Source organism: Leisingera sp. ANG59 (assembly GCF_013317235.1).
Taxonomy (GTDB): domain Bacteria; phylum Pseudomonadota; class Alphaproteobacteria; order Rhodobacterales; family Rhodobacteraceae; genus Leisingera.
In genome coordinates, this window is sequence record NZ_WLCM01000015.1 from 1 (window position 1) to 56191 (window position 56191).

Annotated in this window: 53 protein-coding genes (1 of these 53 cut by a window edge); 32 read left to right on the forward strand and 21 right to left on the reverse strand. The window is 66.2% G+C overall.

What is annotated here, in order from left to right:
• On the reverse strand, positions 1-4513 hold a 4513-nt coding region (locus GKC28_RS14280; protein ID WP_174147580.1), incomplete at its 3' end, for a type I polyketide synthase.
• A gap of 261 nt (positions 4514-4774) precedes the next feature.
• A complete protein-coding gene (locus tag GKC28_RS14285) occupies positions 4775-6238 on the reverse strand; it encodes a hypothetical protein (protein ID WP_174147581.1) in 1464 nt (487 codons plus the stop codon).
• Between the two features lie 192 nt (positions 6239-6430).
• Here GKC28_RS14285 and GKC28_RS14290 point away from each other — a divergent pair, with 192 nt between their 5' ends.
• Positions 6431-7183, forward strand: coding sequence for a WecB/TagA/CpsF family glycosyltransferase (locus GKC28_RS14290; protein WP_174147582.1), 753 nt, complete (start codon positions 6431-6433; stop codon positions 7181-7183).
• 7 nt (positions 7184-7190) lie between these two features.
• On the opposite strand, the gene GKC28_RS14295 is transcribed toward GKC28_RS14290, so the two are convergent.
• The 4 genes from GKC28_RS14295 to GKC28_RS14310 form a co-directional block, all read right to left on the reverse strand.
• A complete protein-coding gene (locus GKC28_RS14295; RefSeq protein ID WP_174147583.1) occupies positions 7191-8141 on the reverse strand; it encodes a glycosyltransferase family 2 protein in 951 nt (316 codons plus the stop codon).
• Positions 8138-9175 carry a glycosyltransferase family 2 protein gene (locus GKC28_RS14300; protein WP_368041125.1) on the reverse strand — a complete coding sequence of 346 codons (1038 nt, stop codon included), beginning with the start codon at positions 9173-9175 and terminating at the stop codon, positions 8138-8140. Before GKC28_RS14300 ends, GKC28_RS14295 begins: the two co-directional genes overlap by 4 nt.
• A gap of 87 nt (positions 9176-9262) precedes the next feature.
• On the reverse strand, positions 9263-12895 hold the full coding sequence (locus tag GKC28_RS14305) for a translocation/assembly module TamB domain-containing protein (protein ID WP_254604244.1): 3633 nt from the start codon (positions 12893-12895) through the stop codon (positions 9263-9265).
• Positions 12892-14694 (reverse strand): autotransporter assembly complex family protein, encoded by a 1803-nt coding sequence (locus GKC28_RS14310; protein ID WP_174147584.1) that lies wholly within the window; start codon positions 14692-14694, stop codon positions 12892-12894. The genes GKC28_RS14305 and GKC28_RS14310 overlap by 4 nt, the downstream gene beginning before the upstream one ends.
• A 436-nt stretch (positions 14695-15130) precedes the next feature.
• Between GKC28_RS14310 and GKC28_RS14315 the strand changes: the two genes are divergently transcribed.
• Both GKC28_RS14315 and GKC28_RS14320 read left to right on the forward strand, forming a co-directional pair.
• Positions 15131-15433 (forward strand): hypothetical protein, encoded by a 303-nt coding sequence (locus tag GKC28_RS14315; RefSeq protein WP_174147585.1) that lies wholly within the window; start codon positions 15131-15133, stop codon positions 15431-15433.
• A gap of 61 nt (positions 15434-15494) precedes the next feature.
• Positions 15495-16103 (forward strand): hypothetical protein, encoded by a 609-nt coding sequence (locus GKC28_RS14320; RefSeq protein ID WP_174147586.1) that lies wholly within the window; start codon positions 15495-15497, stop codon positions 16101-16103.
• 46 nt (positions 16104-16149) lie between these two features.
• On the opposite strand, the gene GKC28_RS14325 is transcribed toward GKC28_RS14320, so the two are convergent.
• From GKC28_RS14325 to GKC28_RS14335, 3 genes are all read right to left on the reverse strand, one after another.
• Entirely contained in the window at positions 16150-17133 is a 984-nt protein-coding gene (locus tag GKC28_RS14325) for a type I glyceraldehyde-3-phosphate dehydrogenase (protein WP_174147587.1), read from the reverse strand.
• Between the two features lie 121 nt (positions 17134-17254).
• Entirely contained in the window at positions 17255-17569 is a 315-nt protein-coding gene (locus GKC28_RS14330; RefSeq protein ID WP_065267648.1) for a hypothetical protein, read from the reverse strand.
• A 66-nt stretch (positions 17570-17635) separates the two neighbouring features.
• Entirely contained in the window at positions 17636-18412 is a 777-nt protein-coding gene (locus GKC28_RS14335; protein ID WP_174147588.1) for an IclR family transcriptional regulator C-terminal domain-containing protein, read from the reverse strand.
• Positions 18413-18625: 213 nt separating this feature from the next.
• Here GKC28_RS14335 and GKC28_RS14340 point away from each other — a divergent pair, with 213 nt between their 5' ends.
• Together GKC28_RS14340 and gcvH are read left to right on the forward strand one after the other, a co-directional pair.
• Complete coding sequence (locus GKC28_RS14340; protein ID WP_174147589.1) at positions 18626-20074, forward strand: glutamine synthetase family protein; 1449 nt, start codon at positions 18626-18628, stop codon at positions 20072-20074.
• A 177-nt stretch (positions 20075-20251) separates the two neighbouring features.
• Positions 20252-20611, forward strand: coding sequence for a glycine cleavage system protein GcvH (gene gcvH / locus GKC28_RS14345; RefSeq protein ID WP_039183528.1), 360 nt, complete (start codon positions 20252-20254; stop codon positions 20609-20611).
• 121 nt (positions 20612-20732) lie between these two features.
• Here gcvH and GKC28_RS14350 read toward each other — a convergent pair whose 3' ends face one another.
• The 3 genes from GKC28_RS14350 to truA all read right to left on the reverse strand — a co-directional run bounded on the left by GKC28_RS14350 (position 20733) and on the right by truA (position 23450).
• A complete protein-coding gene (locus GKC28_RS14350; protein ID WP_174147590.1) occupies positions 20733-21668 on the reverse strand; it encodes a glyoxylate/hydroxypyruvate reductase A in 936 nt (311 codons plus the stop codon).
• An 80-nt stretch (positions 21669-21748) separates the two neighbouring features.
• The gene (locus GKC28_RS14355; RefSeq protein WP_174147591.1) at positions 21749-22483 is read right to left on the reverse strand and encodes an NYN domain-containing protein; all 735 of its coding nucleotides are present in this window, start codon (positions 22481-22483) and stop codon (positions 21749-21751) included.
• Positions 22484-22682: 199 nt separating this feature from the next.
• Positions 22683-23450 carry a tRNA pseudouridine(38-40) synthase TruA gene (truA, locus tag GKC28_RS14360; protein WP_174147592.1) on the reverse strand — a complete coding sequence of 256 codons (768 nt, stop codon included), beginning with the start codon at positions 23448-23450 and terminating at the stop codon, positions 22683-22685.
• A gap of 112 nt (positions 23451-23562) precedes the next feature.
• On the opposite strand from truA, the gene GKC28_RS14365 reads away from it, so the two are divergent.
• The 3 genes from GKC28_RS14365 to GKC28_RS14375 are packed head-to-tail and all read left to right on the forward strand — an operon-like array spanning position 23563 to position 26416.
• Positions 23563-24978 carry a YcjX family protein gene (locus tag GKC28_RS14365; RefSeq protein WP_174147593.1) on the forward strand — a complete coding sequence of 472 codons (1416 nt, stop codon included), beginning with the start codon at positions 23563-23565 and terminating at the stop codon, positions 24976-24978.
• The gene (locus GKC28_RS14370) at positions 24975-25430 is read left to right on the forward strand and encodes a GNAT family N-acetyltransferase (protein WP_174147594.1); all 456 of its coding nucleotides are present in this window, start codon (positions 24975-24977) and stop codon (positions 25428-25430) included. Before GKC28_RS14365 ends, GKC28_RS14370 begins: the two co-directional genes overlap by 4 nt.
• A complete protein-coding gene (locus GKC28_RS14375) occupies positions 25427-26416 on the forward strand; it encodes a YcjF family protein (RefSeq protein ID WP_174147595.1) in 990 nt (329 codons plus the stop codon). The genes GKC28_RS14370 and GKC28_RS14375 overlap by 4 nt, the downstream gene beginning before the upstream one ends.
• Before the next feature lie 77 nt (positions 26417-26493).
• On the opposite strand, the gene GKC28_RS14380 is transcribed toward GKC28_RS14375, so the two are convergent.
• Entirely contained in the window at positions 26494-26916 is a 423-nt protein-coding gene (locus GKC28_RS14380; RefSeq protein ID WP_174147596.1) for a group III truncated hemoglobin, read from the reverse strand.
• Between the two features lie 156 nt (positions 26917-27072).
• Here GKC28_RS14380 and GKC28_RS14385 point away from each other — a divergent pair, with 156 nt between their 5' ends.
• The 6 genes from GKC28_RS14385 (at position 27073) to GKC28_RS14410 (ending at position 35398) form a co-directional block, all read left to right on the forward strand.
• The gene (locus tag GKC28_RS14385; RefSeq protein WP_174147597.1) at positions 27073-28380 is read left to right on the forward strand and encodes an SDR family oxidoreductase; all 1308 of its coding nucleotides are present in this window, start codon (positions 27073-27075) and stop codon (positions 28378-28380) included.
• A gap of 1 nt (position 28381) precedes the next feature.
• Positions 28382-28870, forward strand: a complete 489-nt coding sequence (locus GKC28_RS14390; RefSeq protein WP_174147598.1) for a DUF2269 domain-containing protein — start codon at positions 28382-28384, stop codon at positions 28868-28870.
• A gap of 293 nt (positions 28871-29163) precedes the next feature.
• A complete protein-coding gene (gene ileS, locus GKC28_RS14395; RefSeq protein WP_174147599.1) occupies positions 29164-32166 on the forward strand; it encodes an isoleucine--tRNA ligase in 3003 nt (1000 codons plus the stop codon).
• Positions 32167-32399: 233 nt separating this feature from the next.
• Positions 32400-33146, forward strand: coding sequence for a hypothetical protein (locus GKC28_RS14400; RefSeq protein ID WP_174147600.1), 747 nt, complete (start codon positions 32400-32402; stop codon positions 33144-33146).
• Between the two features lie 135 nt (positions 33147-33281).
• On the forward strand, positions 33282-34361 hold the full coding sequence (locus GKC28_RS14405; protein WP_174147601.1) for a transporter substrate-binding domain-containing protein: 1080 nt from the start codon (positions 33282-33284) through the stop codon (positions 34359-34361).
• A gap of 14 nt (positions 34362-34375) precedes the next feature.
• Complete coding sequence (locus GKC28_RS14410; RefSeq protein ID WP_174147602.1) at positions 34376-35398, forward strand: transporter substrate-binding domain-containing protein; 1023 nt, start codon at positions 34376-34378, stop codon at positions 35396-35398.
• Positions 35399-35410: 12 nt separating this feature from the next.
• Here GKC28_RS14410 and GKC28_RS14415 read toward each other — a convergent pair whose 3' ends face one another.
• Together GKC28_RS14415 and GKC28_RS14420 are read right to left on the reverse strand one after the other, a co-directional pair.
• On the reverse strand, positions 35411-35761 hold the full coding sequence (locus tag GKC28_RS14415; protein WP_174147603.1) for a hypothetical protein: 351 nt from the start codon (positions 35759-35761) through the stop codon (positions 35411-35413).
• A gap of 130 nt (positions 35762-35891) precedes the next feature.
• Positions 35892-36245, reverse strand: a complete 354-nt coding sequence (locus GKC28_RS14420; protein WP_174147604.1) for a hypothetical protein — start codon at positions 36243-36245, stop codon at positions 35892-35894.
• 179 nt (positions 36246-36424) lie between these two features.
• On the opposite strand from GKC28_RS14420, the gene GKC28_RS14425 reads away from it, so the two are divergent.
• The gene (locus tag GKC28_RS14425; RefSeq protein ID WP_174147605.1) at positions 36425-36877 is read left to right on the forward strand and encodes a methylated-DNA--[protein]-cysteine S-methyltransferase; all 453 of its coding nucleotides are present in this window, start codon (positions 36425-36427) and stop codon (positions 36875-36877) included.
• Positions 36878-36959: 82 nt separating this feature from the next.
• Here GKC28_RS14425 and GKC28_RS14430 read toward each other — a convergent pair whose 3' ends face one another.
• From GKC28_RS14430 to fsa, 5 genes are all read right to left on the reverse strand, one after another.
• On the reverse strand, positions 36960-37670 hold the full coding sequence (locus GKC28_RS14430; RefSeq protein WP_174147606.1) for a phosphatidylcholine/phosphatidylserine synthase: 711 nt from the start codon (positions 37668-37670) through the stop codon (positions 36960-36962).
• A gap of 358 nt (positions 37671-38028) precedes the next feature.
• Positions 38029-38256, reverse strand: a complete 228-nt coding sequence (locus GKC28_RS14435) for a GDCCVxC domain-containing (seleno)protein (RefSeq protein ID WP_174147607.1) — start codon at positions 38254-38256, stop codon at positions 38029-38031.
• A gap of 49 nt (positions 38257-38305) precedes the next feature.
• Positions 38306-39226 carry a tyrosine recombinase XerC gene (locus GKC28_RS14440; RefSeq protein ID WP_174147608.1) on the reverse strand — a complete coding sequence of 307 codons (921 nt, stop codon included), beginning with the start codon at positions 39224-39226 and terminating at the stop codon, positions 38306-38308.
• On the reverse strand, positions 39223-39930 hold the full coding sequence (locus GKC28_RS14445; RefSeq protein WP_174147611.1) for a DUF484 family protein: 708 nt from the start codon (positions 39928-39930) through the stop codon (positions 39223-39225). Before GKC28_RS14445 ends, GKC28_RS14440 begins: the two co-directional genes overlap by 4 nt.
• A 333-nt stretch (positions 39931-40263) precedes the next feature.
• Complete coding sequence (gene fsa, locus GKC28_RS14450; protein WP_174147613.1) at positions 40264-40917, reverse strand: fructose-6-phosphate aldolase; 654 nt, start codon at positions 40915-40917, stop codon at positions 40264-40266.
• An 81-nt stretch (positions 40918-40998) separates the two neighbouring features.
• On the opposite strand from fsa, the gene GKC28_RS14455 reads away from it, so the two are divergent.
• The 4 genes from GKC28_RS14455 to GKC28_RS14470 all read left to right on the forward strand — a co-directional run bounded on the left by GKC28_RS14455 (position 40999) and on the right by GKC28_RS14470 (position 46011).
• The gene (locus GKC28_RS14455) at positions 40999-43194 is read left to right on the forward strand and encodes a primosomal protein N' (RefSeq protein ID WP_174147615.1); all 2196 of its coding nucleotides are present in this window, start codon (positions 40999-41001) and stop codon (positions 43192-43194) included.
• A 124-nt stretch (positions 43195-43318) separates the two neighbouring features.
• Complete coding sequence (locus tag GKC28_RS14460) at positions 43319-44554, forward strand: MFS transporter (protein WP_174147617.1); 1236 nt, start codon at positions 43319-43321, stop codon at positions 44552-44554.
• Between the two features lie 136 nt (positions 44555-44690).
• On the forward strand, positions 44691-45563 hold the full coding sequence (locus GKC28_RS14465; protein ID WP_174147619.1) for a 50S ribosomal protein L11 methyltransferase: 873 nt from the start codon (positions 44691-44693) through the stop codon (positions 45561-45563).
• A 103-nt stretch (positions 45564-45666) separates the two neighbouring features.
• Positions 45667-46011, forward strand: coding sequence for a hypothetical protein (locus tag GKC28_RS14470; protein WP_174147621.1), 345 nt, complete (start codon positions 45667-45669; stop codon positions 46009-46011).
• A gap of 171 nt (positions 46012-46182) precedes the next feature.
• Here GKC28_RS14470 and GKC28_RS14475 read toward each other — a convergent pair whose 3' ends face one another.
• Positions 46183-46401: a DUF1127 domain-containing protein gene (locus GKC28_RS14475; protein ID WP_174147623.1), complete on the reverse strand. Its 219-nt coding sequence runs from the start codon at positions 46399-46401 to the stop codon at positions 46183-46185.
• A gap of 338 nt (positions 46402-46739) precedes the next feature.
• Between GKC28_RS14475 and ruvC the strand changes: the two genes are divergently transcribed.
• The 13 genes from ruvC to tilS form a co-directional block, all read left to right on the forward strand.
• The gene (gene ruvC / locus GKC28_RS14480) at positions 46740-47237 is read left to right on the forward strand and encodes a crossover junction endodeoxyribonuclease RuvC (RefSeq protein ID WP_174147625.1); all 498 of its coding nucleotides are present in this window, start codon (positions 46740-46742) and stop codon (positions 47235-47237) included.
• Complete coding sequence (ruvA, locus tag GKC28_RS14485) at positions 47234-47923, forward strand: Holliday junction branch migration protein RuvA (RefSeq protein WP_174147627.1); 690 nt, start codon at positions 47234-47236, stop codon at positions 47921-47923. The genes ruvC and ruvA overlap by 4 nt, the downstream gene beginning before the upstream one ends.
• Before the next feature lie 142 nt (positions 47924-48065).
• Complete coding sequence (gene ruvB / locus GKC28_RS14490; protein ID WP_174147629.1) at positions 48066-49085, forward strand: Holliday junction branch migration DNA helicase RuvB; 1020 nt, start codon at positions 48066-48068, stop codon at positions 49083-49085.
• A gap of 208 nt (positions 49086-49293) precedes the next feature.
• Positions 49294-49959, forward strand: coding sequence for a hypothetical protein (locus tag GKC28_RS14495; RefSeq protein ID WP_174147631.1), 666 nt, complete (start codon positions 49294-49296; stop codon positions 49957-49959).
• Positions 49959-50501 carry an RNA 2',3'-cyclic phosphodiesterase gene (thpR, locus tag GKC28_RS14500; protein ID WP_174147633.1) on the forward strand — a complete coding sequence of 181 codons (543 nt, stop codon included), beginning with the start codon at positions 49959-49961 and terminating at the stop codon, positions 50499-50501. The genes GKC28_RS14495 and thpR overlap by 1 nt, the downstream gene beginning before the upstream one ends.
• Before the next feature lie 61 nt (positions 50502-50562).
• On the forward strand, positions 50563-50946 hold the full coding sequence (ybgC, locus tag GKC28_RS14505; protein WP_174147636.1) for a tol-pal system-associated acyl-CoA thioesterase: 384 nt from the start codon (positions 50563-50565) through the stop codon (positions 50944-50946).
• A 107-nt stretch (positions 50947-51053) separates the two neighbouring features.
• Positions 51054-51749, forward strand: a complete 696-nt coding sequence (tolQ, locus tag GKC28_RS14510; protein ID WP_174147638.1) for a protein TolQ — start codon at positions 51054-51056, stop codon at positions 51747-51749.
• Between the two features lie 4 nt (positions 51750-51753).
• Complete coding sequence (gene tolR, locus GKC28_RS14515) at positions 51754-52245, forward strand: protein TolR (protein ID WP_174147640.1); 492 nt, start codon at positions 51754-51756, stop codon at positions 52243-52245.
• A 15-nt stretch (positions 52246-52260) separates the two neighbouring features.
• Positions 52261-53397: an energy transducer TonB gene (locus GKC28_RS14520; protein ID WP_174147642.1), complete on the forward strand. Its 1137-nt coding sequence runs from the start codon at positions 52261-52263 to the stop codon at positions 53395-53397.
• Positions 53394-54719, forward strand: a complete 1326-nt coding sequence (tolB, locus tag GKC28_RS14525; RefSeq protein WP_174147644.1) for a Tol-Pal system beta propeller repeat protein TolB — start codon at positions 53394-53396, stop codon at positions 54717-54719. The genes GKC28_RS14520 and tolB overlap by 4 nt, the downstream gene beginning before the upstream one ends.
• A 92-nt stretch (positions 54720-54811) precedes the next feature.
• Positions 54812-55321, forward strand: coding sequence for a peptidoglycan-associated lipoprotein Pal (gene pal / locus GKC28_RS14530; RefSeq protein WP_174147646.1), 510 nt, complete (start codon positions 54812-54814; stop codon positions 55319-55321).
• A 4-nt stretch (positions 55322-55325) separates the two neighbouring features.
• Positions 55326-56168: a tol-pal system protein YbgF gene (gene ybgF, locus GKC28_RS14535; RefSeq protein ID WP_174147648.1), complete on the forward strand. Its 843-nt coding sequence runs from the start codon at positions 55326-55328 to the stop codon at positions 56166-56168.
• On the forward strand, positions 56165-56191 hold the 5' end (the start) of the coding sequence (gene tilS, locus GKC28_RS14540; protein ID WP_254604245.1) for a tRNA lysidine(34) synthetase TilS. The gene runs 1227 nt beyond the window's last position; only the first 27 of its 1254 coding nucleotides appear in the window; the start codon lies at positions 56165-56167; the stop codon falls past the right edge of the window. Before ybgF ends, tilS begins: the two co-directional genes overlap by 4 nt.

Sequence of the window (56191 nt, forward strand, 5' to 3'; positions counted from 1 at the left end):
GCATAGCCTGACAATTCAGACGGTAACCATTTGTAAACTTCGAGTAAACAAACAGTTCATAACCATTTTCATTAGCTTCTAACTTTACCAGCGCCTCGCGCGGGCTGCCTGCTGCCGCAATCAAAGGACGCAGGAAGTAGAGGTCGCGGATCTCGAACGGGTCTTCGGCTCCAATGGAAGCCAGTGCCTCGGCAGCCATTTCGATATAGCCGGTCCCGGGCACCAGGGCGGTGCCATCCTTGGTGCGGTGCTCGTCCAGCAGCCAGTCGGCGGTGCTGAAACGGGGGGTGAAGATGCGGTTGCCTGCGGCATCAAAGGCCTGCTGCTGCAGCAGCGGCTGCGGGCAGGGTTCCGGTTCGCTGGCGCCTGCGTTTCCATTGCGGCCCGCCATCGCGTCGGCGGCCATGCCGGTGTCGGCCCAGACGCCCCAGTCCACGGCAATGACCCGGGTCTGCCCGCCCGCGCGGTGCTTGGCCCAGGCGTTGAGGTATTCGTTGGCGGCGATGTAATCCACCTGGCCGGCGGGACGGGTCACGGTGGAGGAGGAGGAAAGCAGCACCAACAGTTCCAGGCTGCCGTCCGGGAACACGCTGTCCAGCGCCCGCAGCCCGCTGACCTTTGGCGCCAGCACCCGGGCGATCTGGTCCTCGTCCTTGGCCAGCAGCGGGCCGTCGTCGATGACGCCGGCCCCGTGGATCACCCCGGTGATGGGGCCAAAGGCTGCCTCGGCCTGGTCCCGCGCCTTGCGCAAGTCGCCGCTGTTGCAGACATCGGCGGCCAGCGGCAGCACCGCGCCCTTGCCATCCGCCTCCAGCGTCATCACCGCGCGGATGCGCTGGGCGGTGCGGTTGGCCGGGCTGTGGCTGGCGAGATACCGCTCCCAGGCGCCGCGCGGCGGCAGGCCCTCGCGGGAGATCAGCGAGATCCTGGCCCCGTAGTCCCGCATCAGATGGCCGGCAATGGCCAGGCCGATGCCGCCATAGCCGCCGGTGATCAGGTAGTGGCCGCCCTGTTTGAAGGGCGGTGTTTCCGGTGCGGGCAGGGGCTGCGGGCGCCAGCTGAGTTCGAACCGCTTGTCCCTGCGCCAGGCGGCGGAGGTATTGGCGGGATCCGCCATCAGCTCTTCCAGCAGGCGGTGGGTGATGTCAGTGTCCGCCGGTTTGCGGGCAAACAGGCCCTGCGGCGCCTGAGGCAGTTCGATATCCACGGCGGTGCAGGTCAGCCCCGGCAGCTCGCGCGGGATCACGCCCAAGGGGCCTGCGATCATCGCCTTCTCCGGATAGGGCAGGGCCTCATCCCGCACCTGTGCGGCGCCGGTGGTGAAGACGGTCAGATGCACCGGGCCGGGAAAGTCGGCGTTGCCCAGCTCCTGCGCCAGGGCGGTCAGGGCGTGGAAGCCCATCTCCAGATTGCGGTCAAGGAAGGAGGATCCGGGGCGGAAGCGTTCGCCCTCCGTCACCAGCCAGAAATGCGCGATCCGGTCCGGCAGCAGCCCAGCTTCGGTCAGGTCCGCCAGCAGCGCGCCATAGGCGGCACGCCCCTGTTCCGGCGGCAGAACGTAGGAGTTCGGCGTGAGCTGCGCATAGGTGTCTCCGGCACGCACCCTTGCGACGGAATGGCCCGCGGCCTCCAGCCGGTCTGCGGCGCGGGCGGCATGGCCGCATTCGTCCTCGAAAAACAGCCAGCTGTGCGGCTCCTGACCCAGTTCCTGGGCCACATCCAGAGTGCAATCGGCCAGACGCGGGCGCCAGGCGGGACGGTAGCCCCAATCGGTCATGTCGTCGTAGCGGGCAGGAGCGGGTTCTTCCTTGGCCGCGGCCGTTCCCGGTTCGATGAAATAGCGGCTGCGCTGGAAGGCGTAGCCGGGCAGGGGCAGGCGGTTGCGGCGCGCCTCGCCCCAGATCTGCTCCCAGTCTGCCTCCACCCCGCAGGCCCAAAGGCGGCCGATGACACCGAAGAAATAGCTGTCGTCCATCACCTCCTGATTCGGATGGCGCAGCGAGCTGAGCACCTGGCCCGGCTGCACCTCGGGCGACATCTGGGCCAAAGCGCTCAGCGCCTTGCCGGGGCCGACCTCCAGGAACACCCGGCCCGGCGTCTTGGCCAGGGTTTCGATGCAATCGGCATAGCGCACGGTGTTGCGCAGCTGGCCGGTCCAATACTCGGCGCTGGTGGCCTGCTCCGCCGTCAGCGGCGCGCCGGTGCGGTTGGAGATCACCGGCAGCTTGGGCGCTTTCAGCTTCAGGGAGCGGAGGAAATCGCCATACTCCTGCAAGATGCCGTCCAGCATCCGGGAGTGGGCGGCAATGTCGATCTGGATGCGCTGGTGCTCAACCTCGCGGGCAGTCAGCTCTGCGGCCAGACGGTCCAGCGCGTCCTGCGGACCGGAGACGGCGGTGAGGGCGGGGGCGTTGACGCTGGCGATATCCAGGTCATCGCCGATCAGGGCCTCGACCTCCTTGAGCGGCAGGGCGATGGAAAGCATCCCGCCCGCAGGGACGGTATCAAACAGCCGCCCGCGCAGCAGCACCAGGTCGATGCAGTCCTCGAAGGGCATCACGCCAGCCAGGCAAGCGGCGGTGTTTTCACCCATCGAATGGCCAACCAGCGCGGCGGGTTTCACGCCCCAGCTGATCCACAGCTGCGCCAGCGCGTATTCCACGATCATGATCAGCGGCAGCTGCACCGAGGGCTGCTGCAGGCGCGCATTGGCGGCGTCCTTTTCGCCGTCCCCGGGCAGCCAGATGGCGCGGATGTCGTAGTCGAGGCTTTGCTGCAGGTGGTCCAGCCCGCGGTCCATCCACTCGGCAAAGACCGGCTCGGTCTCATAAAGGTCGCGGGCCATGCCGGCATATTGCGCGCCGCCGCCGGGGAACATGAAAACCACCTCGGGATTGTTGCCGAGGCGGTCGTGGGTGAAGACCTTGCGCGGATCGTTTTCTTCTATCAGGTCAGCAGCTTCGGCAACGGTCTCCGCCACCAGCACCCGCCGCTTGGCAAAACCGCGGCGGCCTTCTTTGAGGGTGAAGGCCACGTCGGCCAGGTCCGCCCCGGGGTTGGCTTTCAGGTACTCTGCAAGGGCCAGGGTGTTGGCGTCCAGCGCCGCCTTGGACTGGCCGGAGATGCAGAGGATCTGGAACGGGAAGTCGCTTTCCTCAGACGGTGCCCGCTCCGGTGCTTCCTCCAGGATCACATGCGCATTGGTGCCGCCGACGCCGAGCGAGTTGATACCGGCACGGCGCCGCCCCTTGTGCGATGCCCATGGGGTGAGGGCGGCATTCACCTTGAACGGCGAGGTCTCGAAATCAATCGCCGGGTTCGGCGCCTCAAACCCCAGCGAGGGCGGGATTTCCTTGTGGTGCAGCGCCAGCGCGGTCTTGGTCAGGCTGGCAACCCCCGCGGCGGTGTCCAGATGGCCGATGTTGGTCTTGACCGAGCCGATGCGGCAATAACCGGTGTCCTGCGTGGTGGCCCGGTAGGCGTCGGTCAGCGCCGACACTTCGATCGGGTCGCCCAGGTAGGTGCCGGTGCCGTGGCATTCGACATAGCCGATGGTGTCCGCCGGGGTGCCTGCGGCCTCCAGCGCGGCTTGCACCGCCGCCGACTGGCCGCCCACCGAAGGAGCGAGATAGCCCGCCTTGTCCGCGCCGTCGTTGTTGATGGCCGAGCCCTTGATCACCGCCCAGACGTGGTCGCCATCGGCAACCGCATCGTCCAGCCGCCTAAGCGCCACCGCACCAGCGCCGGAGCCGAAGACTGTGCCCTGCGCCCTATGGTCGAAGGCGTGGCAGTGGCCGTCGGGCGACAGGATCTCGTTTTCCTTGTAGAGGTAGCCGCGCCCCTGCGGCAGCTCGATGGTGACGCCGCCCGCCAGCGCCATGTCGCACTCGCCCTCGCGCAGGGCTTTACAGGCGTAATGCACCGCCACCAGCGAGGTGGAGCAGGCGGTCTGCACGTTGACCGACGGCCCATGCAGGTCGAACACATGGCTGACGCGGGTCGACAGGAAGTCCTTGTCGTTGCCGGTGTGGCGCAGCAGGAACATGCCCACGTCATCGACCAGAGCGGGGTTCGAGCAGATGTTGAAATAGAAATAGCTGCCCATGCCGCAGCCCGCGTAAACGCCGATGGGGCCGTTGATGCTTTCCGGCGGGTGGCCCGCGTTCTCCATCGCGCCCCAGGCCACTTCCAGGAACTTGCGGTGCTGCGGGTCGAGGATGGCGGCTTCCTTGGGGCTGAAGCCGAAGAATTCCGCGTCGAATTCGTCAAACCCCTGCAGCCGGGCCGATGCGGGCACATAGTTCGGGTCCGCCAGCACGGATGCCCGCTCGCCGTTGGCCAGCAGGGTGTCCCGGTCCAGCACCTCAATCGATTCAATGCCGTCGCGCAGGTTCCGCCAGAACGCCTCGGCAGAGCCCGCGCCCGGCACTGTCACCGACAGCCCGACAATGGCAATGTCACCGGGCTTTGTCTTGTTTGCAGCGCCCCCGGCTGCGGGTTTCCCATCCTGCATCGTCACTACCTGACCCCACTGGCCCTTCGCAAACAGCCCGGCACGCCGCAGCCAATCCGCATTGCGGAAATGGCAGGGCCCGCCGGACGGGTTAATTTTCGGGTGCCGGGGTTCTCCCCGGCTGCTGGCCCGGCTTGGCGGCTTGGATCCCCATCTGTTCCGCGGGGCCGGGTGAACTCAAATTTACTTTCGTCAATCCATGCGGCTGTCCTGTGGACGCATTGTGTCAATTTCGGCCGGAAAAGCGGAAACATTGCGGCATCACAGGATGCTGCGCCGTTCAGGCCCGGCGGTGTCAGGCATCAGCGCCTGCGCCCCGCCGAATAGCGCGGGTTTCCGCTGGAACAAGCCCGGGTAGAGCAGCCTCTCGGCATAGCCCAGAACCGATCCAGCGCACATCCAGGTGATTGGAATGAGTGTGGCATTCAGCAGCATGTCCACCATGGTGGCGGCCAGCATCAGGGCAATCGGGGCAGCATAGGGCGACACGCTGCCCCGCGGGGCCCGGCGGGCCGCCAGGGCCAGCAGTACCAGCGGCGCCGCCAGCAGCCCCATCTCGGCGATATAGCCGAGCCAGCCGAAAGTGCCGAATACGATGATCCAGCGGCCATCCGGGATCGACAGGATCTGACCGGTTTCCTCGTGCCGGACCAGGTTGCGGCCCCAGCCGCCCCAGCCGAACCAGGGTTTCTCGGCGGCGCGCGCCAGGAGCTGCGCCTCGTTCTCGAAGCGGTAGTTCAGCGAATGCGCCCGCTCGGCGCTGATGGTGCCGGCCTGGGCCACCAGTTCCTCGGTTGGGACCAGCCCGGTGTTGCGCAGCATCGGATAGACCACGGCAACCGAAGCCAGCAGCAGGGCCGCACGCAGCTGCCAGCGCAGCGGCGCCAACGCAACAACCGGCACAAAGGCCAGCGCATAGGCGAGCGAGGCGAGGCTTTTGCACAAAACCAGCACCGCAAACAGGTAACCGGCGGCCAGCGCCAGGCGGATGCGGTCCCCGCCAGCTGCGGTGCGGGCCAGCGCGGCGGCCGCCAGCAGCGCTGACAGCATAAAGAACGCCAGCCACAAGGCATGCGGCAGGAACACGATGGGGCGGAAGCCGCCCTGGCGGATCATCTGGCTGAAATCATGCTGGAAAAAGCCGTAGATCCAGACATTGATCTGCGGGCTGAAGCGGATCTCGATCAGCGACGGGACGGTATAGGCCAGCGCGCCGATCATCAGCGCCAGCAGCAGTTCGCGCTGGGCCTCGGGGGTGGACAGGTAACGGCGCGCCAGCAGGAAGGGGATCAGCACGATCATCTGGTTGATGATCACCGAGCCCAGGTCGCGCCAGCGCAGCCCCGGCAGCTGATCGGTCAGAAAGATGATCGGGTCGGAATTGGCGATCTGGCGGAACAGGATCGGCTCGCCATTGGTCAGAACGGTGGGGATGACCCCGAATACGAACAGCAGGACCAGCATCCGCAGCGCCGGGTGCCGCGGCAGCAGCGGCACCGGTTTGCGCAGCAGGAAAACACACAGCACAAAGGCCATCACCGAGGGAATCGCGAACTTGTCCATGTCCGGCACCAGCGGCAGGTCGAACTCGGCCAGAGGCGGCAGCAGCAGGTAGCCCGCAATGAAGCACCACAGGATTGCCCGCTCCAGCGGCAGGCGCCGGAACAGGATCAGGCTGGCCAGCGGCCAGGCCAGCAGCATCAGATAGGCCAACGCGTTGGGCAAAGCCCCGTGCTCCCTCAGTTCCCCGGTATTTGCGTCAAAGTTTACCTGTTGCGCGCGGCGCTGTCGCGCGGATTTGCAACAACGGGTTAACAGTGTGCAGCGATGCCACGCTGGCCGCGGGGATCAGCTTCCTGCGCTGGCCTGACACGGGCGCGGGATGTATCAGGGAGCCGTCAAGGACCGGGGGATGGAGTGCATTTCGAATTCAACGGCCGCCGGGTGGCGGTGAACATGCCCCGCCGGGCGCTTCTGGAGGCGGAGATCCGCGCCCGGCTCAAGGCGCGCCAGGGCTTTGCGCTGGCCACGGTCAACCTCGATCACCTGGTCAAACTGGGGCAGTCGCCGGCATTCCTGGCCGCCTACCAGGCGCAGGATCTGGTGGTGGCGGACGGGCGCCCTATCGTCTGGCTGTCGCGTCTCGCCCGCCGCCCGGTAGAGCTGATGCCCGGTTCCGACATGGTGCTGCCGCTGTGCCGCTTGGCGGCTGAGGCCAAGGTGCCGGTGGTGCTGGCGGGCAGCACGGAAGAGGTGCTGCAGGATGCCAAAGATGCGCTGACAGAAGCCGTGCCAGGGCTGGAGGTCGCATGGGCCCATGCTCCTGCGGGCCGCTTTGACCCCGATGGTGAAGAGGCGGACCGGATCCTGCACCGGCTGGATGCCACAGGCCCCTGCCTGTGCTTCCTGGCGCTGGGCGCCCCCAAGCAGGAGCGGCTTGCCCAGCGCGGCCGCAAGCTGGCGCCGGCCGCGGGCTTTGCCTCGGTCGGCGCCGGGCTGGATTTTCTCGGTGGCCATCAGAAACGCGCTCCGGCCTGGGTCCGCGCCATTGCGATGGAATGGCTGTGGCGGGCGCTGTCCAGCCCCGCCCGGCTGCTGCCGCGCTATATGAAATGCCTGGCCATCCTGCCCGGGCTTGCTTTCGCAGCCTGGCGCATCCGGGGCCGCTGATGTCGGGCTACTTGTACTCCAGTATGCCGCGCGCAGAGCCGCGCCAGCGGTGCCAGTAAAACTCCAGCGCGCCCGCGGCCTCGGCGAACTTTCCGAGCACTGAAAACAGAGCACGTTCGAAGCCCATGCGGCGGGACAGGCGCAGCACCTGCGCCGGATAGATCAGCGCCGCCAGCAGCAGAACCGGGTTTATCAGCCCGGCCATGAGGATGACGGCAGGCAAAGCCGCGCCCCACAGCAGCGCGCGGCGGGTCTCCGCAACCCAGTGGCGCTCCGGCCTGGCGCCGTGCAATGCGGCGCCTTCGGCAAAGGCGTGGCCTGCGCGGCGGCTGCGGTTCCACCATTGGCTGAGTCGCAGCATCTGCGCATCATGCAGGGTCATCTCAGCCTCCAGCCGCCAGACCTGCCAGCCGGCGCGGCGCAGCCGCAGGCACAATTCCGGCTCCTCCCCGGCGATCAGCTCCTCGCGGTAGCCGCCCGCGGTATAGACCGCCGCGACCCGCATCAGGGCGTCGCCGCCGCAGGCTTTGGTCTCGCCCGCCGGGGTATCCCATTCCGCATCGCACAGCCGGTTGTAGACGGAGGCCTCAGGAAACCGCTCCCGCCGCCGCCCGCAGGCCACCGCTGCCTTGGGGCTGGCTTGCAGGAAGCCGGCGGCGGTGGCAATCCAGTCCCGGTCCACCTCGCAGTCGCCATCCACGAATTGCACAAACTCGATCCCGGTCTGCAGCGCTGCCAGCCCGGCGTTGCGGGCGCGGGCGGCGGTGAACGGCCGGCTGAGCTCCAGGTCCACCACCTGTGCTCCCAGATGCCGCGCCGCCGCCGCCGAGCCGTCCGTCGAGCCGCTGTCGACATAGACCAGCTGCTGCACCTGGCCTTGCAAGGATCGCAGGCAGCGGATCAGTCGCTCCCCTTCGTTGCGGCCAATGACCACGGCGGCGATGGCGGCGGCGCTCATGCGGCCTCTCCGGCAAGAAAGGCGCGGTACGCTGGCGAGCTGCGCAGGAAACCCTGGCGCTGCAGCTCCGCGATCCCGGCGTCCTCGGCCGCGTCCGCCGACCACAGGCTCAGCTCCGGCTGCGCCTGCATCGCATTGCTGCGCTGGCGGTCCTCGCCGTGCTGGGAGACTGTTTCGGCTTGGATCTGCAGATCCCGCGCCAGACAGTCGCCGGCAAATTTGTAGTGGCGGATAAGCCCTTCGAAATCCGCAACCCGCACCCCGGCTGAGGCATGCGGATGCACCGCCGCCTGCACGCCCGGCCCGTTGAACACCAGCGGGTGCTTGCTGAGGCAGCAGGTCTCGCCAAAGACCTTGCCCCGCACCCCGCCGAACAGCATCTGCGCGCCGCCGGGCGGCAGCGAGTTCTGGCGCAGGTAATAGGCAAAACCGGTGTCCTCAGACGTATAAGGGACCGCCCGCACTGCGCTGACATCTGAGAAACGGAAACGCTGCACAGACTCTGCGTATGAAAGCCCGGCTGCCCCAGCCAGCGGGCCCTTGGGAAACATCTCCAGCATCTCGGCTTGCAGTGCGGTGTATCCCTGCCGCGCCAGGTAGCGGGTCAGGCCTGCCAGCCCGGCGCTGCTGCTTCCTTCGAAATCGAACAGCTCATCCATGTCGGCAAACAGGCACCATCGGTCCCGGCCATAGCGGTCCGCTGCAAAGGTGCGAAAGGTGTTTTCAAACTCCAGCCAGGGCAGGGGGGACTGCAGCAGCGCGGTGTCCGGCTCCTGCCGGATCCGTTCGATTGTGCCGTCGGCAGAGCCGTTGTCGAAGAACACGAAAGCAGAGACGCCAAGCCGCCGGTAGTGCTCGAAAAACACATCCAGGTAATAGGCGCCGTCGCGCACCAGGGCGATCAGCACCACCTGACCGGGCGCCGCAAAGCGGCGGGCAGGCCCGTGCAGATGGCCAAGTGAGGCGCGGAACCTGGCGCGGTGCGCGATACGGCTGGCGCGGCTTGCCAGCTTCTGGGTGAATGTTCTGCCCACAGCGTCCCCGATCTGCGGTTGCCCGGAATACCGCTGGCAGCTTGCCGGCTTATTCCGTCCTCTGCAAGCCCCGCTCAGGCAGCACGGTCAATAGTCCCGCTTGATGAACAGGCCGACTCCGGTTTCCCCCTCGCTGTCCACGGTGCCCTGAACGGTCAGGCTTTTGGTGACGTCCAGGTTGATGCTCAGCTCGCTGTCGCCTTGGGTGTTGACGTTGAAATCGGTATAAACGTTTTCCGCCACATAGCCGCCCAGCCCCAGCTGCCCGGTGCCCAGGTTGTCGGTGCCGATATCCACATCATCCGCACCGGTGGCCTGGCGCAGCTTGCTCTGGGCGCCACCTCCGCGGCCGCTGAGGGTCAGCGCCGAGCCGGCCAGCCGCGCCAGCGCCAGCGGCGAGATATCCCCGATATTGTCGCCGAACAGCAAAAGCGCCAGCGCCTCTTCGCTGGGGCGCGGCGGGTCGGAGGTCACCTTGATCTCCGGCGCATCGACCCGGCCGGAGATTTCCAGCGTCGCCGTGCCCTGTTCCGTGGCAGCGGTGGATTTGAACTCCAGATAGGGTTTCAGGTCGCCCAACAGGGTGATGCGGCCTTCGTCCAGTTCCAGCCGCCGTCCGAGGATGTCAAAGGTCCCGCGGATCAGGCTGATCTGGCCGGAGGGCGAGGGCCGCGCGGTGGTGCCGCGCAGGTGGATCTGGCCGCCCAGTTCCGAGCGCAGGCCGCGCCCGCGGGCAAAGATCCGTGATGGCGCGCTGATCACGATGTCCAGGTCTGTTCTGCCGGGCGGGCCGCCTGCGCCGCCGCTGCCATTGCCGGTCAGCCCGGCACGGGCGAGCGTTTGGTGCACCTCGCGGGGGGCGCCAACGTGGCGGATCGGCGGGATCGGCGCAGATGAGACCGAACCGCCCGCCGTGTTCAGGTTGATGTTGGTCTCACCCACATTGATCTGACCGGCAATCCGGTTGCTGCCCGCCATGGCGCCGGACATCGCAAGGCTGCCATCCAGCAGGGTTTCAAAGGACAGGTGATCTGTAACCACCACGTCGCCAATCGCGATCTGCAGGTTGCCGTTGAACGGCGGCAGCAGCCCCACCGGGCCGCTGATCCGAACCGTGCCGCCGTCGCGCGGGCGGGCGGAGAGCTGCACTTGCGCGCTGGAACTGGCGATGGAAACCGTCGCGCTGATGTCATCCACACGCTGCGCCGCGGCCGGGATCGCCAGCGAGGCGCCGGGGACGGAGATGGTGCCGCTGACCCCGTCCAATGCCGGAACGCCGCGCATCGACATGTCGAAGTTCGCAGGCCCTTGCATCAGGTTGGGGGAAATGAACGGGTTGAGCCCCTCCAGCCGCAGCGTGCCCTTGGCGGTCACATCTGCGGTGCCCTTGGCTTCGTTCCAGCTGCCCTCGATGCGGCTGTCGATGCCGGCCGGGCCGCTGGCGGTGCTGTCCACCATCCAGGTGCCGTCGCGCCGGGTGGCGGTGCCGGCGGCCGCCAGCCGGCCGGGAAGATCAGGCACCAGCCGCTGCAGCTCTGCCATCACGGCTTCGAACTTCAGATCGGTGCTGCCGTTGCTTTCGGTGAAACGGGCTTCGGCCTCCACCGCAATTCCGGCAGGTCCGGAGGCCTGGATCGTGGCCTGCCACTCGCCATTGCGCCGTTCCGCCATGCCCTCGGCGCTGAGCCGGCCTGCGAGCTGCGGCACAAAGCGTTCCAGTTCGTTCCAGGCCGCGGCAAAGGTGAAATCGGCGTCGCCCTCAAGCGTCACCGAACCGTCCAGTTTGGCGCTGGAGCTATGCGGCCCCTTCAGTTCTGCCACGCCACTGAAGGTGTCGCCTGTCCGGCTGAAGGTGGTGGCCAGTTCCAGCGTGCCGGGCGCCTGCGGCACCAGCACTTCCAGCCGGTTCAGACGGGCGGTGATGTCCAGTTGCCCGGCCTGGTTGTTGAGCGTGCCCCGTGCCGTGGCCGCCAGCGCGCTGCCGGCCAGGTCGAAATGGTCTATGGCAATGCCGTTCTCATCCCGTGCGGCCTTCAAAGCCAGCGAGGTGGTGCCCGCCAGCAGCTCATCCACCTGGGCAATGCCCGCCGACAGATCCTGCGCCTGCAAGGAAAGATCAGTGTCGAACCCGCCGGTCAGCGGCGTGAAAGACCCCTTGACCGCGGCCTGCACGGCACCGCCCAGCGGTCGCCCTGCCAGATCGGAAAAGCGGCCCAGATCCGCGGCGCCCGCTGTCAGGTCGGCGGTGACCTTCAGCCCCTCTTCCAGCCCGTCAAAGGCCACGTCGCCCGTGGCTTGATAGTCGCTGCCGCGCAGCTCCATGTCTGTGACATGCAGCGCGCCGGGCCCGTCGGTGCTGAGCGTGCCCTCAAAGCGGATCTCGTTGCCGGTGGCCTTGGCCAGCGCCGGGTCGCGGGGCCGGAACCCGCTGAGGCCGGCCGTCAGGCGGCCCTCCAGCGCAAAGCCGCTGGTCTGGTCCACTGTGCCGCGGCCCGTGATTTCGGCGGTATCTACCAGCGCTCCAGGGTGGCTCAGCTGGTTCAGCACCCCGTCCAGCACCCAGCGGCCTTCTAGGGTTTTCTGCAGCTGCAGGTCGGCCTTGGCCAGCGTGGTCTGGCCGTCGCTGGTCGGCAGCGTGACCGCAGCCTGGCCGGCGGGCGGGGTGATCGCGGTCTTCAGGTTGGCGGTGGCCAGCTTGCCGCCCGCATCCAGCGCTGCGGCGCCAGTGATCCGCAGGGCGTTGGTGCGCAGGACCAGCGTATCGAGCGTCAGCGCGCCGCTGCCCTCGCGCAGGCCCTTGACGTTCAGGCGCAGGCCGGGGCCGAAGAACGGCCGGTGCACCGGTGGCAGCAGCACGTCAATGTTGCCGCCCAGGTCGGCAGAAAACCCGATGTCGCGCGGTGTCTCAGGCGCGGCATCTGCAGGCAGAGGCCGGGCTGCCAGCACCACCTGGCCGCCCAGTCGCTCAGTTCCATTGGTGCTGAAAGCGATATCGGCGGTGAAATCCGTGACCGGGCCGCTGCCCTTGGCCGTCAGCTGCAGATCGGGATTGCCCGGCAGGTCCAGGCCGCGTGAAATCAGCCCGCCCGCAGCCTCATTTGCCGACAGGTCCAGGGTGATCTGCTGGGTTTCATTGGCATAGGCAGCCTCCAGCCGGATGTGGTCGCCGGGCTTGTCCAGCCGTGCGGCCTCCAGCTTGGTGTCCAGCGCGCCGTCCGCCAGTTTCAGCGTGCCCTCGACCCGCAGGCTGGCGGCTGTTCCGGTCAATGCCTCGCCCAGCTCGATCCGGGCGGCCTTGATCTGACCCAGTTCGATGGCCACCGGCAGCTCCGGCAGGGCAAAGGGGGTGGTTTCCGCTTCCGGCAGCTCCGGGTCCGGCGGCAGCGGCTCAGGCGCGCGTTCGATCGCGATACGCTCTGCCGACAGCTCATTGACCGAGAACCGCCCGCGCAACAGGTCCAGCCGGTTCCAGTCCAGCACTGCGCCCTCGACCGTCAGCCAGATGCCTTCCTCGTCGGCCACGGTTATCTTCCTGATCTTGGCCTGCGAGGAGAACGCGCCCTCCAGGCCGCTCACGCTGATATAGCGGCTGTCGCCGGACAGCGTGTCCTCCAGGAAATCAACCAGCAGCCCGCCGGCGTCTTCCTCGGTGGTCTCCTGCGCCGCAACCGGTGCCAGGGTCAGGCCCAGTGCGAGCGTATAGCCAAGAACCTGTCTCAAAACGCCTGTCCTATTCCGATATAGAATTGCAGCCCGTCCTCGCTGCCGCCGTCCACCGGATAGGCAAGGTCGAGCCGAATCGGGCCGATGCCCGCCACATCATAGCGCAGGCCGAGGCCGGCACCGGCATGGCGCGCCGAGGAGCCGGAGACAAAACTGTCCGCATCGACAAAGCCGAGGTCGTAAAAACCGACCAGGGAAATCTTGTCGGTGACCTTGCCGCGCACTTCAGCGGACAGGGCGGCAAAACTGCGCCCGCCCGCGGTGCCGCCGTTCGCCGGCACGCCCAGCGACTGGTACTCATGCCCGCGCACGGTGCCCGCACCGCCGGAGAAGAACAGCAGGGTGGGGGAGATCTCGCTGAGAGACGGCCCCACCACGGAGCCCAGCTGCACGCGGCCTGCCAGCACGATCCAGTCATCCGCGCCCAGCCCGTAATAGGCGCGCCCGTCGCCTTTCATCTGCAGACCGGACTTGCTGCCGCCGTATCCGATGAACGGCGTGGCAGAGCCTTGCAGGAAGTAGCCGCTGGCCGGGTTCACCCGGCTGTCGCGGGCGTCATATTCGGCGCGGAAGCGGCCGGCTACGTATTTGAACCGGCGTTTGCCGAACACGTCCTCCGCCAGCGTGGAGGAGACCCCCAAAGCCGCCTCGGCAAAGAACGTCTCGGAGAACGTCCGCCTTGCCCCGATGGCGCCATAGACGCGGGTCGCGGAGTAATGCTCCTCGTCCAGCCGTTCGGCTTCCGCGAGGTAGAAAATGCTGTCATCCGGCCCCAGCTTTGCCGGCCGGTCCAGCCGCACCGCGATGCGCCCGTCGATGTCGTTGCTGCTGCCGATGCCGCTGACGCGGGCTTCGATCCGCAGCTTCTCGGCATTGCCGAACAGGTTGCGGTGCATCCAGCTGCCCGACAGCTCCAGCCCGTCGGAAGAGCTGACCTCGGCGCCGAAGGTCAGGCGGCGGGGCGGCAGGTCCTCAACCTGCGCCACGAAATCCAGGGTGCCGTCCGGGTTCGGCTGCTCTGCCTCGCGCAGCACAACGCTGGAAAACGTGCCGGTGCGCCGCAGCCTTGTGGCTGATTTCGAGATCAGGTCTGGGTGGAATTCTTCCCCCGCCGGGAAGCCTGCGATGCGGCGGATGGCGTCTTCTGTCACACTGGTCTCGCCGGTGATCCGCATCTGCCCGAAGCGCAGTTTCGGGCCCGGCGCCAGCCGCAGCGCTGCATCCAGCCGCGCCTGCAGGTGGTTTGCGGTGATGTTCTGGTCCGACACTTCCGCCTTGGCATGACCGCTGCGGCGCCACGCGCGCACGCCCGCAATGGCGGCATCCCGGATCACCCCGGTGCCGGCCGGCTTACCGGGGGCGAAGCCTTCGGGGATCTCCACATCGCTGTTCTGCGGAAAGGGTGCCAGCTCCGCCCTGCCAAAGGCGAACTGCGGGCCGGGTTTCACGATGATCTCGACCTTCTGGACGTTCCGCGGCGGGTTCAGCGGCTGGATCAGCGCCGCCTCGCGCCCGTCGAGGCGGATATTCACGACCGGCGAGAAGTGCCCGGCGTCATAAAGCACCTGCACCAGCGTGCGGTAATCCGACAGCGCGGCCGCCAGCAGCTCCTGCACGTTGGTCTCGCCGCTTGCCGCAACCGAAGCCGATGCGCCGCGCAGCCGGTCCGCCAGTTCGTCGCCGGCGCCAGGGGCTTGCAATGTGGCTTCTGCTGCATGGGCGGCAGGCGGCAGCAAGGCCGCAAGGCTGAGGGCAAGGCTGCGCGCCAAGCTGCGCGGGCGGATCGGAAAAATCATGTTTGCTCCCGGCAGCGGGCTTAAAAATCGGGCCCGGAACCGCGGCAGGTTTCAGGCGCTTCCGCAAACCTAGCACGGGAAAATTGCCGGATGGAACCGGCAAAGCGGCGGCAATCCGCCGGCGTTCGGCAACGGCGAAATGCCGCGCATGTTTCCGCCGTGCCGAGGTGGCGGGCAATGAGCATTGGAAAGCTGAATACGGTATGTGGTAGGCTTAATCAGCTCCAGCGGGTAATCCCGCCAGAGCTGTCACTGTTTAACAAAGAACAAGACTAACGTCAGGCACAGCCACCACTCACAAAGCAGCCAGCCTGACTGGAATGATACCACGCATGATTTTACTGTCCATATAATTGTCAGTTTGATAAAGTTGTGTGGTATCATTTCACCCTGCCCCCGCCGGGGGGGCAGTTTTCGAGGACCCGGGAGAGCGGTTTTGGACCGGTTGAGACCAATATTCGAACTTCGCGACATGCTTCACCAGATGGAGCGGGATCTTGGCCTGGACCGCCTGAGCCGGTCAGAGCGCGATGTGCTGCTGGCTGCAAATTCGCTGACACAAGCGCCGGGGGAACCGGTGCAATCCGAACAGATCCGCAATCACCGGCTGGTCAAGGGGCTCGCACAGGCCACGTTCCACCGCACGCTGAAGTCGCTGCTGGAGCTGGGGCTGATCAAACGGGCCGGCGGAAGCAAGGCCAAGCATTACGTCGTCTGCTTCGATCCTGCGGCAAAATGACGGTGCCCGGCTGGGTAATCAATTGATTGCAACGTTTGAATGTGATGTCTAAACGGGCATCATGATACGAGTGCTGCAGCGTCTGGCTGATATTCAGAGTTTTGCGGTCATCACCGCGGTTTATGTCGTCTGCCACGGGCTGACGGCTTGGGTGGTCACGCCTGTGCAGGGCCTGTTCCTGCCGGAGGTGACGGTCTTTGCCAGCCTTGTCTACCTGCCGCACGGGGTGCGGGTGCTGGCGGTCTGGCTGTTCGGCTGGCGGGCGGTTCTGCCGCTGGCTGCGGGCGCTTTCCTGTCAGAGATGATGTTCACAGACGCAGGCGTGCGGCAGCTGATGGAGCCGGTGCTGCTGGAATCCATCGCGGTAGGCGCGGTTTCGGCTTTTGCAGCCTTTGAAATAGCAGGTCTGTTCGGCTGGCAGCTGTATGTCGGCCAGTCACGGCGGATTGCTTGGACCAGTCTTCTGGCTGTTGGTGCACTGGCCTCCATGATCAATTCGTCAGGGCAGTCCGTTGTGTTCTCGGGCCTTATCTTTCCCGGTGACCAGCTGCCGGTGATGGCGGTCTATGCCGCCGGCGATCTGCTCGGCCTCGCGGTCTGCATGCTGATGCTGACGCTGATCTTCCGCTGGCTGCGCCTGGCGGCCGGGAAACGCTCCTCGCAGGAGTAGCAAAGCCCGCCGGGGGCGGGCTTGCAAGAACGGCGGCAGGGGGGACTTACCCCGCCATCATCCGCGCCACATCCAGCATCCGGGCGGAAAAGCCCCATTCATTGTCATACCAGCCGAACACCCGCACCTGCTGCTCTCCGGCCATGCGGGTTTCCGGCCCGGCAATCACCAGCGACTCGGTCCGCGCCCGCAGGTCGGAGGAAACCAGCGGCATGTCAGTCCAGCCCAGAACGTTCGAGGCAGCAACACCTTCGCGAAGGGCTGCGCTGAACTCTGCCTCTTTCATCGGGGTTTTCAGATGTGCGACCAGATCAATGGCGGAAACGCTGGCGGTCGGCACCCGCACCGCGGCGCCGCTGACGCGGCCCTTCAGATGCGGCAGCACCTCGTCGATCAGATGCATGGCAGAGGTGGTGGTCGGCACCATCGACTGCGCGCCGCCGCGCGAACGCGCAAAATCGCCCCGCGGCGCGTCCACCATCGGCTGCGAGTTCGTATAGCAGTGGATGGTGGTCATATGCGCGGTGTCGATCCCCGCGATCTGGTCCAGCAGCTTGACCAGCGGCGTCAGCGCATTGGTGGTGCAGGAGGCGTTGGAGACAATCCGGGTATCCCCCAATGCGTCCTCGTTGGCACCCAGCACCATGGTCCGCTCGGCGGCTGGGGAAGGGCCGGAGATCAGCACCTTGGCGGCCCCCGCCTTCAGTCCGCGCTCCGCCACATCGGACGTCCGCGCAATGCCGGTGCACTCCAGCACCAGATCGACGCCGGACAGGTCCACCTTGGTCAAATCGGGTTCATGGCTGACCGGGATGCTGCGGCCCATCACCCGCAGCGCATCACCCCCATGCTCGACCGGGTGGGCGAAGGGTCCGAAGGTGCTGTCGTACTGGAACAGATAGGCGCACATGTCCAAGGGCGCGATATCATTGATCCGCACCACCTCGATGCCGTCTCCGCGCGATGTGGTCAGAATCTGGCGCAGGATGGCGCGGCCGATGCGGCCGAATCCGTTGATAGCAAGTTTCATGCGCAATCTATGGCAGGCGCACCGGCGCCGCTCAATCCGCACTGCCTGGTAAAATGATCACATTTTCCAAGAGGATGTTTCAGATTAATGCGTCAAAACCGCGGATCCGCCAAAGCTGTTCCTATTTGCGGCAGATCACCTGGGCGTAATAGGTGCCGGTGATATTGCGCACCATCGTGTCCAGGTTGACGCTGCAGCCGGTGGCCGTGCGAATGGCGCGGACCGCCTGGCGCGCCGTCAGCACCGCGGGCGGGCGGAAGGCCAGGTGCTCCAGGTTCATCCGGGTGGCGCTGTAGCGGCCCGGCGCGTCCTCCACCGGCGCCACCACCCAGTCGCGGCCGAGCACGGTGACCTGCTTGCCTTCGACGCCCTTGGCCCCGGCTGCCGGGGCCAGCGCGGCGCACAGGGCCGCTGCCAATGCGGTTTGTTTCATCATCAAAATGCTCCTGCGGAAATCTCTGGTTCCAGCCTAGCGCAGGCCCGGAGCAAAGCAAGACGCAGCTTACAGGTGATCCACCGCTTCCGCCTGCCGCAGTTCCGCGGCGCACAGTTGCAACCCCCGCAGCAGCCGCTCCGCATCCGCCTCAGGCTGCGACCCCCGCGGCGCTGAGCAGCCCGCCACGATCGGCGTCCGGCCGGGGCGCGACACCGGCACCGCATAACCGGTGATTCCGGCCTCGAATTCGCTGTCCGTCACGCAATAGCCCTGCTCGCGCGCTTTCGCGACGCGCTCCAGGATGGCCTCCGGTTCCGCCAGTGACTGGCCGGTGTGGCGCGGGATCTCTGTTGCAGCCAGCACTTTCGCAGCCTCCGCTTCCGGCAGCCCGGCCAGCAGCATCCGCCCCAGGCTGGTGTGCGCCAGCGGAATGCGGGAGCCGGCGGTGAAGCCATAGGTGATATGGCCGTGCTCGACGGTCGATTGCGCCAGCAGCAGCACCCGGCCCTGGTCCAGCATCGCCAGCGTCACTTCGATTTCCAGCTGCCGGGCGTGGCGGTTCAGCACCGGCTGCACCCGGCGGCCGAACTGGTTGGCCTGCAGGAAACCGCCCGCCAGCGCCAGCACCCGCGGGGTCAGCGACAGCATCCGCCCGTCCTGGCGCAGATAGCCTGCCTGCACCAGCGTCAGCGCGCCTCGCCGGGCGGTGGCCCGGTCCTGGCCGCTGCGCCGGGCGATTTCGGCCAGGGTCATGCTGGGGGTCTCTGCATCAAACACCGCCAGAACCGCCAGCCCCTTGGCAAAGCTCGACGAAATATTCCTGTCCTGTTCTGCCGTTGCCATCGCGTAGCCGCTCCGTCCTGATCCTGAAAAAACCGCTGCCAGCAGCGGATTTGTGCGAATGCTGGCTACAATGTTCGCTTTGCGAACGCTGTCAAGTCGCAAAGGCACCGCAATATCCAGATTGCGCAACGGGTTGCGGCAAAAATCTCCGCCGGCTGGACGGCGGGGCATTTCCGGTGCAATTTCAAGTGGCTCCGCATTACGAGGCCGCCCATGGCACAAGATTTCACATCCGGCAGACTGGCCCGCATGGGGCTGCTGACCTCCGAGGACTGCCGCAAGGCGGCGGAAATCACCTCCCGCGCCCAGTTCGACGGGATCGAGACGGTGCGGGTGCTGTTCCCCGATCAGCATGGGCTGCTTCGCGGCAAGACGGTGATGGCGGAAGCCTTTGCCTCCGTCTTTGACCGCGGCCTGAACGTGCCCGCACCCCTGCTGCTCAAGGACACCTCGCACCGCACCGCCTTCCCGGTGTGGGAGGAGGGCGCGGATCTGGCTGGCCCGATGCAGGGGGCTGGCGACGTGCTGCTGGTGCCGCGCCCTAACACCTGGCGCGCGCTGCCCTGGTCCGGTCATTCCGCCTGGATCTTCTGCACCCCGGTCTATCAGGACGGGCGGCCCATCCCCTTTGCCCCCTGCGCCGTGCTGCAGCGCCAGGTGGAGATGCTGGCGGCGCAGGGCATGGCCGCCACCTTCGGGCTGGAGGTGGAGTTCCACCTGTTCGAACTGGCGGATAAATCCGACGCCCATTCCCAGGCCACCCGCCCCGGCGCCCCGGTGCAGACCCGCAACCTGACCCAGGGCTACCAGTACCTCACCGAAACCCGCTATGGCGAGGTTGAGGGCATCCTCGACCTGCTGCGCCGCAACGCCCAGAAACTGGGCCTGCCCGTGCGCTCGGTGGAAATCGAAATGGGCCCCAGCCAGGTCGAGTTCACCTTTGCCCCCGACAGCGCCATGGCCCAGGCCGACGCGATGGTGATGTTCCGCACCATGGTCAAGGAGGTCTGCGCCCGCAACGGGTTGCACGCCAGCTTCATGGCCAAGCCGCGGCTGGACAACGCCATGGCCAACGGCTGGCACGTCCACCAGTCGCTGCAGGACCTGGCGACGGGCCGCAACCTGTTCGTGCCGGAAACCGCCGGGATGCTGACCCCGCCTGCCAGCGCCTGGATGGCCGGCTTGCTGAAATACGCGGCTGAGACCTCCTTGCTGATCGCCCCCACGGTGAACAGCTACAAGCGCTACCTGCCGTTCCAGCTGGCGCCCAGCCGCATCGGCTGGGGCGAGGACAACCGCGGCGCCATGCTGCGCGCGCTGATGCAGCCGCATGACCCCGCCAGCCGGATCGAGAACCGCGCCCCGGACAGTTCCGCCAACCCCTATTACGCGCTGGCCGCCCAGATCATCGGGGGCGCCGCCGGCATCAGGGACGGGCTGGAGGCGCCGAAACCCACCCTGTCGCCCTACAGCGAAGACGGCGCGCGCCTGCCGCGCTCGCTTGGCCAGGCGCTGGAGGGTTTTGCAGGCTCCGCCCTCTGCCGCGATGCGCTGGGCGCAGACACTGTGGACTACCTGCTGAAGCTCAAGACCTTCGAATGGGAACGCTACCTCGACACCGTCAGCGAATGGGAGCAGGCGGAGTATTTCAACCTGTTCTGAGCCCCGGAAGGGGGGGCAAAATCTCCGCCTCCGGATGAATTGCCGTCTTGATCGCCCGCCCCGCCCGTTGATACCGTATACCCGCGTATGCGAGGGGCCGCCCCTTGCCATCCGCGGCGCCATTTCCGGCGGCCCGACACATTGAAAACCCACGCCTCTTCGAAGGAAAACACCCCCATGAAATACACCGAGGAACACGAGTGGCTGCTGCCCGAGGGCGACCTCATTACCGTCGGCATCACCGCCCACGCCGCCGAGCAGCTGGGCGAGGTGGTCTATGTCGAGCTGCCCGAGCCGGGCACCGAGGTCTCCAAGGATGACGAGATCGTGGTGATTGAATCGGTCAAGGCCGCCTCCGACATTCTCGCCCCGCTGGACGGCGAGATCGTCGAGGTGAACGAGGCGCTGGCCGACGATCCCGGCAAGGTGAACGAGGACGCCGAGGGCGACGCCTGGTTCTTCAAGATCAAACCGTCGGACCTGTCGCCGATGGACGATTACATGGATGAGGCCGGCTACAAGGACTTCATCGGCTGATCCAGTTGCCCGTGTTGTGAAACCGGCTTTTTCCCGGAGGAAAAAGCCGGTGCCTCCGGCGGGAGTATTTGGAACCAGAAAGAAGCCGGGGAATGATGCCGGGCTGATCTGCCACCCCGTGTCAGTAGCCGCGCTCGCGGTCCACTTCGTGCAGCAGCGCCTCCCCGGCCTCCAGACGCCGGTAATTCTCCACCACATCCTTCAGCGCGTCGCCCAGGTGCCAGCCGGACACATGCGGGGTGATGGTCACCTGCGGGTGCGCCCACAGCGGGTTGTCCGCGGGCAAGGGCTCCTGGCGCACCACATCCAGCACCGCATGGCCGGGCGTGCCTTTGTCCAGCGCCGCCAGCAGCGCGGGTTCATCCACCAGATCGCCGCGGCCGGCATTGATCAGCGTGGCGCCCGGCTTCATCGCCGCCAGCGTTTCCGCATTCATCAGCCCGCGGGTGGCGGGGGTGGAGGGCAGGATCGAACAGACGTAATCGCATTCGCCAAGCATCTGATGAAGCGCCGCCTCACCGTTGCGGCACTCGACGCCTTCGATTTCCTTGGGCGAGCGGCTCCAGCCCAGCACCCGGAACCGGAGGTCGCGCATCAGCCGTGCTGTCATGCCGCCGATATGGCCCAGCCCCAGCACGCCGACGGTGGTTTCCGCCGGTCGCCCCGGCGCCAGCGGCTCCCAGGCGCTGCGGGCCTGCGAGGCCGCGTGCGCCAGCATGTTGCGCTGGCCGCGCAGCACATAGGCCAGGCAGTACTCCGCGATCTCATGCGCAGGCTCCAGCGGTCTCAGCCGGGCCACCCGCACATGCGGTGCCAGGCTGGGGTGCGCCACGATGGTATCCACCCCGGCGCCCAGTTTCTGCACCAGTTGCAGGTTCGGCAGCTGTTCAGGCAGATCGCCCTTCAGCGCGGAAACCGCCAGCACGGCAATGTCTTCCAGGTTGCCGGGGGCTGAGACGGGCCGGATATCCGCACCGGGCGCCATTGCCCGCAGCTGTTCCGCCATCTGTTCCTCTGTGTACCAGCCGTCGTGGCCGATGCTGATCAGCATTGCCATGCGCGTTCCTCCCCGTGCCGCGTCCCTTTGCCGGGACTAAGCCACGGTTTGCGCGCAAACGAAAGCCAGTAATCGCGGCCTCAGTCCAGCCGCCGCACCAGGATCTGGTTGCCTTCGCCGCGCTTGGTCTCGAACAGTTTCAGTGATGCGATCAGGTCGCTCAGCTTGCGCTTGCCATAGCTGCGGGTGTCGAAATCAGGGGCGGCCGCCGTGATGTACTGGCCGATCTGGCCCAGGGTGAACCACTCGTCGTCCTGGTCGATTGCATCCATCGCCCTGACCACTAGTTTGGTGGGGTCCGCCAGCTCCGCCGGCGCGTTGCTGCTGTCGTCTTCCTTCTTGGGCTTCGGCTTGGGTTTGCCCGGCTCTTCCAGCAGGTTCTCCACATAGATGAACCGCTTGCAGGCCTGCACAAAGGCGGCCGGTGTCTTGCGCATGCCCATGCCGAACACATCCACACCCTGTTCGCGGATGCGGCTGGCCAGCCGGGTGAAATCGCTGTCCGAGGAGATCAGCACGAAACCGTCGAACCGGCCCGAGTGCAGAATGTCCATTGCGTCGATCACCAGCGCGATGTCCGAGGCGTTCTTGCCGGTGGTATTGGCAAACTGCTGATGCGGCACGATCGCCAGCGCCGCCAGCTTCTCCTTGTTCCAGCCCTGCGGACTGCCGCCGGCAAAATCGCCATAGATGCGGCGGATGCTGGCCTCGCCGAAGGAGGCGATCTCCTCGAACATCGCCTCCGCGTATTTGGCGGAGATATTGTCGGCGTCGATCAGGACGGCCAGAAGCGGCGGTTTGGTTGCTGTCGTCATACGGGTGCTCTGCCTTTAGGTATTGGTTGCCGCAGCGGTGCGGAGTGCTGCCGCAGGGGACTGCCGGTTTGCCGGTGTTTGGATAAGTATGAACGTGTGTTGTGGCGATTCAATGGCGGCTTGGATCCTCCGCCAGGCAGACGGCCGCTGCACAGGGGGTGCACAGGGGGTGTACAGATGTCACCCCCCAATCCCGGAGTCAGAGGAAGGGGTCGTCCGGATAGCCCACCCGCGCCAGATACAGGCCATGGCCGGGGCAGACCGGCCCGCAGGCTGCACGGTCGCGGGCCTCCAGAGCGGCCTTCACATCGGCAGGTTCCCAGGCCCCGGCGCCGACCCGTTCGAGCGTGCCGACAAAACTGCGGACTTGATTGTGCAGGAAGCTGCGGGCGCGGACATGGAAATGGATTTCCGGCCCGGAAAAGCCCTGCACCCGTTCCACCGTCAGCTCATCCAGTGTCTTGACCGGGCTGGCCGCCTGGCAGATCGAGGAGCGGAAGGTGGTGAAATCATGGTTTCCGGTCAAATGGTTGGCGGCTTCCTGCATGGCGTCCGCATCCAGATCATGGCTCAGCTGCCAGACCCGGCCCGCGTCATGGGTGGCAGGCGCGCGGCGGATCAGGATGCGGAACAGATACTGCCGCTCCACCGCCGAAAAGCGGGCGTGCCAGTCATCTTCCACCCGCGCGCAATCCACGATGGCGACCGGATCCGGCTTCAGGTGGTAATTCAGCGCCTCCGACAGGCGGAACGGGTCCCACTCCTTGGCCAGGTCGCAATGCGCCACCTGTCCCAGCGCATGCACACCGGTATCCGTGCGCCCGGCGGCAGCAATGGTGTGCTCCCCCGGCTCCAGCCGCGCCAGCGCAGCCTCGATCGCGCCCTGCACCGACGGCAGGTCCTTCTGCCTTTGCCAGCCGGCAAAAGGCTTCCCGTTGTATTCGACTTTCAAAGCAAAACGCGGCATGGCCGGGCAAGTAGCAATGCAACAGGGCCGGGGCAAGTCCCGTCTGCACTCTGGTAAGCCGCCAGCCGGCTGCCTATCTTTGTGCGGGAAAGAACAGAGCAGGATCAGGGCCTTGGTGATAACCTCCCTTGCAGACGGGGTGATGAGCGGGGTGGAGAGCGTGACCAGCGGCCTCTCCGCGGCGCTGTTCGACCGGCCTATCCGGCTTGGCGTCACCGGGCTGGCGCGGTCCGGCAAGACTGTGTTCATCACCTCGCTGGTCGCCAACCTGATGGACCGGGGCCGGATGCTGCAGCTGAGCGCCGCGCGCGAAGGCCGGATCGAGGCCGCCTTCCTGCAGCCACAGCCGGACGACACCGTGCCGCGGTTCGATTATGAAAACCACCTTGCGGCGCTGACCGGGCCGTCACCCCATTGGCCGGACAGCACAAGGGCGGTGTCTGAGCTCCGTCTCAGCCTGAAAGTGCGGCCCGCGGGGCTCTTGGCAGGCCTGCAAGGGCCGCGCACGCTGCATCTGGACATTGTCGACTACCCGGGCGAATGGCTGCTGGATCTGGCCTTGCTGGACAAAACCTATGCCGAGTGGTCCGCGGATGTTCTGTCCCGCATTGCCTCCCGCCCGCAGGCGGAACATTTTCTGGAAGAACAATCCAAGGCGGTTCATGCCGGGGCACACGATGAGCCGCAGGTCCAGGCCCTCGCCGCGGCTTTCACGCAATACCTGTCAGCTGCCCGCGCCGCCGGTTTCTACGACTGCACCCCGGGGCGCTTTCTGCTGCCCGGCGACCTGGAAGGCTCGCCGGTGCTGACCTTTGCGCCGCTGCCGCAGGTCGGCAACCCGCCGCGCGGCAGCCTGTGGCGGGAGATGGAGCGCCGCTATGAGGCCTATAAATCCAAGGTCGTGAAACCGTTTTTCCGTGACCACTTTGCCCGCATCGACCGGCAGGTGGTGCTGGTGGATGCGCTCTCGGCGATCCATTCCGGGCCGCAGGCGGTGGAGGATCTGCGCCATGCGATGGCCGATATCCTCAGCGCCTTCAAGCCGGGGCGCAACCATTTCCTGACCCGGCTTCTGGGCGGCAAGCGGGTGGAGAAAATCCTGTTCGCCGCCACCAAGGCCGACCATTTGCACCACGCCCAGCACCCGCAGATGACCGCCATTATCGAGGCGCTCACCCGCGAGGCGCAGGACCGCGCCCGCTTTGCCGGGGCGGATACTGCGGCGCTGGCGCTGGCCTCCCTGCGCACCACCACGGAGGAAACGCGCCCGCACAACGGCGCTGAGCTGCCCTGCGTGCGCGGCACGCTATTGGACAGCGGCAAGCAGGCGGCCTTCTACCCAGGTGCTTTGCCGCAGGACCCGGCCCAGTTGCTGACCCCGGCGCGTCAGGGCGCGGAGCGCTGGCTGGAAGGCGATTATCAGTCGATGGCCTTTGCCCCTGCGCCGCTTACCCTGAAACACGGCAGCGGCCCGCCGCATATCCGCCTCGACCGCGCCGCCGAATTCCTGATCGGAGATGCCCTGTGACGCTGATCCTGCGCCCCGCTGCACCTTTGGATGCCGGCACGGTTGGCGATATCCTCTACCATTTCCAGCAGGAGACGGATTGGATGCCCAAGCTCTACACCTCGGCTGAGGTGATTTCCTTTTGCGGCACCATGATCGACCGCGGCTGGGTCACGGTGGCAGAAAGGGGCGGGTGCGTGGAAGGTTTCCTGGCCCGCGACGGCGAGGAGGTCTGCGCGCTCTATCTCGCGCCAGAGGCGTGCGGACTGGGCACAGGCAAGATGCTGCTGGATGCGGCCAAAGCCGCCGCGCCGCACCTGACGCTGCGCACCTTTGCCGCCAATGCAGGGGCGCAAAAGTTTTACCTGCGCGAGGGTTTTGCCGAAACCGGCCGCGCGGATGGCTCCGGCAATGAGGAAGGTCTGCCCGACATTGCTTTTGAATGGCGCGCAGCACAGGGGGCGGCCGCATGACCAAGAAGCCGGTTCTGTTTGACCTGGAGGATGAAGAGAAGGCGCCGCCAGTGGCGGAAGCGCCGCCGGTTCCCGACCCGGCCCCGCCGGCGGTGCAGCCCCCGGCGATGGAGCAGGCTGCCCGGATCGCCGCCCGCCGCCCGTCGCGGCTGGCGCGCTGGTTCTGGGCGCTGCTGGCGGCGGTCATCGGCGCCATGGCCTCTGTCGCGGCCTGGGACTTCGCCGCCGGGCTGATTGACCGGGTGCCGCTGCTGGGCTGGGCCGTCACGGCCGGGCTGGCGCTGCTGCTGTTGCTGGCGCTTGCCATGGCCCTGCGCGAACTGGCGGCGCTGTCGCGGCTGCGGCGTGTCGATGCGTTGCGCCATCAGGCCGGAGAGGCCGCGGATCTGGCTGCGGCCCGCGCCTTCACCACCCGGCTGGAGGCCTTCTATAGCGGGCGCGAGGAACTCAGCTGGCATCAGGCCCGGCTGGCGGAGCGCCAGGACGAGGTGATGGACGGCGATGCGCTCCTGCTGCTGGCAGAGGAAGAGCTGCTGGTGCCGCTGGACGCGCTGGCCCTGCGCGAGGTGGAGGCCGCGGCCCGGCAGGTCGCGACGGTAACGGCGCTGGTGCCGATGGCACTGGCGGATATTCTGACGGCGCTGGTCTCCTCGCTCAGGATGATCCGTCGGGTGGCCGGGATCTATGGCGGTCGGCCCGGGTTCTTCAGTTCCTGGCGGCTGACCCGTGCGGTGCTGGCGCATCTGGCCGCCACCGGCGCGGTGGCTGCGGGCGATGACCTCCTGGAGCCGGTGCTGGGCGGATCGGTGCTGTCCAAGCTCTCCCGCCGCTTCGGCGAAGGGCTGGTCAATGGCGCCTTGTCGGCGCGTGTCGGCATCGCCGCGATGGAGGTCTGCCGCCCGATGCCGTTTTCCCCGCAGCACAAGCCGAGCACCCGCAAGGTGGTGCAGCGGGCGCTGACAGGCCTGTTTTCCAAGGAGAAATAGATCGCGCGCCCCAGGCTGCAGAGGTGGTCTGGCGCAGCCAGAACACCGGCAGGCGGGGAGTGCCCCGGCTGAGGGTGTCAGAACAGTTTCGGCGGCTCGTCCTTGGGCTGGCGCATCGCCACGATGCCGGTGCGGAAGCCTTCGCCGATGCGGTCGGCCAGGGTGCCCCATTGCAGCGCGGCGCGCTCCGGCAGCTCAGCCCGCAGTACCTGGTGGAACAGGCCCAGCCACAGCGGGAAATGCTCTGCCTTCACGTCGGGTCGGCTCACGTGCACCCGCATCGGATTGCCGCTGTAGCTGCGTTCGCGCAGGATCGCGTTGCGCCAGAACCCCGCGATCTTTTCCTCATGCTCCGGCCAGTCGGAGACATGGGCGGCAAACACCGGTCCCAGCACATCGTCTGCGCGCACCTGCATGTAGAACACGGCAACCACGCGGGAAATCTCTTCCGCGGTGATTTCGAACCGCGCCAGCGGATTTTGCGTTTCGGTTTCGGTCATCGTCTGCTCCGGACTGCCTTCGATCGGTAGATACGTCGAAGAAGAGGCCGGAGAAAGGGGGCAGGCGCATCTGCCGCAGCGCAGCGTTGCGGCCCCACTGGCGCCCGGCGTCCCTGCCGCTATGGTGGGCCGGGAATTTGCCAAGGGTATTGATTTATGGCGGAGAACACCAAGCGGGTCCTGGTTCTGGGCGCCTACGGGTTTATCGGCGCTGAGATGGTCCGCGTTCTGCAGGCTGCCGGGTGTGATGTTGCCGGCCTGGGCCGCAGTGCCTCGCAGGCGGCGCGGGTGCTGACTGGCGTGCCGTTTGTGCAGGGCGATCTGACGCGTTTGCTGCAGCCCGAAGACTGGGCGCCGCTGCTGCAGGATGCGGATGCGGTTGTGAACTGCGCGGGCGTCTTGCAGGACATGGCACCGGGAGAGCTGGAGGCTGTGCATCGCACCGCCATTGCAGCCTTGGGGGCGGCCTGTGCAAAGCGGGGCATCGCGGTTGTGCAGATTTCAGCTGCCGGGGCAGGACCGGATACCGGGACGGAGTTCATGCGCAGCAAGGGACGGGGCGACGCAGCCTTGCGGGCCTCCGGCGCTGCGGTCTGGATCCTGCAGCCCGGGCTGGTGATCGGGCAGGGCGCCTATGGCGGCACAAGGCTGTTGCGGATGCTGGCGGCGGTGCCGCTGGTGCAGCCGGTGGCGCTGGCAGACGCGCCAGTGCAATGCATCGGCATGGCGGATCTGGCAGCGGCAGTGGCGGCCGCGGTGACGGGAGAGCTGCCGGCCGGCACTTATGATCTGGTGGAGGATCAGCCGCAGACGCTGGAGGCGGTGCTGGCAGAGACCCGTTCCTGGCTGGGGTTTGCGCCGGCCCGGAGAGTGATGCGGGCTCCGGCCTGGCTGCTGCCGCCGGTGGCGGCCTGCGCCGATGCGCTGGGGCGGCTGGGCTGGCGCTCGCCCCTGCGCAGCACGGCGATTGCCGAAATCCGCAGCGGCGTGCGCGGGGATCCGGAACCATATCGCGCGGCACGGGGGCAGGGGATTGCGCCGCTGAAAGCCATCTATCAATCGCTGCCTGCAGGCCGCGCGCAGCGGCTGGATGCGCGGATGGCGTTGCTGATGCCCGTCGCGGTTGCGGTGCTAAGCCTGTTCTGGCTGGCCTCCGGCCTGATTGGCCTGTGGCAGCTGGAGGCCGCAGCCCAGGTGCTGCTGGCCAAGGGGTGGAGCGCTTTCCTGGCCAACTCCAGCGTGGTGTTCTGGTCATTTACTGACATCGCCCTGGGGCTGGCAATCCTGTGGCGGCCCTGGGCGGCGCGCGCCTGCCTGGTGATGGCGGCGGTCTCGCTGATCTACCTGGCCGCGGCCACTGCGGTCACGCCGCAGATGTGGGCGGACCCGCTGGGGCCGCTGGTCAAGGTGCTGCCAGGGCTGATGCTGGCACTGGTCACCCATCAGCTGCTGCAGGAGCGCTGAGATGGATGCGGACCTGATCCTGCGCTGGCTGCATGTGATCGGTGCCTGCGTTTTGCTGGGCACCGGGGCAGGCATCGCCTTCTTCATGCTGATGGCGCACCGGACAAAGGATGCGCGTCTGATCGCCCATACCGCGGGCGTGGTGGTGCTGGCCGATCTCCTATTCACCGCCACAGCGGTCATTGCCCAGCCAGTCACCGGCGGGCTGCTGGCCTGGCGGCTGGGCTGGCCGCTGAGCGAGGGGTGGCTGGCGCTGTCACTGGCGTTATATGTGCTGACCGGGGCTTTCTGGCTGCCGGTGGTGTGGATCCAGCTGCGTCTGCGTGACCTGGCGCGGGCGGCGGCCGAGGCAGGCGAGGCGCTGCCCGTGCGCTATCACCGTCTGTTTGCGATCTGGTTTGCCTGCGGCTATCCAGCCTTCGCCGCGGTGCTGATGATCCTCTGGCTGATGCTGGTGCGGCCTGATCTTGGGGTGTGGCTGATACGCTAAAACGGAGCTTTCGCCCGGCGGCACCGCCGGGCTGCGCCTGCCTGCCCCCCCTGCAGGCGCATTCGCGCCAGCCCAGGCAGGCGCAGCCCGCATCAGAATGCGGCACATCTGCCGCTTTACCCTCCCGCGTGCCCGTCCTATAAGGCCTGTCATGTCCCTATTCGCGGCCATCATTATTCGAATTATATCCCCGGCGCTCTGAAACCATTGAGCCGCCGGGCAAAGGCGCTTGAGCCATCGCGCCGAACCGAATATCCCAATTTCCGACCTTGATCATCCAAAGGACGCCCCCGATGTGCGCCGACACACCCCAGACGCCTGACTACAAAGACACCCTGAATCTGCCGAAAACCGATTTCCCGATGCGCGCCGGCTTGCCGAAGCGCGAGCCCGGCTGGCTGGAGCGCTGGGCGCAGATCGGGGTCTATGACCGCTTGCGCGACAAGGCCGCGGCGGCCAAGGGTTCGGACGCGGAACGCAAGCCCTTTACCCTGCACGATGGCCCGCCCTATGCCAACGGCCACCTGCACATCGGCCACGCGCTGAACAAGACCATCAAGGACATGATCGTCCGCTCCCATCAGATGATGGGTTTCGACAGCCGTTATGTGCCGGGCTGGGACTGCCACGGCCTGCCGATCGAATGGAAGATCGAGGAGCAGTACCGCAAGAAGGGCAAGAACAAGGACGCGGTGCCGGTTGTGGAATTCCGCCAGGAATGCCGCGCCTTTGCCGACAGCTGGGTCGATATCCAGCGCGAGGAGTTCAAGCGGCTGGGCATCACCGGCAACTGGGATGATCCGTATCTGACCATGAACTACCACGCCGAGGCGGTGATCGCGGATGAGTTCATGAAATTCCTGATGAACGGCACGCTGTACCAGGGCTCCAAGCCGGTGATGTGGTCGCCGGTCGAGAAGACCGCGCTGGCCGAGGCCGAGGTCGAGTATCACGATAAGGAAAGCTTCACTATCTGGGTGAAGTTCAAGGTCGCCGAGGCGGGCGGTTTTGTGGCCGCCGATGGTGAGGATGCCGATTATGCCGGTGCCGACTCGGCGATCGTGGCGCAGGACCTGGAAGGCGCCCATGTGGTGATCTGGACCACCACGCCCTGGACCATCCCCTCGAACAAGGCGGTGGTTTACGGCGCCGACATTGCCTATGGCCTCTATGAGGTCACCGGCGCGCCGGAGGAATGCTGGGCCGCGGCGGGCGATAGATATCTCTTGGCTGACAACCTGGCCACCGATGTGTTCAAACGCGCGCGCCTGGGCGAGGACCAGTACAAGCGCCTGCGCGGCGTCTCGGCCGATGAACTGTCCAGCCTGTCGCTGAAGCATCCGCTGGCTGGCGTCGAAGGCTCGAACGGCGAATGGGACGGCATCCGCGATTTCCGCGCAGCACCTTTTGTGACCGACACCGAAGGCACCGGTTTTGTCCACTGCGCACCCAGCCACGGTATGGAGGAATTCGAGCTCTACCGTGATCTGAACATGCTGGAGCAGATGATCACCTACAACGTGATGGACGACGGCGGCTTCCGGGCTGACCTGCCGTTCTTTGGCGGCACCTACATCCTCAACCGCAAGGGCGGCGAGGGCGATGCCAACAAGACCATCATCGACAAGCTGGTTGAGGTCGGCGGCCTGCTGGCGCGCGGCAAGATCAAGCACAGCTACCCGCATTCCTGGCGCTCCAAGGCGCCGATCATCTACCGCAACACGCCGCAATGGTTTGCCTCCGTCGACCGCAAGCTGGACGACGGCATGGGCGAGATGGGCGACAGCATCCGCGAACGTGCGCTGCGCTCGATCGACGAGCTGGTGAAATGGTGGCCGCAGACCGGCCGCAACCGCCTGCATTCGATGATCGAAAGCCGCCCCGACTGGGTGCTGAGCCGCCAGCGCGCCTGGGGCGTGCCGCTGACCTGCTTCACCAGGAAGGGCGCGCTGCCGACCGATGCGGACTTCCTGCTGCGCAACGAAGAGGTCAACAAACGCATCGTTGCGGAGTTCGAGGAACATGGCGCGGACGTCTGGTATGAGGACGGCTTCAAGGCCAAGGTGCTGGACGGCATCGTCGATGCGGATGCCTATGACCAGGTGTTCGACGTGCTGGACGTGTGGTTCGACTCCGGCTCGACCCATGCCTTCGTGCTGCGCGACCGCGAGGACGGCACCGAGGACGGCATCGCCGATGTCTATATGGAAGGCACCGACCAGCACCGCGGCTGGTTCCACTCCTCGCTCTTGCAGGCCTGCGGCACCAAGGGCCGCGCGCCTTACCGCAACGTGGTGACCCACGGCTTCACGCTGGACGAGAAGGGCATGAAGATGTCCAAGTCGCTCGGCAACACCATCGTGCCGGAAGAGGTCGTCAAGCAGTACGGCGCCGACATCCTGCGCCTGTGGGTGGCGCAGACCGATTACACCGCCGACCAGCGGATCGGGCCGGAGATCCTGAAAGGCACCGCCGACAGCTACCGCCGCCTGCGCAACACCATGCGCTTCATGCTGGGCTCCTTGGGCGACTTCAGCGAGGATCAGCGGGTTGCGCCCGCCGACATGCCGGAACTGGAGCAGTGGGTGCTGCACCGGCTGGCGGAACTGGACCACAAGGTGCGCACCGGCTACCAGTCGTTCGATTTCCAGGGCGTGTTTTCGGCGGTCTTCAACTTTGCCACCGTGGACCTGTCGGCCTTCTACTTCGACATCCGCAAGGACGCGCTCTATTGCGACGGCGACACGCTGAACGCCCGTGCCGCGCGCACCGTTCTGGACATCCTGTTCCACCGCCTGACCACCTGGCTGGCACCGATCCTGGTGTTCACCATGGAAGAGGTCTGGCTAGAGAAGTATCCGGGCGAGGGCAGCTCCGTGCACCTGCAGGACATTCCAGTGACGCCTGCCGACTGGCTGAACGAGCCGCTGGCCGCTAAGTGGTCCAAGATCCGCCAGGCCCGCCGGGTGGTGACCGCAGCGCTGGAGGTGCAGCGCACCGACAAGGTAATTGGTGCCTCGCTGGAGGCCGCGCCGGTGGTGCATATCCGCGACGGCGAAGCGCTGGCGGCGCTGCAATCGGTGAATTTCGCTGATGTCTGCATCACCTCGGATATCCAGCTGACAAACGATCCGGCCCCGGCCGAAGCCTTCCGGATGCCGGAAGTGGACGGCGTGTCGGTGGTGTTTGAAAAGGCCGATGGCGGCAAGTGCCAGCGCTGCTGGAAGATCCTGCCGGATGTCGGCAGCCACGGGCATGAGGGCGTTTGCGGCCGCTGCGACAGCGCGCTGGGATAATTCCTGTCTCACCCCTTAATTGAACGCAACGCCCAGCCTGACCGCTGGGCGTTGTCATTTTTGCACTATTTCTGCGTCATTTTCCACACGTTATCCGCGAAATGCCTTGTGTTCTCTTGCAGCGGATTCCTCTAGATGTTGACCGGTTTTCCACAATTGGTTAAGAATTCGTTAATTCCATGTAGATTTTTACGTCATTTCAAAAGATGGCATGGGGCAGGGGGCAATTTTCAATGCTGAAGCTGAAAGCGGATGCACAGCCGGCGGCTGAGCCGGTCAAGGTGCGCAGCGCGGCAATCCGGATTGACGGGGTGTCAGCACCAAAGAATATCAAAATCGGTCTGGTCGCCGCCAGCACTGGGCCGGCCAAGGCAAAGCCCGCGGCCGGCGGAACTGCAAATGACGCCAAGCCCGGCAGTCCGGTCAGTGCTGCGAAACCCGCCTCCGCGACGCCGGAGCCCGCCATGGAGCCGCAGCAGTTTGCACCTTTGCCGGCGGAGAGTGGATCTGCGCTGCCAAAACTGGGCCTCGCCGCCGCAGGGCTGGCGGTCGCTTCAACGATGCTGCTCTACTTCCAGTTCGGCGGCCGTGCTCCGTCGGCGGATCAGCCGGTAGCGGCTGAGCAAGCCGTGGCAGAGCTTCCCGCAGGGGCCGCGGCTGCAGCGGGTCTTGAAGGCTCTGCTGCCAGCGGCGAGGATGCACTGGTTGCCCGCATCACCGAAGGCACGCTGGCCGCCCTGCGCAGCAAGCAGGCACAGCCCGCCGCGGCGGTTCAAGCTGCGCCGGCCGCGCCCGCCGAGGGCTCGGCGCTTTACAAGATGGTGCTGACCGCCGCCGCGCAAGGGCAGTCCGCGGCCTATATCGACCAGCTGGTGAACGGCGCCTATGAACGTCAGGAAATCACTGTTCCGGCCAGCCTGATCGGCGCTGACGGGCGGGTGGATACCGCAACGCTGCTGGCGCTGTTCGTCGGCAACTAAGACCCATCGGCTGCCGCGCCAGAAAGGCGCAGCCGCGCGGGCAGCAGTACTGTCCGCTGACCTCAACCAATAACAAAACAACAGGCGCCGCCTGCCAATTCTGCGGATCAGGCGCCGTACACTTCCGGGGGGATCATGAAGACCTTTTTCGCTGCCGCTGCCATCGGGCTGTCCGGCCTCTTTGCCACGTCCGCCGCTGCTGAAACCTGCGGCGGCATCTATACCGTTCAGTCCGGCGACAGCCTGTCGGTGATTGCCGACAAGCTCTACAAGGACGCGGGCAAGTGGAGCGCCATCCACAACCGCAACATCGACCAGATCGGTCCCAAGCCGGGTGCAATCCGGGTCGGTATGAAGCTCTCGCTGGCCTGCCTCGAAGGCCTGCCGCTGGGCCTGCCGGGCGGCAAGGACATCTCCGCCGCCGCCCCCGCATCCGCGGTGCCGGTCAAGGTGGCGCCGGGCAACGCGGCGGTGCGGCAGAAAATCAACCTGCTGACCGGTGATGACTACGCGCCGTTCACGTCCAAGGCGTCGCACAACGGCGGCCTGATCACCGAGGTGGTGAATGCAGCGATGGCCCAGGCTGCCCCGGCTGAGGGCTACGCGATCCACTGGGTCAACGACTGGTCCTCGCATTTCGACCCGCTCCTGTCCAACGCGCTGCTGGACCTGGGTTTCCCCTGGTACAAGCCCGACTGCGAGACGATGCCGGACAGCTACCGCTGTCAGAATTTCCACTTCTCTGAACCGATGTTCGAAACCCTGATGCTGCTGTTCGTGCATAAGGACCGGCCGTTTGCGTTCACCAGCGACAGCGACATCGAGGGCAAGACCCTGTGCCGCCCCGCGGGTTACCTGACCTTCGATCTGGATGAGCGCGGCCGCAACTGGATCGCCGAGAAGAAGATCACCCTGAAGCAGCCGCACAAGGTGAAGGACTGCTTTGACATGGTGGCCGCGGGGGAGGCGGACGCCGTGGCGATCAACGAATTCACCGGCCGCAGCGTGATGAAGGAGGCGGGCATTGCCGACCATTTCACCGTGCTGCCGCAGCCGCTGTCGGTGCTGGGCATCTATGTGGTGGTGCACAAGACCCATCCGCGCGCAGATGAGATGCTGGCGATGATCAACAAGGGCCTGCGGTCGATCCAGGAGGATGGCAGCTACCAGACCATCGTCGAAGACCACATGGCCCGGATCTGGGCCGGGTTCTGAGGGAGGATGCCTGTATGAGACGGCTTTTCTCACGCCTCTTCCAGCTGGCTGCCCTGTTCACCCTGGCGCCGGCTGCGGCCTGGGCGATTTGCGACGTGGACTACGTGGCGCAGCCCGGGGACTCCCTGTTCACGATCGCAGAAACCCATTACGGCGACCGCAACCGCTGGACCATGGTTTACTACGCCAACCAGAAACTGCTGGCCGGTGCCACCGTGCTGCCGGGGCGCAAACTGTTCATCCCTTGCATCACTGGCGCCACCGCGCCGGACGCCACCCCGCTGCGCCAGGAAAAGGCGGAGCTGACGCTGCTCACCGGCAGCGGCTACGGCCCCTTCACCGACCGCAGCCTTCCCGGGCAGGGGATGGTAACGGAGCTCATCAACGCGGCGCTGGAACTGGCGCCCGCGCCGGTCAGCTATTCGGTCAGCTGGGAGGACGACTGGTCCAAACACCTCTTCCCGATGCTGGACAAGAAGGAGTTCGACATGGGCTTCCCCTGGCTCAAGCCCGACTGCGCGGCTGAGCCGGACAACGAACGCTGCGTGAACTTCCATTTCTCCGAGCCGGTAATGACCATGCCGATCATGCTGTTTGTGCGGGCCGGCGGCGGGTTTGAATACACCGGGGACGCAGACGTCGAAGGCAAGACAATTTGCCGCCCGGCGGGCTACTTCACCCACGACCTGAACCGCCCGGGCCGGCGCTGGCTGGCAGATGAGAAGATCTCGCTGGTTCAGCCCGCCACCCCGGCGGACTGTTTTCGCATGGTTGCCGACGGCCAGGTTGATGCCGCAGCTGTGAACCTGTTCCTTGGCGCCAACACGATCGTTGCCGAAGACCTGCGCGACACTGTGGTGCCGCTGGAAAAGCCTCTGTCGGAGGAGGGCCTGCATGTGGTGATTTCCAAGCGCCATTGGCGCGGCACCACTCATCTCTACCGGATCAACGCGGGTCTTCAGAAGTTGCGGGACAGCGGCCGGTTCGAGGAGATCATGTCACGCCACCTGGAGCTGTTCTGGGCGCAGCTGCAGTAACCGGCAAAAAAGTCAGGCCGTCAGCGACCTGGCCTCTTCATAGCCGTGAAAGGCTGCCTTGGTCTCACCCGGAATGATCCGGTCTCCCGGCCAGGCGCGCTGCAGCATCAGGTGTTCCGCCAGCACGGCATTTTCGTGAAACACTTCTTCGGCGGACCCGGGCGTTACCTGTACAGGAGTGTCCCAGACGGGGTCGCCGCCGTCCGGATGCAGGCTATCCTGCGCGTGCTCCTCCTGTCCGCGCGGCGTGTTGTCGGCGGATTCGCTTTTGTCCGGATCGTCAGAGCGGACAACGGGCCGGGCGGTCAGGAAGCCGCGGTTCGGCTTGATAGGATCTACACGTCCTGAAACTGGTATAAACATTACAGAAGGTCCTTCGCAGAGGCATTGAACCGATCTTAAAGCGATTTTAACACATCAGGCTTAACAGCCGGTTAACGCATTCCGCCGGTGACTTCTGATGCCGTGCCGGCGGCCCGGCTCCGGCGGGCGCTCAGCTGAGGATCCGCTGCACCTTGGCATATTTCGCTTCTGCAGCCAGCGCGCTGACCGGCTTGGGGCCGGCCTGGCAGCCATTCATCAGATCCTGATAGAAAGCATCCATGTCAATGCCGTTTGCCGGACGCGGCTCCAGCGATTCCGCCCGGGCGGCTTCGCGGGCCGGGCCGATGTACTGGGACGTCAGGGCGTCCGCGGCGCTGCCGGCCGGCAGGGCGTCCCGGGCCGGGGTCATGCTGCTGACCAGAGAGGCGTCAGCGGATGCACGGTCTGCGGGGCTGGAGGCCGGTGCCTGGATCCGCTGCATGGTGGTATAGAAACCGGCAGTGCTGGAAACTGGTGCAAACATTTTATTGACCCTTAGCTCTGTTCTTGAAATTCACTTTAGTAGAATTTGAGACAACCTGGTGAGGAACTCTTAGCGCTGGTTAACAAGGCGTTAACGCGCGCTCCCGCGGTGCCGGCCGGGGCTTGCCGTCCTCGCGGCAGCGCAGGAGAATGCAGCGGCCTGCAGGCCGGAGGAGAAACATGATATCAGCAAGCCTTGAGACGCCCGTCGGACCGCTCAGCGTGTCAGAGCGGGACGGCGCTATCGTGCGGCTGGACTGGACGGCTGAGGCCAGCGGCCAGACAGCGCTGCTGACGCGGGCGCTGGAGCAGCTGCGTGCCTATTTCGCAGGGGAACTTACGGTGTTCGACCTGCCGCTGCAGGTGGCGGGATCGGATTTTCAGCGCGCAGTCTGCGACGCGATGCTGGCAATCCCCTTTGGCGAAACCCGTACCTATGGTGAAATTGCGAAGGATCTGGGGGCGCCGCCGCAGCCGGTCGGCAATGCCTGCGGCGGCAACCCGATCCCGGTGATCATCCCGTGCCACCGGGTGCTCGGCGCCTCCGGGCTGGGCGGATTTTCCGGCAAGGGCGGGGTGGAGACCAAGGTGGCGCTTCTGAAACACGAAGGCGCCGCCAGCCTGCTGATCTGAACCGTTCGGCCGCATCCGGCGGCCAGCGCGTTCAGTGCCGCAGGACGCGCTATTGCCGGAAGCAAGGCACAGGGCGCGGCTGTTAAACCGCGGAAGATCTGCGCTGCCGTTCCGGCACAATCTGCTGCGCGATGCCGACAAACAGCAGGTAGACCGATGTCACCACCAGCCCCCAATGGGCCCAGCTGGCCGGGTGGAAATCAACCCAGGCGGCCCAGCCGGCAAAGAAGGTCCAGCCCAGCGCCATCGGCAGCGACACCTTGCGCCAGCGCTCCGTGCGCACCGGGTGGATGAATTTCAGCGGCAGGAACATGGCGATGGACAGCAATGTCACCAGCACCAGGCTGGTCCAATGACTGGGTTCCAGAGCAAAGATCACCAGCACCAGCATGTTCCAGCAGCCCGGAAAACCGGAGAAGGAGTTGTCCTTGGTCTTCATCCGGGTGTCGGCAAAATACATCGCGCTGCCGAAGGTGATCACGATGATGGCGAACCAGCCGGTCCAGCCTGCCATCAGCCCGGACTGGAACAGGGCGAAGGCAGGAATGAAGACATAGGTCAGATAGTCGATGATCAGGTCCAGCAGCACCCCGTCGAACTCCGGCGAGTAGCGCTTGACGTGGTAGTGCCGCGCCAGCGGTCCATCGATGCCATCCACCGCAAAGGCCACCACCAGCCATACGAACATCAGGCTCCATTTGCCCTCCGCCGCCGCCAGCATGGCCAGCATGGCAAAGACGGCACCGGTAGCGGTGAGCAGGTGAACGGTGAGGGCGCGGATCTGAGGTGTCATGTGTCCCTGATGGCGAATTTGCCCCGGACCCGCAACCGTTCAGTGCAGAATTGGGCGGAATTCCGTACCTGCCGGCAGCAGGATACGGGCCATGCGGCGGCCGTGCGGAGCCGGATCAGTGATTCCGGGAGAGGAGAAGGGGGGGATTTCGGGCATGTCGCGCTGCCACGGGTGCACATCAGGCGGCGGGGCAGGGGCGGCAGGGGCGCCATCGGCAAACAATACGGCAAGGCCGGCAGGGGGCATGGCAGAATCCTTTCTGGATCGGTTTCTGCCATCTGGCCCGCTGCGGCTTAACAGAGGCTTTCTGTCCGCTGCGGAAGTGGCGCGCATTTTATTAAATCCGGCAGCTTGCCCGTCAGCCGCAGCAGCAGTCCCCCTTTTGCACGGGCGGGCAAGGGGCGGTTCCGTAAGAGCAGAAAACGCAGCAGTCGCCGGGCTTTGGCCGCAGCAGGGCGCGGCAGGCCGGGCATTCATAAAACCACTGGCAGGCGTCCTGCGGCATCTCCTCGGTTGTTTCGCGCCCGCAGCCGGGGCAGGTCAAGATACTGGTCAGCACCACTTGCGCAGCTTGTTCGTCAGGCATGGTCAGCCTCCCTGCTGACAGCAAATGCCGGCACGCGGCCCGGGGCAAGTCATGCTTTCGGATGGGCCTTGTTGTAGACCTCCAGCAGATGGGTGGTGTCTACGGCCGTATAGGCCTGGGTGGTCGACAGCGAGGCGTGGCCCAAAAGCTCCTGGATCGCACGCAGATCGCCGCCTGCCTCCAGCAGATGGGTGGCGAAGCTGTGGCGCAGGGCATGCGGTGTGGCGGTGGCCGGCAGGCCCAGCTGGGCGCGGGTCCTGGCCATCACCCCCTGGATCTGGCGCGGGTTCAGCGGGCCGCCGCGCACGCCGCGGAACAGCGGCGCCTCCGGTTCCTGCGGGTGCGGGCAGAGGGACAGGTAGCGCTCCACCGCATCGCGGGCGGCAGGCAGGACCGGCACCACCCGCTCCTTCTTGCCCTTGCCAAGGATGCGCAGAACCGGCGGCAGCGGCGCGTCGGCGCCCGTGAGCCCCAGCGCTTCGGAAATCCGCAGTCCGCAGCCGTAAAGCAGCGTCACCACCGCCACGTCGCGGGCGGCCACCCAGTCCTGCTGCGATTGCAGCTCGACGGTTTCCAGAACCGCCTTCGCGGCCTCCGGCGCCAGCGGTCGCGGCAGTTTCTTCTGGAACTTGGGGGAGCGTGCCAGCAGCACCGCGGCGGGTTCGAAGCCTTCGCGCTCCGCCAGCCAGCGGTAGAAATTCTTGACCGCGGACAGCTTGCGCGCCAGCGACCGCGCACCGGTGCCGGAGTTGCGTTCCGAGGCCATCCAGGCCCGCATGTCCGCAGTGGTGATCCGCGCCAGCGCGCCCAGCCCCTGCGGCCCGCCGCTGTGCTGCGTCATGAAGGCCAGAAACGCAGTGACATCGCCGCGGTAGGCGGTAAGGGTGTTGGCGGAGGCGTCCTCCAGCCCGCCCAGCCGCTCCAGCCACAGCTGCAGCGCATCACGGCAGGCGGGGGAGATCAGCGTCATGACAGCCAGCAGCGCATCGTGCGTTCGAAGACGCCGCCGAAGAAGGTCAGGAGATCCGTGCCCTGCATCGGCGAGAACTGATGCGGGTCTTCCGACCCCATCACCAGCATACCGGGCAGGCGGCCTTCGCCCAGGTCCAGCATCAGGCAGGCCTCGGACCGGATCCACTCCGCTTTCATTCCGTAAACCCGCGGGCTGCCGCCCTGGGTCTGGCGCAAGGTCACGGGGCGTTCGCTGCCGGACTGGCCGGCATAGCTTTCGGTGAAGCCGGGGCCTGCCAGCTTCAGCGCGCCGGACTTGCGCTCCACCTCGGCGCCGCCGGGTTGCGAGGTCTCCAGCACCAGCGCCAGCGCATGCACACGCAGGATCTCCGGCATGTCCTGCTCCAGGCAGGCGAGGAAAGCGGTGAAGTCCCGCGGCTCCAGCAGCCGCAGCACGGCACGGTGGATAAGGTTGGTGCCGGCCAGGTTGTCATAGGCCGCGGCAATCACCGAGCGGTGGGTGTCCTCCAGCCGGTCGAGCCGGGCCGCCATCCGCTCCATCGCAATGCCGCGCAGGTCGACAACATTGGAACCCATCGCCCGCTCATTGGCGGCGACCAGGGCATTCATCAGGTGCTGGTCTTCCAGCACTGCATCGGGTTTGGCGAGGATGGCCTCGCGCAGCTGGTCTTCCAGGCTGGCTGAATGGCTTGAACTGCTCATGCGTGAACTCTTGCGGCTCCGGACCTCTGGCGGGTTTGCTACCGTGTATAACACGGGAAATTTGCAATGCTGCCGAAAAATGCGGAGCGGGCGGAATTCGCCGCAAAACGGAAGACTCCCGCCGGTCGCCGGTGCATGTCCGTGCACCGCTCCCGTTGGGCGTGGCGCCGGGCCTCCGCCTGGCTCCGGCGGCGTGAAAAGCCGCCTTTCGGCTCCGGCGTGAGCCGGAGAGCCGGGAGGCCCGGGAGAACTGCGCTCATTGAATAACGGGTTCACAAAGTAAAAGGCGCCCGTATAAGGGCGCCTTCTGCGGTCTTCTCAACAATCGGGCGATCAGAGGATCTTGATCTCAGCCGCCTTGATGTCGGCCAGGAAGGCATCAAGGCCCTTGTCGGTCAGCGGGTGGTTCACCATCGCCTTGATCACGGAGGGCGGCGCGGTGATCACGTCGGCGCCGATGCGGGCCGAATCCAGCACATGGTTCACCGACCGGATCGAGGCGGCCAGGATCTGGGTCTCAAAACCGTAGTTGTCATAGATGGTGCGGATGTCCTCGATCAGCTCCATGCCGTCCAGGTTGATGTCGTCCAAACGGCCGATGAAGGGAGAGATGAAGGTCGCGCCCGCCTTGGCCGCCAGCAGCGCCTGGTTGGCGGAGAAGCACAGGGTCACGTTCACCATGTGGCCGTCGTCGGTCAGGGTTTTACAGGCTTTCAGCCCGTCCCAGGTCAGCGGCACCTTCACCGCGATGTTCTCGGCGATCTCCACCAGCTTGCGGCCTTCGGCGATCATGGTTTCCGCATCCGTGGCGGTAACCTCGGCAGAAACCGGGCCGTCAACCAGATCGCAGATTTCTTTTGTGACCTCGATGATGTCGCGGCCGGATTTCTTGATCAGCGACGGGTTGGTGGTAACACCGTCCACCATGCCCAGATCGTTCAGCTCGGCAATGGCGCCGATCTCGGCAGTATCTACGAAGAATTTCATGGGGCAGTCCTTTGGATGGGTTGGCCTCGGTCGCCACAGCCTTTACCTCATGGACATACGGGCGGCAACACAGGCAGCAGTATGAGCGGGCAGGAGTTCTTTCAGGCAGGCGAGAGGGTCGGGGTTCTGACCACGCAACCCCTTGACCGTCTTCTGGATTACCGCGCGCCGGAGGGCGGCTGTTTTCTTGGCGCCTATGTCGAGGTGCCGCTGGGGCCGCGCAAGGTGCTGGGCGTGGTCTGGGGGCCGGGCGCGGGCGATTTCGATTCGGCCAAGCTGCGCGCGGTGATCCGGGTGCTGGATGTGGCGCCGATGCGGACCGAGATGCGTCAGTTCCTCGGCAAGGCGGCCGACTACACCCTGACACCCATGCCCGCGATGCTGCGGCTGGCGACCCGTGCGCCGGGGCTTTCCGATCCGCCCTCGATGCGCAAGATCCTGCGCCGGGGTGACGGCGTGCCCGACCGGATGACGGATGCCCGCAGCCGCGTGCTGGAGGTGCTGGAGGAGTACGGCGGCCTCGCCTTCACGCCCAAGGAGCTCGCCGACATGGCCGATGTCACGCCGTCGGTGGTGAAGGGGCTGGTGAAACAGGGCGCCCTGCGCGAGGAGGAAGCGCCGCGCGATCTGCCCTACCCGCATCTGGACCCTGAACTGCCCTCTAAACAGCTGACGGAGGATCAGGCCAAGGCTGCAGCGGTGCTGGCGGAAGGGGTCCACAGCGGGCGCTATGGCACCACGCTGCTGAAAGGCGTCACCGGCTCCGGCAAGACCGAGGTTTATCTGGAGGCCGTCGCCGCCGCCCTCCGCGCCGGGCGGCAGGCGCTGGTGCTGCTGCCCGAGATTGCCCTGACTGCCGAGTTCCTGACCCGCGTCGAGGCGCGCTTTGGCGCCAAACCCGCCGAGTGGCACTCCGGCGCCACCATGACCGAGCGCCGCCGGGTCTGGAAAATGGTCGGGCAGGGGGGCGCTGGCCTCGTGATCGGCGCGCGCTCAGCATTGTTCCTGCCGTTTCGCGACCTTGGCCTGATCATCGTCGATGAGGAGCACGACACCTCCTACAAGCAGGAGGACGGCGTCCTTTATAATGCCCGCGACATGGCGGTGCTGCGCGCGGCCATGTGCTCGGCGCAGGTGGTGCTGGCCTCCGCCACGCCGAGCCTCGAGACCTGGGCCAATGCCGAGGCCGGCAAGTACAACCGCCTGAACCTGACCTCCCGTTTCGGCGCTTCGGTGCTGCCCGACATGCGCGCGGTCGATATGCGGTCGGAGGACCTGCTGCCCTCCACCTGGATCTCGCCAACCCTGAAACAGGCGATGAAACTGCGCCTGGAACGCGGCGAGCAATCGCTGCTGTTCCTGAACCGCCGCGGCTTTGCGCCGGTCACCATCTGCCGCGCTTGCGGGGCGCAGGTGGCTTGCGACCATTGCGACGCCCGCATGGTTGAACACCGCTTCATGAAGCGGCTGATGTGTCACCAGTGTGGAGAAACCAAGCCCGTGCCCGAGGTCTGCCCCTCCTGCGAGGTGGAGGGCAAGATGGCCCCGGTCGGCCCCGGTATCGAACGGCTGGCGGAAGAGGCCACCTCGCTGTTTCCCGAAGCGCGGATCGCGGTGCTCAGCTCGGATCTGTTCGGTTCCGCCCGCGCGCTGAAGCAGCGGATCGAGGAGATTGCCGCGGGCGAGGCCGACATCATCCTCGGCACCCAGCTGGTCGCCAAGGGCCACAACTTCCCGCTCTTGACGCTGGTCGGGGTGATCGATGCCGACCTCGGCCTGCAGGGCTCCGACCTGCGTGCAGCAGAGCGCACCTTTCAGCTGATGCGCCAGGTGGCGGGCCGTGCAGGGCGCGCCGAACGGCCGGGTGAAGCGCTGATGCAGACCTTCCAGCCCGAGCACCCGGTAATCCGCGCGATCCTGTCTGGGGACGAAGAGAGCTTCTGGAAGGCCGAGGCCGCCGAGCGCCAGGCCGCGGGGGTTCCCCCCTATGGCCGGATGGCCGGGATCATCCTGTCGGGGCCGGATCTGGCGGCGGTCTTTGACCTTGGTAACGCCATGGCCCGCAACGATGGCCCGCTGCGCCAGATTGGCGCCCAGCTGTTCGGCCCGGCACCCGCCCCCATCGCCCGCGTCCGCGGCCGCCACCGGGTGCGGCTGCTGGTCAAGGCGGCCAAGGGCGCGCCCTTGCAGGAGGCCCTTGCCCGCTGGACCGCACCGCTGCGCCTGAAAGGCGATCTGCGCCTCAGCATCGACATCGACCCGCAAAGCTTCTTCTGAGCCAGCATGCAGAAGCCGCGTGGGTGCGGTACTGCCCGCGGTATCTGCGCGTTCATGCGTAGCTCATTGTGCAGGCGGGTTTTTCCTCTCGCCAGACCGGCGGAACAGGCGTAAACCCAAGCACATGTTCAAACCGATGCCCCTTTCCGAGGCCCAGGGCCTGCCGTTCTGGCGCCGTCCCGTGACGCTTCTGTTCCTGATGGCGCTGGCAATGCCGATTGCCTTCAATACCTGGAGCGCGCTGCTCAACAACTTTGTGATCGAAGCCGCCAGTTTCGACGGCGCCGACATCGGCCTGCTGCACACGGTGCGGGAAATCCCCGGCTTCCTGGCCGTTGGTGTGATCGCGGTGATCCTGTTCGTGCGCGAGCAGGTACTGGGGCTGATCTCGCTGGCGCTGCTGGGTGTTGCCACAGCCGTCACAGCGTGGTTCCCCTCGCTCGGCGGTCTTCTTATGGTGACGCTGCTGAGCTCGATCGGGTTCCACTACTATGAAACGGTGAACCAGTCGCTGCAGCTGCAATGGCTGCCCAAGGACCGCGCGCCGCAGACGCTGGGCTGGCTGGTCGCTGCCGGGTCGGCAGCCACGCTGGTGGTCTACGGGCTGATCGTGCTGACCTGGGAAAGCCTGGGCCTCAGCTATAACACCGTGTTTCTGGCCGCAGGCGGGCTGACCGCCGCCATCGCGCTGTTTGCGCTCTTGGCCTATCCGCAGTTCGACGCACCGCATCCGCAGACCAAGAAGCTGATCCTGCGCAAGCGCTACTGGCTCTACTACGCGCTGCAGTTCATGGCCGGCGCCCGGCGGCAGATCTTTGTGGTCTTCGCAGGCTTCATGATGGTCGAGAAATTCGGCTTTGAGGTGCATGAGCTGACCGGCCTTTACCTGGTCAACCTGGTGATCAACATGACCGTGGCGCCGGTGCTGGGCAAAGCCGTGGCCGCCTTTGGCGAGCGCCGCACGCTGATCTTTGAATACGCAGGCCTGGCCATCGTCTTTGCGGCTTATGGCGGCATCTACTGGTTCGGCTGGGGCGTGGTGATTGCGGCAGTGCTCTATGTGGTGGACCATGTGCTGTTTGCCCTGGCGCTGGCGCTCAAGACCTATTTCCAGAAGATAGCCGACCCGGGCGACATCGCCCCCACCGCCGCCGTGGCCTTTACCATCAACCATATCGCCGCGGTGTTCCTGCCGGTGCTGCTGGGCCTCCTCTGGGTCTTTGAGCCGGGCCTGGTCTTTGCCCTGGCGGCGGGCATGGCGCTGGTATCGCTCGCCCTGTCGCTGCTGATCCCGCGCCATCCGGAACCGGGGAACGAGACCATCTTCAGCAAATACGCGCGGCCTGCGCCGGCCGAATGACCCTTCCGCCCCGCCAAGGGGCGGAGCGCCCGCGCATGAGCTAAGCGCGGGCGCTGCCTGGCCTGCAGCCAGGCGGGCGCTTGACGCGGGGCGCGCGGCAGCCTAGGCGCTTGGCAACAGTTTCAGGAGCAACGCCATGCCCACATTCACCGCCCTCACCACGCTCACCGCAAAAGCCCAGGCCGAAGCGCTGGGCGAAGCCATGGAGCGGCTGAACCCGGAACCCACTGGCATCGGGGTGTTCGAGATGGAGGACGGCTCCGGCCTGTGGGAGGTTGGCGGCTATTTCACTGAAGCTCCCGACGAGGCAGGCCTCGCGCTGCTGGCCGCGATGCATGAAGCCAAGCCATTTGTGGTCTCCGAGGTGCCGGAAACCGACTGGGTCGCCCATGTCCGCCGCGAACTGGCCCCGGTCGAGGCCGGGCGCTTCTTCGTCTACGGTTCCCATGACGCGGACAGGGTTCCGGCGGACAAGATCCCGCTGCTGATCGAGGCGGCAATGGCCTTCGGCACCGGCCACCACGGCACCACGCTGGGCTGCCTCAAGGCGCTGGACCATCTGCTGGACGAGGGTTTCAGCGGCGAAAAGGTGGCCGATATCGGCTGCGGCACCGCGGTGCTGGCAATGGCCGCTGCCCGGGTCTGGGACGGCACCATCCTGGCCAGCGACATTGACGAAGTGGCGGTTGAGGTGGCCGAGGCCAACCTCAAGGCCAACGGTATGGAAGGCAAGGTCATCTGCCTGGAGGCGGCCGGTTTCGACAACCCGCAGCTGCAGGCGCAGGCGCCTTATGACCTGATCTTCGCCAACATCCTGAAGGGGCCGCTGGTGGCTCTGGCGCCGGACCTGACGGCGAATCTGCGCCCCGGCGGCTATGCGATTCTCTCCGGGATCCTGAACGAGCAGGCCGACGACGTGGTCAGTGTTTATGCACAGAACGGCGCCAATCCGGCGCGCCGGGATGAAATTGGTGAATGGACAACGTTACTTCTCCGCAAAGCGGGTTGATTGAATTAAGTTTGCGGCAAATTTGAGAGGCTTGCCCCATTTTCGCCGCATTATTAGCCAATCATGGGCCATCCGCTGGTGGGGGCCAGTTCGGAGACTAGTGATGGTCGAACATCGTGATCAGTTTCAGTCGCGTTTGAAGCATATCAACCGCAAGCATGCAGCTATGTCCGAAGGGTTTTCGGCGCAGATGCGCCCGGACGGGCTTCTGGTGCTTCAGCCGCGCCGGGTGCAATCCCGGATCTCGGCCCGGACGGTGCTGTTCTTCGCGGCGGCCTTCCTGCTGTTCAAGGGGTTCCTGATCGCAGCGCTTGGCTCTGCCAGCTATGACGAGCGGGTTGCGAGACTGTCAGGGGGCAGCGCCGTTGAGCGCGCCGGCGCCTTCCTGATGCAGGCGGAGCCTGCTTCCATGTACATCGCGCAGAAGATCGGACCGGTGCTGCGCTGACTGGTGGTCTGCCAGGAATGCTGACTGAGAAGGGCCGCTGACAGTTCAGCGGCCTGTTTTGTGCTGTCTGCAGCCAGCTTGGGGCGCAAAAAAAACGCCGCGGCCTGTTCAAGGTCCGCGGCGTTTCCCTGTGCGCCCTGAGGGAGGAGGAGGGCGCAAATCAGGGGTGTCTCAGAAGACGGATTTGCCGGTGGCCACGCCATCGATGTCGCCGCGGCACATGCCGATATCGGCCAGCTCGCGGTCGGACAGGCCGTTCAGCGCGTTGCGGGTCACGCGGGCGTCGTTCCAGGCGGCGAATGCGCCTGCTGCGGCGGCGAACAGATCGCCGAAACGGCCAAACAGGCCGGTGGAACCATAGGTGGTGCGGGTGGTGTCAAATGCGGCCATATCCGTGTCCTCTGATTAGCTGTTAGCATCCGTCGCTTCGTTGCGATGGCCGGCATCTAGTGGTGAAATTTTTGCGCAGCAAGGCCTGAAATTGCATGTGTCATATGCGCTGTACGCATAGCTTCCGGCCTTGCAAATAAGGGGTTTGCGGCGCGGTCCCGAGCGGTCCCGGAAATGTCGCTCCAGCCAGTGTGAAGGGTCGTTTCCAGGCCGCATCTGGGCTGTTCCCGGAAACAATCAGCTGCGAAAGCAATTGGACATGTTCGCCTTTTGTGCTAGTCGTGGGTCAAAATAATTTCCGGCAAACGGGCCGGCACACGGGCAAGGGCAGGCACATCATGCGGATTTTGGGAATTGATCCGGGGTTGCGGAACCTTGGATGGGGTGTGATCGAATCGCGCGGCACCCGTCTCAGCCATGTCGCCAACGGTGTTTGCACCTCGGACGGGGATGATCTGGGCGAGCGACTGCTGTCGCTGCACAATCAGGTCTCCGAGATCATCGAAGCCTTCGCCCCGGACCAGGCGGCGATCGAACAGACCTTCGTGAACAAGGATGGCGCCGGCACGCTGAAGCTGGGCCAGGCCCGCGGCGTCGCGCTGCTGACGCTGGCCAAGGCGGGGCTGGTGGTGGGCGAATACGCCCCCAACCGGGTCAAGAAGACGGTGGTGGGCGTCGGCCACGCCGAGAAGGAGCAGGTGATGCATATGGTCAAGCTGCAGCTGCCGGGCTGCCTGCCGAAAAACGCCGATGCGGCGGATGCGCTGGCGATTGCGATCTGCCACGCTTATTACGGCGGCACGCAGCAGCGCCAGCTGAGGGAGAAACGCGCATGATCGGCAAGCTGACGGGACGGCTCGATTACCGGGCGCAGGATCATGTGCTGATCGACGTGCGCGGCGTCGGCTATATTGTCTATTGCTCCGGCCGCACCATGGCAGCGCTGCCCGGGCCGGGTGATCCGGTGGCGCTTTATACCGACATGGTGGTGCGCGAGGACCTGATGCAGCTTTACGGCTTCACCTCGCTGGTGGAGAAGGAATGGCACCGTTTGCTGACCTCGGTGCAGGGCGTCGGCGCCAAGGTCTCGCTGGCCATTCTCGGCGCGCTGGGGCCGGACGGGGTGAGCCGGGCGATTGCCCTGGGCGACTGGGCCTCGGTCAAGGCCGCCAAGGGCGTGGGCCCCAAGACCGCGCAGCGCATTGTGCTGGATCTCAAGGACAAGGCGCCCGGCGTGATGGCGATGGGCGGCACGGTAGTGGATGCGATGGACGGCTCAGGGCTGGAGGTGGTTGATGACGCCGATCCCGGACCTGCCGCCAAACCGGCCCGCAAGGCGCCTCCGAAGAAGCCCTCAGGGGCAGCCGCTGCCTCTGCCGGGGCGCTGTCGGCATTGGGCAATTTGGGTTATGGCCCCTCTGATGCCGCGGCCGCAGTAGCCGAAGCCGCCGCGACCTATCCGGATGCGGATGAGCCGGACCTGATCCGCGCCGCGCTGCGCCTGCTGGCGCCGAAGGGGTGATCTAAGGTGCTGTTGAAAAATCAAGGGCGGTGCCCGTCCGCGGGCGGAAAGCGAAGCGCCCGCCCGGGGGGGCGGACGGGCGCTGCCCGGCCCATCGGCCAGGCGGTTCATCTGAATGAAGTCCTGGAGCGGAGTATTGCCAATGATTGACGCCGACCCCGCCCTTCGCCCCGAACCGCTGCCGGAAGACAACGACCGCGCCCTGCGCCCGCAAGGCCTTGGCGAATTTATCGGCCAGGCAGAGGCTCGCGCCAACCTGCGCGTTTTCATCGAAAGCGCCCGCCGCCGCGGCGAGGCGATGGACCACACGCTGTTTCACGGGCCTCCCGGCCTCGGCAAGACCACGCTCGCCCAGATCGTTGCGCGCGAGCTGGGGGTGAATTTCCGCATGACCTCCGGCCCGGTGCTGGCCAAGGCGGGCGATCTGGCGGCGATCCTCACCAACCTCGAAGCCCGCGACGTGCTGTTCATCGATGAGATCCACCGGCTGAACCCGGCGGTGGAGGAAGTGCTTTACCCGGCGATGGAGGACTTTGAACTCGACCTGGTGATCGGCGAGGGGCCGGCAGCGCGCACCGTGCGGATCGAGCTGCAGCCCTTTACCCTGGTCGGTGCCACCACCCGCATGGGCCTGCTCACCACGCCGCTGCGCGACCGTTTCGGCATTCCGACCCGGCTGCAGTTCTACACCATCGACGAGCTGTTCGAGATCGTCAGCCGCAACGCCCGCAAGCTGGGCGCGCCGGCTGACGACGCCGGCGCCCGCGAAATCGCGCGGCGCGCACGCGGCACCCCCAGGATCGCCGGGCGGCTCCTGCGCCGCGTGGTGGACTTCGCGGTGGTCGAGGGCGATGGCACCATCACCCGGGAACTGGCCGACGGCGCCTTGACGCGGCTGGGGGTGGATCAGCTGGGGCTGGACGGCGCCGACCGGCGCTATCTGAAGCTGATCGCCGAGAATTACGGCGGCGGGCCGGTGGGGATCGAGACGATTTCGGCAGCCCTCAGCGAGAGCCGCGACGCGCTGGAGGAGGTGATCGAGCCTTACCTGCTGCAGCAGGGGCTGATCCAGCGCACGCCGCGCGGCCGGATGCTGGCGCAAAAGGCCTGGACCCATCTGGGAATGGCACCGCCGCGCAGCCAGAACGACCTTTTCGGATAACAGCTGCAGTCACCGACATAAGTTGCGGCAGGGGTGCTGACTTGGTTAATTGAACTGAGTTTGATCGCCGCGCCGCGCCAGAGGCGCTTGGCCTAAGGCTGGTTCCGGCGGCCTGGTGCAGCCAGGAGGCCGGACAGGCGCGGGAGCCGGCCCCCTTGCCGCCGCGCGGCACAGACGGCATAGACGGGGCAGCACCAAGGAGACGCAAATGACCGCCCAGCTGCCAGACCTGACGCCGGAGCAGATCGAAGCCCTGTTCACCCGCAATGAGGGTTCATATGCCTTTGCCCGCTGGGGGCGGCCGGTGGCGCCGATCGTGTTCGGGGTGCAGGATGAGACCCTGAAAACCATCAAGGGCGCGCTGGAGGCGGTGATGACGCTGGCGGGCCACCAAATGGCCGAAACCGACCCGGAGCTGGGCTCGAACCTGATGTTCTTCTTCTTCCGCGACTGGGACGAACTCTTGGAAGTGCCGGACCTCGGCCGGCTGATCCCGGGCTTGCAGCCGCTGGTCGCGCGGCTGAAGGAGGCGGATGCCAGCCAGTACCGGGCCTTCCGCTTTGACGATCAGGGCGGCATCAAGGCGGCGTTTGTGTTCCTGCGGATGAAGGGTGCGATGGCTCAGATGCCGGCCGAGACGCTGGCACTCACCCAGGCAGTGCAGGTGGCGCTGATGTGGGGCGATGCGGCCTTTGCCGAGGCCTCGCCGCTGGCAGTGCTGCCGGAAACCGGCGCTACCATCCTGCGGCCGGAAATCGCGGGGGTCATTGCCGCGGCTTACGACCGGATGATGCCGGTTGCGGCCGAGGACAAATCCCACGCGCTGCGCCTGTTCGCGCGGCTGCAGGCGCCGGCGGAACCGCCGCAGTCCTGATGCGCACCTTCGTCGGCCTGCAAATGCCGGATGCAGCCCTGGACGCGCTGGAGCGCGTGCAGGAGGGGCTGACCGTCGGGCGGCACGTCCCGGCAGAGAACATGCACCTGACGCTGGCCTTCCTCGACGATCAGCCCGAGACCGTGCTGCAGACTCTGCACCAGGTGCTGGCGGAGATCAGCGCACCGCCTTTGCAGCTGACCTTCCGCGGGCTGGAGACCTTTGGCGGCAAGCTGCCACGGGTCTTGGCGGCTCAGGTGCGGAAAACGCCGGAGCTCACCCACCTGCGCGACCGCATCCGTGGCGCCTGCCGACAAGCCGGGATCGAGCTGCCCCGCGAACGGTTCCGGCCGCATGTGACCCTCGGGCGTTTTCCCCGGCATCTGGAGGCGGGGCAGGTGGAAAAAATCGCGCGGTACCTGGCGGAGGCATCGGGTTTCCGGTTGGACTGCGAAGCGGAGAGCCTCGCACTGTATCAGTCGACGCTGGCGCCGGATGGGGCGCGTTACGACGTTCTGGCGGAGTATCGGCTGGAGGGGTGAGCCGCTTGCAGCGGTCTGGCGCCGCTCCTAGGGTGCGCGGGCAAAGGCAGGAGAGCAGGCTATGAACCACCAATTCCCCGTCCGCGTCTATTACGAGGACACCGACATGGGCGGGATCGTCTATCACGCCAATTACCTGCGGTTCATCGAGCGCGCCCGCAGCGACTGGGTGCGCGGCATCGGGGTGGATCAGAACGCCATGCGCGAGGGCGGGCTGATCTATGTGGTGCGCCGGATCGAGGCCGACTACCTAGCGCCTGCCAGGTTCGACGAGGAGCTGCTGGTCACCACCTCCATGCACAGCGTGACCCCCGCCCGGATGACCCTGAATCAGGAAGTCACCCGCGATGGCCAGCCGCTGTTCCGGGCCCGGGTCACCATCGTCTGCATCTCCACGGGCGGCAAACCGGCGCGGCTGCCGGCAGAGATTCGCGCATTGCAGTAACATTTGGCGCCCGCGCGCCTGTTTTATTGGCCTTTGCCATTGAACTGGGCTAGCGTCTTGCCAAATAAGGCCGGATAAACGGCCGGGAAAAACCGTAGAGCAGGCGAATGGAAGCAGAAACTCTGGCGCTGGCGCAGGAGATTGATTTCTCCATGTGGGGCCTTTTCGCGCGGGCCACCGTAACCGTGAAACTGGTGATGCTGATGCTGATCGGGGCCTCGATCTGGTCCTGGGGCATTATCATCCAGAAAACCATCAACTACCGTCTTGCCCGCAGGGAAGCGGATGCGTTCGACCGGGCATTCTGGTCCGGCAATCCGCTGGATGAGCTGTTCGACAAGGTCGGCGCTGAGCCGCCGGGCCAGGCCGCGCGCATCTTTTCCGCAGGGATGACGGAGTGGCGCCGCAGCCACCGCAGCGATGGCGGGCTGATCCCCGGTGCGCAGGCGCGCATCGACCGCTCGATGGACGTGGCCATCGCCAAGGAGACCGAAGGCCTGCAGGGCGGGCTGTCGGTGCTGGCAACGGTCGGCTCCACCGCGCCTTTCGTTGGCCTGTTCGGCACCGTCTGGGGCATCATGACCGCCTTCATCGAGATCGCGGAGCAGCAGAACACCAACCTCGCCGTGGTGGCGCCGGGCATCGCCGAGGCGCTGATGGCAACCGGCCTGGGTCTGTTGGCCGCGATCCCGGCGGTGGTTTTCTACAACAAGCTGAGCGCGGACAGCGACCGCATCATCGGCGGCTACGAGGCCTTTGCCGACGAGTTCGCCACCATCCTCAGCCGCCAGCTGGATTCCTGAGGCCATGGGTGCCGCAGTCCAGCAGCCTTCGGGCGGCGGCGACCGCCGCCGGGGCCGCCGCCGCCGCCGCGGCAGGCCGATGTCCGAGATCAACGTGACGCCCTTTGTGGACGTCATGCTGGTGCTTCTGATCATCTTCATGGTGGCAGCACCCCTGATGACCGTTGGTGTGCCGGTGGAACTGCCCAAGACCGCCGCGGGCGCATTGCCCGGCGACGAGGAAGAGCCGCTGACCGTGACCATGACCGCCGAGGGCGGGGTGGAGATCCAGACCACGCCGGTGGCGCGCAATGAGCTGGTGGCCAAGCTGCGGGCGATCGCGGCAGAGCGGTCCTCGGACCGGGTGTTCCTGCGCGCCGACGGGCGGATCGCCTATTCTGACGTCATGCAGGTGATGGGCGCGCTGAACGCGGGCGGTTTTTCCAACGTGGGGCTGGTCACCAATACCGGCGGCCCGGCGCTGGACGGGCAGCGGGCCGAAAGCACAGGGCAGTAGGCGGGGACGCGGACGGTGCAGACCGGAACTAAAATCTCGCTGGCAGGGCATGGGCTGTTGATGACCTGGGTTGTCTTCGGCGCCTGGTTCCCGTCCGAACCCTTGCCGTCCAACGTGCAGCAGGTGGCGCTGATTTCCGCTGAGCAGTTCGAGAAGCTGAGCCAGCAGCGCCAGGCACCGCAGGTGTCGCCGGAACCAGCTCCGCTGGCGGAACCCGCCGAAGTGCAGCCAGCGCCCGAGCCTGCGCCGCAGCCGGACCCGGAGCCGCAGGTGTCCCAGCCCGAACCGGTTGCCCCGGCAGAGCCCGACCCGCAGGTGACGGAACTGCCGGAACAGCCGCCTGAACCTGAGGTGCCGATTGAGCTGCCCTCTGCCGCGGAAGAGCCGGATGTGGCCTCGCTGGTGCCGCAGCTGCGGCCCGAGACCGCGCCGCGCCCGGTGGACCGGGTGGCGCCGGAACCTGTTGCGCCGCCGGAGCCGGACACCAGGATTGACGACATTGTTCAGCCTGAAGTCGCGCCCGAGGAAGGCGCCGAGACCGAGCAGGAGGTGCAGGAAGCCACCGCGCGCGAGGCTGCCAGCGACCGGATCGTGACCGAGGAGAACGAGGGCGAGGATGTCGCAGCCTCTGCCGCGCCGGCCGTGTCGAAACGGCCCAAGACCCGGCCCGCCCGGCCCCAGCCGGAGCCGGAACCGCAAGTGACCGAAGCAGCCCAGCCCGCCGAACCGGCAGAGACGCAGCAGGCGGACACTGCCGATGCGGTTGCCGATGCGCTGGCCGAGGCGCTGGCAGGCGGCGCCGACGTGGAGGCGCCGGAACCTTCCGGCCCGCCGCTGACCCTGGGCGAGAAAGACGCGCTGCGGGTCGAGGTGTCGCGCTGCTGGAACGTCGGCTCCCTGTCCACCGATGCGCTTAAGACAACCGTGGTGGTTGGCGTTTCGCTGGCGCAGGACGGCACCCCGGACACCGGCTCGATCCGGATGCTGTCCAGCACCGGCGGATCCTCCACGGCGGCAAAGCAGGCCTATGAGGCGGCCCGGCGGGCGATTATCCGCTGCGGGTCCGGAGGCTTTCAGCTTCCCCCTGAAAAATATTCGCAATGGCGCGATATTGAGATGACATTCAATCCCGAAAGGATGCGGATCAAATGAGGAAATTTCTGGCAGCCCTTCTGATCGGTGCCGCCGCGGCGGCAGGCGCGGGCGCGGCCATGGCTCAGGACGGCCCGCTTCGCATCGAGATCGACCAGGGCGTGATCGAGCCCTTGCCCTATGCGGTGCCGGATTTCGTGCCGGAAACCCCGGCAGCGGCGGAATATGCGGCGCAGATCGCCCGGGTGATCGCGGCGGATCTGAGCGGCACCGGCCTGTTCCGGGAAGTGCCGGCCAGCGCCCATATCTCCAAGGTGACCGGCTTCGACAACCCGGTGAAATACGCCGACTGGAAAGCGGTGAACGCGCAGGCGCTGATCACCGGCGCGGTCAGCGTCAACGGCAACCAGCTGACTGTGCGCTTCCGCGGCCATGACGTCTTTGCCGAAAAGGAGCTGGGCACCGGGCTGCAGTTCAACGGCACCACCGACGGCTGGCGCCGGATGGCGCATAAGGTGGCGGATGCGGTCTACAGCCGGATCACCGGTGAAAGCGGCTATTTCGACAGCCGGGTGGTCTATGTCTCCGAAAGCGGCCCCAAGAACGACCGCCGCAAGCGGCTGGCGGTGATGGATTACGACGGCGCCAATGTGCAGTACCTGACCAACAGCGCCTCCATCGTTCTGGCGCCGCGGTTCTCGCCCACCGGCGACCGGGTGCTTTACACCAGCTATGAGAGCGGCTTTCCGCAGATCCATGTTCTGGATGTGGGACAGGTGCAGCGAAAGGTGCTGTCCAGCGGCGACGGCACCATGAGCTTTGCGCCGCGCTTTGCGCCGGACGGCCGTACCATCGTCTATTCGCAGACCCAGGGCGGCAATACGGACCTGTACACGATGGATATCAGCACCGGCGCCAAGACCCGGCTGACTTCGGCCCCCTCGATCGAGACAGCGCCGTCGTTCTCGCCGGACGGCAGCCAGATCGTGTTTGAAAGCGACCGCTCCGGCAGCCAGCAGCTCTATGTGATGCCGGCAGGCGGCGGCGAGGCGCGCCGGATCAGCTTTGGCGAAGGCCGCTACGGCACCCCGGTGTGGTCGCCGCGCGGCGACATGATCGCCTTTACCAAGCAGAACAAGGGCCGGTTCCACATCGGTGTGATGCGCACCGACGGCGGCGAGGAGCGGCTGCTGACTGCGTCGTTCCTGGACGAAGGGCCGACCTGGGCGCCCAATGGCCGGGTGATCATGTTCACCCGCGAAAGCCAGGGCAGTGCCGGGCGGGCGCTGCTCTATTCGGTGGACATCACCGGCCGCAACCTCAAACCTGTGAAAACACCTGACGGGGCTTCGGATCCGGCTTGGTCGCCATTGCAGAATTGATAGAAGTGAATTGGCGGGGAGACCCGCATGGAACCTGATCCGGGCATGTGTTAATTTCCGGTCAAGAAACGCAAAAGGGATAGGCAGACAACATGAGCGGTATGAAATTGGCAATTGCGGCTGTTGCCGTTCTGGGCCTGGCGGCCTGCAGCAACAACCGGTGGGATGACGCGGCAAACAGCGGCGCCGGTGCAGGTGCGGGCGCCGGACTGGGGGCAGGGGCGCTGGACCCGGCAAGCCCGGCCTATTTCCAGCAGACCATCGGCGACCGGGTGCTGTTCGCGGTCGACCAGTCGACCCTGTCTCCCGAGGCGCAGGGCATCCTGCAGGGCCAGGCGCGCTGGCTGACCCAGAACGCCGATTACGTCGTCACCATCGAAGGCCATGCAGATGAGCAGGGCACCCGCGAGTACAACCTGGCCCTGGGCGCCCGCCGCGCCAATGCGGCGCGGGAATACCTGATTTCCCAAGGGGTTGCCGGCCACCGCCTCAAGGTCGTTAGTTACGGCAAGGAGCGCCCGCTGGAAATCTGCTCGAATGAGGCCTGCTACTCCAAGAACCGCCGCGCGGTCACCGTGCTGGCCGGCGGGCTGACGGGGTAAGGCTATGAAACGCCTGCGCACCGTGCTTCTCGCCTCCGCAATGCTGCTGCCGCTGCCGCTGGCGGCGCAGGACCAGAAAACGCTGGCGGACATCCGCCAGGAGCTGACGGTCCTGCATGTGGAAATCCAGCGGCTGAAGCGGGAGATGTCGACGACAGGTGCGCCTTCGGCGGATGTGTCGGGGGACACGGTTCTGGACCGGGTTGCCGCGATTGAGAGCGAACTGCAGCGGCTGACGCTGCAGACCGAAGAGATGAACCACCGGATCGACCGCATCGTCGCCGATGGCACCAACCGGATCGGTGACCTCGAGTTCCGCCTGGTCGAGCTGGAGGGCGGCGATCTCGGCGCGCTGAAGGAAACCACGACGCTGGGCGGCGGCGAGCTGCCTGCATCCGGCGGTGCGGCAGTGCCCGCCATTGGCGGCGAAGCCACCGGCGGTGAATCCGCAGGCGGTGAGCTGGCCATCGGCGAGCAGGCGGACTTCGATGCCGCCGAACAACTGCTGGCGGACGGCGCGTTTCAAGACGCGGCAGAGAAATTCGCAGCCTTCAACCAGTCCTATCCGGGCAGCCCGCTGGCGCCTGCCGCCGAATTCAGCCGCGGCAAGGCGCTGGACGGGTTGGGCGACACCCGCGAAGCGGCGCGGGCCTATCTGGCGGCCTTCACCGGCAACGCAGCCGGGCCGGTGGCCCCCAAGGCCCTGTTCGAGCTTGGTGCGGCCCTCGGCCGGCTGGGCCAGACCGATCAGGCCTGTGTGACGCTTTCCGAGGTCGGGGTGCGTTTCCCGGGCGTAGCGCAGGAGGCCGAGGCCGCTGCGGAAATGGCCAAGCTGGGCTGTTCTTGACGGGGCTGCGGCGCGATACCCTG

What these genes read in the sequence shown, in the direction of transcription:
- tolB (WP_174147644.1), top strand. Translation starts at nt 53,394, where the DNA reads ATGAGGAAATTTCTGGCAGCCCTTCTGATCGGTGCCGCCGCGGCGGCA.
- GKC28_RS14350 (WP_174147590.1), bottom strand. Translation starts at nt 21,668, where the DNA reads ATGGCAATGCTGATCAGCATCGGCCACGACGGCTGGTACACAGAGGAA.
- GKC28_RS14330 (WP_065267648.1), bottom strand. Translation starts at nt 17,569, where the DNA reads ATGATGAAACAAACCGCATTGGCAGCGGCCCTGTGCGCCGCGCTGGCC.
- tolQ (WP_174147638.1), top strand. Translation starts at nt 51,054, where the DNA reads ATGGAAGCAGAAACTCTGGCGCTGGCGCAGGAGATTGATTTCTCCATG.
- GKC28_RS14470 (WP_174147621.1), top strand. Translation starts at nt 45,667, where the DNA reads ATGGTCGAACATCGTGATCAGTTTCAGTCGCGTTTGAAGCATATCAAC.
- GKC28_RS14310 (WP_174147584.1), bottom strand. Translation starts at nt 14,694, where the DNA reads ATGATTTTTCCGATCCGCCCGCGCAGCTTGGCGCGCAGCCTTGCCCTC.
- GKC28_RS14405 (WP_174147601.1), top strand. Translation starts at nt 33,282, where the DNA reads ATGAAGACCTTTTTCGCTGCCGCTGCCATCGGGCTGTCCGGCCTCTTT.
- GKC28_RS14475 (WP_174147623.1), bottom strand. Translation starts at nt 46,401, where the DNA reads ATGGCCGCATTTGACACCACCCGCACCACCTATGGTTCCACCGGCCTG.
- GKC28_RS14410 (WP_174147602.1), top strand. Translation starts at nt 34,376, where the DNA reads ATGAGACGGCTTTTCTCACGCCTCTTCCAGCTGGCTGCCCTGTTCACC.
- GKC28_RS14325 (WP_174147587.1), bottom strand. Translation starts at nt 17,133, where the DNA reads ATGAAACTTGCTATCAACGGATTCGGCCGCATCGGCCGCGCCATCCTG.
- GKC28_RS14430 (WP_174147606.1), bottom strand. Translation starts at nt 37,670, where the DNA reads ATGACACCTCAGATCCGCGCCCTCACCGTTCACCTGCTCACCGCTACC.
- GKC28_RS14335 (WP_174147588.1), bottom strand. Translation starts at nt 18,412, where the DNA reads ATGGCAACGGCAGAACAGGACAGGAATATTTCGTCGAGCTTTGCCAAG.
- GKC28_RS14375 (WP_174147595.1), top strand. Translation starts at nt 25,427, where the DNA reads ATGACCAAGAAGCCGGTTCTGTTTGACCTGGAGGATGAAGAGAAGGCG.
- ruvA (WP_174147627.1), top strand. Translation starts at nt 47,234, where the DNA reads ATGATCGGCAAGCTGACGGGACGGCTCGATTACCGGGCGCAGGATCAT.
- GKC28_RS14385 (WP_174147597.1), top strand. Translation starts at nt 27,073, where the DNA reads ATGGCGGAGAACACCAAGCGGGTCCTGGTTCTGGGCGCCTACGGGTTT.
- GKC28_RS14390 (WP_174147598.1), top strand. Translation starts at nt 28,382, where the DNA reads ATGGATGCGGACCTGATCCTGCGCTGGCTGCATGTGATCGGTGCCTGC.
- tolR (WP_174147640.1), top strand. Translation starts at nt 51,754, where the DNA reads ATGGGTGCCGCAGTCCAGCAGCCTTCGGGCGGCGGCGACCGCCGCCGG.
- GKC28_RS14415 (WP_174147603.1), bottom strand. Translation starts at nt 35,761, where the DNA reads ATGTTTATACCAGTTTCAGGACGTGTAGATCCTATCAAGCCGAACCGC.
- fsa (WP_174147613.1), bottom strand. Translation starts at nt 40,917, where the DNA reads ATGAAATTCTTCGTAGATACTGCCGAGATCGGCGCCATTGCCGAGCTG.
- ileS (WP_174147599.1), top strand. Translation starts at nt 29,164, where the DNA reads ATGTGCGCCGACACACCCCAGACGCCTGACTACAAAGACACCCTGAAT.
- GKC28_RS14455 (WP_174147615.1), top strand. Translation starts at nt 40,999, where the DNA reads ATGAGCGGGCAGGAGTTCTTTCAGGCAGGCGAGAGGGTCGGGGTTCTG.
- gcvH (WP_039183528.1), top strand. Translation starts at nt 20,252, where the DNA reads ATGAAATACACCGAGGAACACGAGTGGCTGCTGCCCGAGGGCGACCTC.
- GKC28_RS14465 (WP_174147619.1), top strand. Translation starts at nt 44,691, where the DNA reads ATGCCCACATTCACCGCCCTCACCACGCTCACCGCAAAAGCCCAGGCC.
- GKC28_RS14425 (WP_174147605.1), top strand. Translation starts at nt 36,425, where the DNA reads ATGATATCAGCAAGCCTTGAGACGCCCGTCGGACCGCTCAGCGTGTCA.
- GKC28_RS14445 (WP_174147611.1), bottom strand. Translation starts at nt 39,930, where the DNA reads ATGAGCAGTTCAAGCCATTCAGCCAGCCTGGAAGACCAGCTGCGCGAG.
- ybgC (WP_174147636.1), top strand. Translation starts at nt 50,563, where the DNA reads ATGAACCACCAATTCCCCGTCCGCGTCTATTACGAGGACACCGACATG.
- GKC28_RS14380 (WP_174147596.1), bottom strand. Translation starts at nt 26,916, where the DNA reads ATGACCGAAACCGAAACGCAAAATCCGCTGGCGCGGTTCGAAATCACC.
- pal (WP_174147646.1), top strand. Translation starts at nt 54,812, where the DNA reads ATGAGCGGTATGAAATTGGCAATTGCGGCTGTTGCCGTTCTGGGCCTG.
- GKC28_RS14295 (WP_174147583.1), bottom strand. Translation starts at nt 8,141, where the DNA reads ATGAGCGCCGCCGCCATCGCCGCCGTGGTCATTGGCCGCAACGAAGGG.
- GKC28_RS14340 (WP_174147589.1), top strand. Translation starts at nt 18,626, where the DNA reads ATGGCACAAGATTTCACATCCGGCAGACTGGCCCGCATGGGGCTGCTG.
- GKC28_RS14355 (WP_174147591.1), bottom strand. Translation starts at nt 22,483, where the DNA reads ATGACGACAGCAACCAAACCGCCGCTTCTGGCCGTCCTGATCGACGCC.
- GKC28_RS14460 (WP_174147617.1), top strand. Translation starts at nt 43,319, where the DNA reads ATGTTCAAACCGATGCCCCTTTCCGAGGCCCAGGGCCTGCCGTTCTGG.
- truA (WP_174147592.1), bottom strand. Translation starts at nt 23,450, where the DNA reads ATGCCGCGTTTTGCTTTGAAAGTCGAATACAACGGGAAGCCTTTTGCC.
- ruvB (WP_174147629.1), top strand. Translation starts at nt 48,066, where the DNA reads ATGATTGACGCCGACCCCGCCCTTCGCCCCGAACCGCTGCCGGAAGAC.
- GKC28_RS14440 (WP_174147608.1), bottom strand. Translation starts at nt 39,226, where the DNA reads ATGACGCTGATCTCCCCCGCCTGCCGTGATGCGCTGCAGCTGTGGCTG.
- thpR (WP_174147633.1), top strand. Translation starts at nt 49,959, where the DNA reads ATGCGCACCTTCGTCGGCCTGCAAATGCCGGATGCAGCCCTGGACGCG.
- ruvC (WP_174147625.1), top strand. Translation starts at nt 46,740, where the DNA reads ATGCGGATTTTGGGAATTGATCCGGGGTTGCGGAACCTTGGATGGGGT.
- GKC28_RS14495 (WP_174147631.1), top strand. Translation starts at nt 49,294, where the DNA reads ATGACCGCCCAGCTGCCAGACCTGACGCCGGAGCAGATCGAAGCCCTG.
- ybgF (WP_174147648.1), top strand. Translation starts at nt 55,326, where the DNA reads ATGAAACGCCTGCGCACCGTGCTTCTCGCCTCCGCAATGCTGCTGCCG.
- GKC28_RS14320 (WP_174147586.1), top strand. Translation starts at nt 15,495, where the DNA reads ATGATACGAGTGCTGCAGCGTCTGGCTGATATTCAGAGTTTTGCGGTC.
- GKC28_RS14435 (WP_174147607.1), bottom strand. Translation starts at nt 38,256, where the DNA reads ATGCCTGACGAACAAGCTGCGCAAGTGGTGCTGACCAGTATCTTGACC.
- GKC28_RS14420 (WP_174147604.1), bottom strand. Translation starts at nt 36,245, where the DNA reads ATGTTTGCACCAGTTTCCAGCACTGCCGGTTTCTATACCACCATGCAG.
- GKC28_RS14400 (WP_174147600.1), top strand. Translation starts at nt 32,400, where the DNA reads ATGCTGAAGCTGAAAGCGGATGCACAGCCGGCGGCTGAGCCGGTCAAG.